General features: G+C 74.2%; 55 protein-coding genes and 1 tRNA gene (2 of these 56 cut by a window edge). 26 read left to right on the top strand and 30 right to left on the bottom strand.

The genetic code is table 11. From position 1 onward, the window contains the following. Positions 1-428, bottom strand: partial view of a class II fructose-bisphosphate aldolase gene (fbaA, locus tag ACFQTY_RS08870; protein WP_291761274.1) — the 5' portion only. It extends 592 nt beyond the left edge of the window; the window shows 428 of its 1020 coding nt (coding positions 1-428); the start codon lies at positions 426-428; the stop codon falls past the left edge of the window. Between the two features lie 194 nt (positions 429-622). Here fbaA and ACFQTY_RS08865 point away from each other — a divergent pair, with 194 nt between their 5' ends. The 3 genes from ACFQTY_RS08865 (at position 623) to ACFQTY_RS08855 (ending at position 3257) form a co-directional block, all read left to right on the top strand. Beyond that, entirely contained in the window at positions 623-1351 is a 729-nt protein-coding gene (locus ACFQTY_RS08865; protein WP_378099513.1) for a DedA family protein, read from the top strand. Between the two features lie 40 nt (positions 1352-1391). Next, positions 1392-2135: an HAD-IIA family hydrolase gene (locus ACFQTY_RS08860; protein WP_378100705.1), complete on the top strand. Its 744-nt coding sequence runs from the start codon at positions 1392-1394 to the stop codon at positions 2133-2135. Positions 2136-2234: 99 nt separating this feature from the next. Beyond that, a complete protein-coding gene (locus tag ACFQTY_RS08855) occupies positions 2235-3257 on the top strand; it encodes an AAA family ATPase (protein WP_378099511.1) in 1023 nt (340 codons plus the stop codon). Between the two features lie 5 nt (positions 3258-3262). Here ACFQTY_RS08855 and ACFQTY_RS08850 read toward each other — a convergent pair whose 3' ends face one another. Genes ACFQTY_RS08850 through ACFQTY_RS08825 form a run of 6 tightly spaced genes read right to left on the bottom strand, consistent with a single transcriptional unit; the run spans position 3263 to position 7689 of the window. Further along, positions 3263-3823, bottom strand: a complete 561-nt coding sequence (locus tag ACFQTY_RS08850; RefSeq protein ID WP_378099509.1) for a LemA family protein — start codon at positions 3821-3823, stop codon at positions 3263-3265. Between the two features lie 5 nt (positions 3824-3828). Then, positions 3829-4533 (bottom strand): hypothetical protein, encoded by a 705-nt coding sequence (locus tag ACFQTY_RS08845; RefSeq protein ID WP_378099507.1) that lies wholly within the window; start codon positions 4531-4533, stop codon positions 3829-3831. Next, positions 4530-5411, bottom strand: a complete 882-nt coding sequence (locus ACFQTY_RS08840) for a hypothetical protein (protein WP_378099505.1) — start codon at positions 5409-5411, stop codon at positions 4530-4532. The genes ACFQTY_RS08845 and ACFQTY_RS08840 overlap by 4 nt, the downstream gene beginning before the upstream one ends. A gap of 44 nt (positions 5412-5455) precedes the next feature. Beyond that, positions 5456-6040 carry an orotate phosphoribosyltransferase gene (gene pyrE / locus ACFQTY_RS08835; RefSeq protein ID WP_291761263.1) on the bottom strand — a complete coding sequence of 195 codons (585 nt, stop codon included), beginning with the start codon at positions 6038-6040 and terminating at the stop codon, positions 5456-5458. Further along, on the bottom strand, positions 6037-6819 hold the full coding sequence (locus tag ACFQTY_RS08830) for a hypothetical protein (RefSeq protein ID WP_378099503.1): 783 nt from the start codon (positions 6817-6819) through the stop codon (positions 6037-6039). Before ACFQTY_RS08830 ends, pyrE begins: the two co-directional genes overlap by 4 nt. A 42-nt stretch (positions 6820-6861) precedes the next feature. After that, entirely contained in the window at positions 6862-7689 is an 828-nt protein-coding gene (locus ACFQTY_RS08825) for an SDR family NAD(P)-dependent oxidoreductase (RefSeq protein ID WP_378099501.1), read from the bottom strand. Between the two features lie 138 nt (positions 7690-7827). On the opposite strand from ACFQTY_RS08825, the gene recQ reads away from it, so the two are divergent. Both recQ and ACFQTY_RS08815 read left to right on the top strand, forming a co-directional pair. Then, entirely contained in the window at positions 7828-9666 is a 1839-nt protein-coding gene (gene recQ, locus ACFQTY_RS08820) for a DNA helicase RecQ (RefSeq protein WP_378099499.1), read from the top strand. Between the two features lies 1 nt (position 9667). Next, a complete protein-coding gene (locus ACFQTY_RS08815) occupies positions 9668-10951 on the top strand; it encodes an alpha-amylase family glycosyl hydrolase (protein WP_378099497.1) in 1284 nt (427 codons plus the stop codon). A gap of 3 nt (positions 10952-10954) precedes the next feature. Here the strand turns inward: ACFQTY_RS08815 and ACFQTY_RS08810 are convergent, their stop codons facing one another. Then, positions 10955-11989, bottom strand: coding sequence for an aldo/keto reductase (locus ACFQTY_RS08810; RefSeq protein WP_291761252.1), 1035 nt, complete (start codon positions 11987-11989; stop codon positions 10955-10957). 175 nt (positions 11990-12164) lie between these two features. Between ACFQTY_RS08810 and ACFQTY_RS08805 the strand changes: the two genes are divergently transcribed. The 4 genes from ACFQTY_RS08805 to ACFQTY_RS08790 all read left to right on the top strand — a co-directional run bounded on the left by ACFQTY_RS08805 (position 12165) and on the right by ACFQTY_RS08790 (position 20031). Then, a complete protein-coding gene (locus ACFQTY_RS08805) occupies positions 12165-12623 on the top strand; it encodes a tRNA (cytidine(34)-2'-O)-methyltransferase (RefSeq protein ID WP_378099495.1) in 459 nt (152 codons plus the stop codon). A 128-nt stretch (positions 12624-12751) separates the two neighbouring features. Further along, a complete protein-coding gene (locus ACFQTY_RS08800) occupies positions 12752-15025 on the top strand; it encodes a glycoside hydrolase domain-containing protein (RefSeq protein WP_378099493.1) in 2274 nt (757 codons plus the stop codon). Further along, positions 15022-16347: a glycosyltransferase gene (locus tag ACFQTY_RS08795; protein WP_378099491.1), complete on the top strand. Its 1326-nt coding sequence runs from the start codon at positions 15022-15024 to the stop codon at positions 16345-16347. Before ACFQTY_RS08800 ends, ACFQTY_RS08795 begins: the two co-directional genes overlap by 4 nt. A gap of 132 nt (positions 16348-16479) precedes the next feature. Next, positions 16480-20031, top strand: coding sequence for a proline dehydrogenase family protein (locus ACFQTY_RS08790; protein WP_378099489.1), 3552 nt, complete (start codon positions 16480-16482; stop codon positions 20029-20031). Between the two features lie 36 nt (positions 20032-20067). Here the strand turns inward: ACFQTY_RS08790 and ACFQTY_RS08785 are convergent, their stop codons facing one another. Continuing rightward, on the bottom strand, positions 20068-21711 hold the full coding sequence (locus ACFQTY_RS08785) for a N,N-dimethylformamidase beta subunit family domain-containing protein (RefSeq protein ID WP_378099487.1): 1644 nt from the start codon (positions 21709-21711) through the stop codon (positions 20068-20070). Positions 21712-21887: 176 nt separating this feature from the next. On the opposite strand from ACFQTY_RS08785, the gene ACFQTY_RS08780 reads away from it, so the two are divergent. After that, entirely contained in the window at positions 21888-22661 is a 774-nt protein-coding gene (locus tag ACFQTY_RS08780) for an ATP-binding cassette domain-containing protein (protein WP_378099485.1), read from the top strand. Between the two features lie 41 nt (positions 22662-22702). Here the strand turns inward: ACFQTY_RS08780 and ACFQTY_RS08775 are convergent, their stop codons facing one another. The 4 genes from ACFQTY_RS08775 to ACFQTY_RS08760 form a co-directional block, all read right to left on the bottom strand. Beyond that, a complete protein-coding gene (locus tag ACFQTY_RS08775) occupies positions 22703-23680 on the bottom strand; it encodes a GGDEF domain-containing protein (protein ID WP_378099483.1) in 978 nt (325 codons plus the stop codon). Positions 23681-23843: 163 nt separating this feature from the next. Beyond that, complete coding sequence (locus ACFQTY_RS08770; protein ID WP_378099481.1) at positions 23844-25373, bottom strand: amino acid permease; 1530 nt, start codon at positions 25371-25373, stop codon at positions 23844-23846. 224 nt (positions 25374-25597) lie between these two features. Continuing rightward, positions 25598-28177, bottom strand: coding sequence for an ATP-dependent Clp protease ATP-binding subunit (locus tag ACFQTY_RS08765; RefSeq protein WP_378099479.1), 2580 nt, complete (start codon positions 28175-28177; stop codon positions 25598-25600). A gap of 167 nt (positions 28178-28344) precedes the next feature. Beyond that, on the bottom strand, positions 28345-30072 hold the full coding sequence (locus tag ACFQTY_RS08760; RefSeq protein WP_378099477.1) for a GAF domain-containing protein: 1728 nt from the start codon (positions 30070-30072) through the stop codon (positions 28345-28347). Positions 30073-30165: 93 nt separating this feature from the next. Here ACFQTY_RS08760 and ACFQTY_RS08755 point away from each other — a divergent pair, with 93 nt between their 5' ends. After that, on the top strand, positions 30166-30939 hold the full coding sequence (locus tag ACFQTY_RS08755; protein WP_378099475.1) for an NAD-dependent deacetylase: 774 nt from the start codon (positions 30166-30168) through the stop codon (positions 30937-30939). 7 nt (positions 30940-30946) lie between these two features. On the opposite strand, the gene ACFQTY_RS08750 is transcribed toward ACFQTY_RS08755, so the two are convergent. Continuing rightward, the gene (locus tag ACFQTY_RS08750) at positions 30947-31405 is read right to left on the bottom strand and encodes a hypothetical protein (protein ID WP_378099473.1); all 459 of its coding nucleotides are present in this window, start codon (positions 31403-31405) and stop codon (positions 30947-30949) included. A 48-nt stretch (positions 31406-31453) separates the two neighbouring features. Beyond that, complete coding sequence (locus tag ACFQTY_RS08745) at positions 31454-31933, bottom strand: acyl-CoA thioesterase (RefSeq protein WP_378099471.1); 480 nt, start codon at positions 31931-31933, stop codon at positions 31454-31456. 36 nt (positions 31934-31969) lie between these two features. Here ACFQTY_RS08745 and ACFQTY_RS08740 point away from each other — a divergent pair, with 36 nt between their 5' ends. From ACFQTY_RS08740 to ACFQTY_RS08730, 3 genes are read left to right on the top strand one after another with little or no spacing between them, the layout of a single operon-like run. Then, a complete protein-coding gene (locus tag ACFQTY_RS08740; RefSeq protein WP_378099469.1) occupies positions 31970-32662 on the top strand; it encodes a vancomycin high temperature exclusion protein in 693 nt (230 codons plus the stop codon). Next, entirely contained in the window at positions 32659-33237 is a 579-nt protein-coding gene (locus tag ACFQTY_RS08735; RefSeq protein ID WP_378099467.1) for an alpha/beta family hydrolase, read from the top strand. Before ACFQTY_RS08740 ends, ACFQTY_RS08735 begins: the two co-directional genes overlap by 4 nt. Continuing rightward, entirely contained in the window at positions 33234-34097 is an 864-nt protein-coding gene (locus ACFQTY_RS08730) for a Cof-type HAD-IIB family hydrolase (RefSeq protein WP_378099465.1), read from the top strand. Before ACFQTY_RS08735 ends, ACFQTY_RS08730 begins: the two co-directional genes overlap by 4 nt. Here ACFQTY_RS08730 and ACFQTY_RS08725 read toward each other — a convergent pair. Next, positions 34087-35238, bottom strand: a complete 1152-nt coding sequence (locus ACFQTY_RS08725) for a LysR family transcriptional regulator (protein WP_378099463.1) — start codon at positions 35236-35238, stop codon at positions 34087-34089. The two genes, ACFQTY_RS08730 and ACFQTY_RS08725, sit on opposite strands and share 11 nt — an antisense overlap. Positions 35239-35321: 83 nt before the next feature. Between ACFQTY_RS08725 and ACFQTY_RS08720 the strand changes: the two genes are divergently transcribed. Further along, entirely contained in the window at positions 35322-36371 is a 1050-nt protein-coding gene (locus ACFQTY_RS08720) for an aminotransferase class V-fold PLP-dependent enzyme (RefSeq protein ID WP_378099461.1), read from the top strand. Positions 36372-36404: 33 nt separating this feature from the next. On the opposite strand, the gene ACFQTY_RS08715 is transcribed toward ACFQTY_RS08720, so the two are convergent. Next, a complete protein-coding gene (locus tag ACFQTY_RS08715) occupies positions 36405-36926 on the bottom strand; it encodes an O-acetyl-ADP-ribose deacetylase (RefSeq protein WP_378099459.1) in 522 nt (173 codons plus the stop codon). 172 nt (positions 36927-37098) lie between these two features. On the opposite strand from ACFQTY_RS08715, the gene ACFQTY_RS08710 reads away from it, so the two are divergent. Continuing rightward, positions 37099-37617 (top strand): hypothetical protein, encoded by a 519-nt coding sequence (locus ACFQTY_RS08710; protein ID WP_378099457.1) that lies wholly within the window; start codon positions 37099-37101, stop codon positions 37615-37617. Positions 37618-38126: 509 nt separating this feature from the next. On the opposite strand, the gene dtd is transcribed toward ACFQTY_RS08710, so the two are convergent. The 6 genes from dtd to ACFQTY_RS08680 form a co-directional block, all read right to left on the bottom strand. Further along, positions 38127-38582 carry a D-aminoacyl-tRNA deacylase gene (gene dtd, locus ACFQTY_RS08705; RefSeq protein ID WP_378099455.1) on the bottom strand — a complete coding sequence of 152 codons (456 nt, stop codon included), beginning with the start codon at positions 38580-38582 and terminating at the stop codon, positions 38127-38129. Between the two features lie 3 nt (positions 38583-38585). Next, positions 38586-38927: a DUF2516 family protein gene (locus ACFQTY_RS08700; protein ID WP_291761207.1), complete on the bottom strand. Its 342-nt coding sequence runs from the start codon at positions 38925-38927 to the stop codon at positions 38586-38588. Positions 38928-38958: 31 nt separating this feature from the next. Further along, positions 38959-40095, bottom strand: coding sequence for an aromatic acid exporter family protein (locus ACFQTY_RS08695; protein ID WP_378099453.1), 1137 nt, complete (start codon positions 40093-40095; stop codon positions 38959-38961). Next, positions 40092-41273, bottom strand: a complete 1182-nt coding sequence (locus tag ACFQTY_RS08690) for a YgfZ/GcvT domain-containing protein (protein ID WP_378099451.1) — start codon at positions 41271-41273, stop codon at positions 40092-40094. Before ACFQTY_RS08690 ends, ACFQTY_RS08695 begins: the two co-directional genes overlap by 4 nt. A gap of 3 nt (positions 41274-41276) precedes the next feature. Beyond that, positions 41277-41891, bottom strand: a complete 615-nt coding sequence (locus tag ACFQTY_RS08685; RefSeq protein ID WP_378099449.1) for an FABP family protein — start codon at positions 41889-41891, stop codon at positions 41277-41279. 272 nt (positions 41892-42163) lie between these two features. Continuing rightward, positions 42164-43189: an NADPH:quinone reductase gene (locus ACFQTY_RS08680; protein WP_378099447.1), complete on the bottom strand. Its 1026-nt coding sequence runs from the start codon at positions 43187-43189 to the stop codon at positions 42164-42166. A gap of 171 nt (positions 43190-43360) precedes the next feature. On the opposite strand from ACFQTY_RS08680, the gene ACFQTY_RS08675 reads away from it, so the two are divergent. After that, positions 43361-43723: a DsrE family protein gene (locus tag ACFQTY_RS08675; RefSeq protein ID WP_378099445.1), complete on the top strand. Its 363-nt coding sequence runs from the start codon at positions 43361-43363 to the stop codon at positions 43721-43723. Between the two features lie 9 nt (positions 43724-43732). On the opposite strand, the gene ACFQTY_RS08670 is transcribed toward ACFQTY_RS08675, so the two are convergent. The 3 genes from ACFQTY_RS08670 to ACFQTY_RS08660 form a co-directional block, all read right to left on the bottom strand. Next, positions 43733-44197: a DUF4395 domain-containing protein gene (locus ACFQTY_RS08670; protein WP_378099443.1), complete on the bottom strand. Its 465-nt coding sequence runs from the start codon at positions 44195-44197 to the stop codon at positions 43733-43735. Positions 44198-44335: 138 nt separating this feature from the next. Beyond that, on the bottom strand, positions 44336-44842 hold the full coding sequence (locus ACFQTY_RS08665) for a thioredoxin family protein (protein WP_378099441.1): 507 nt from the start codon (positions 44840-44842) through the stop codon (positions 44336-44338). Further along, entirely contained in the window at positions 44839-45573 is a 735-nt protein-coding gene (locus ACFQTY_RS08660; RefSeq protein ID WP_378099439.1) for a hypothetical protein, read from the bottom strand. Before ACFQTY_RS08660 ends, ACFQTY_RS08665 begins: the two co-directional genes overlap by 4 nt. A gap of 157 nt (positions 45574-45730) precedes the next feature. On the opposite strand from ACFQTY_RS08660, the gene ACFQTY_RS08655 reads away from it, so the two are divergent. Genes ACFQTY_RS08655 through ACFQTY_RS08645 form a run of 3 tightly spaced genes read left to right on the top strand, consistent with a single transcriptional unit; the run spans position 45731 to position 48789 of the window. Further along, positions 45731-46459, top strand: coding sequence for a response regulator transcription factor (locus ACFQTY_RS08655; RefSeq protein ID WP_291761188.1), 729 nt, complete (start codon positions 45731-45733; stop codon positions 46457-46459). 30 nt (positions 46460-46489) lie between these two features. Next, positions 46490-47857, top strand: coding sequence for a Na+/H+ antiporter NhaA (gene nhaA / locus ACFQTY_RS08650; RefSeq protein ID WP_378099436.1), 1368 nt, complete (start codon positions 46490-46492; stop codon positions 47855-47857). Positions 47858-47868: 11 nt separating this feature from the next. Continuing rightward, positions 47869-48789: an alpha/beta fold hydrolase gene (locus tag ACFQTY_RS08645; RefSeq protein WP_378099434.1), complete on the top strand. Its 921-nt coding sequence runs from the start codon at positions 47869-47871 to the stop codon at positions 48787-48789. An 84-nt stretch (positions 48790-48873) separates the two neighbouring features. Here ACFQTY_RS08645 and nth read toward each other — a convergent pair whose 3' ends face one another. Next, positions 48874-49572, bottom strand: a complete 699-nt coding sequence (nth, locus tag ACFQTY_RS08640; RefSeq protein ID WP_378099432.1) for an endonuclease III — start codon at positions 49570-49572, stop codon at positions 48874-48876. Positions 49573-49785: 213 nt separating this feature from the next. Between nth and ACFQTY_RS08635 the strand changes: the two genes are divergently transcribed. Further along, a complete protein-coding gene (locus ACFQTY_RS08635; RefSeq protein ID WP_291761183.1) occupies positions 49786-50202 on the top strand; it encodes a hypothetical protein in 417 nt (138 codons plus the stop codon). Positions 50203-50275: 73 nt separating this feature from the next. Next, a complete protein-coding gene (locus ACFQTY_RS08630; protein WP_291761181.1) occupies positions 50276-50953 on the top strand; it encodes a Crp/Fnr family transcriptional regulator in 678 nt (225 codons plus the stop codon). A 10-nt stretch (positions 50954-50963) separates the two neighbouring features. On the opposite strand, the gene ACFQTY_RS08625 is transcribed toward ACFQTY_RS08630, so the two are convergent. The 3 genes from ACFQTY_RS08625 to ACFQTY_RS08615 all read right to left on the bottom strand — a co-directional run bounded on the left by ACFQTY_RS08625 (position 50964) and on the right by ACFQTY_RS08615 (position 51990). Further along, on the bottom strand, positions 50964-51455 hold the full coding sequence (locus ACFQTY_RS08625; protein ID WP_378099429.1) for a RidA family protein: 492 nt from the start codon (positions 51453-51455) through the stop codon (positions 50964-50966). Then, a complete protein-coding gene (locus ACFQTY_RS08620; protein ID WP_263731390.1) occupies positions 51455-51613 on the bottom strand; it encodes a hypothetical protein in 159 nt (52 codons plus the stop codon). Before ACFQTY_RS08620 ends, ACFQTY_RS08625 begins: the two co-directional genes overlap by 1 nt. 89 nt (positions 51614-51702) lie before the next feature. Beyond that, complete coding sequence (locus ACFQTY_RS08615) at positions 51703-51990, bottom strand: WhiB family transcriptional regulator (RefSeq protein ID WP_291761174.1); 288 nt, start codon at positions 51988-51990, stop codon at positions 51703-51705. Between the two features lie 313 nt (positions 51991-52303). On the opposite strand from ACFQTY_RS08615, the gene ACFQTY_RS08610 reads away from it, so the two are divergent. The 4 genes from ACFQTY_RS08610 to ACFQTY_RS08595 all read left to right on the top strand — a co-directional run. Continuing rightward, the gene (locus tag ACFQTY_RS08610; RefSeq protein ID WP_378099426.1) at positions 52304-54781 is read left to right on the top strand and encodes a transglycosylase domain-containing protein; all 2478 of its coding nucleotides are present in this window, start codon (positions 52304-52306) and stop codon (positions 54779-54781) included. Further along, a complete protein-coding gene (locus tag ACFQTY_RS08605) occupies positions 54781-55716 on the top strand; it encodes a metallophosphoesterase (protein WP_378099424.1) in 936 nt (311 codons plus the stop codon). Before ACFQTY_RS08610 ends, ACFQTY_RS08605 begins: the two co-directional genes overlap by 1 nt. 111 nt (positions 55717-55827) lie before the next feature. After that, positions 55828-55901: transfer RNA gene (locus tag ACFQTY_RS08600), tRNA-Pro, on the top strand. 150 nt (positions 55902-56051) lie between these two features. Then, positions 56052-56584 carry the 5' portion of a cell filamentation protein Fic gene (locus tag ACFQTY_RS08595; protein WP_378099422.1) on the top strand. 334 nt of this gene lie beyond the right edge of the window, so only the first 533 of its 867 coding nucleotides appear in the window; it begins with the start codon at positions 56052-56054; the stop codon falls past the right edge of the window.

The following is a 56584-nucleotide window of genomic DNA, read 5'->3' as shown; positions in this document are numbered from 1 at the left end:
ATGACCAGGTTCTCGTCCAGCGGGATGTTCGAGCCGTCGAACATGTGCGACTGGAAGGTCGGCTCCTGGCCGTTCTTCACCTGCTCGGCCTCGAGGGCCAGCAGCGGGCGGACCCAGCTGTCCAGGTTCTGCTTGGTGCAGTGGTCGGTGTGCAGGGCGACCGTGATCGGGTAGCCCTTGGCGACCTCACGGGCGTAGGCGGCCAGCGCCAGCGAACCGGCGACGCGGTCCTTGACGGTCGAGCCGGAGGCGTACTCCGCGCCGCCGACCGAGACCTGGATGATGCCGTCGCTCTCGGCCTCCGCGAAGCCCTGGAGGGCCGCGGTGACCGACTGGGACGACGTGACGTTCACGGCGGGGTACGCGAAACCGCCGGCCTTGGCGCGGTTGATCAGCTCGGCGTAGACCTCGGTGGTCGCGATGGGCATCGCTGGTTCTCCTGCTTCGTCGGGTCCTGAAGTCGTTCCCCCGAAGTCTTCCACGCCACGGAAGGGCCGAAACCAGGACCCGGGGCCTGGCGGCCGCACAGGACCGCCACGCGGGCACCACGGCTCGGGACCACCCCGCGCCGTACCCTGAGGGCCATGCGCCCCGTGACCTCTCGTCCCAGCCGCGGCACGTCGTGCTGACCGCGTCCGCCCTGGCGGCCGGAGCGGTGCACACGCTCGGCCCGAGCTTCCTGGACCCGGAGCACATCATCAGCTCGCTGGGCACCGCCGCGCTGATCGGCGTGATGGCCATCGTGTTCATCGAGGTCGGGCTGCTGTTCCCGATCCTGCCGGGAGACTCCCTGCTGTTCACCGCGGGTGCCCTGGTGGCCCACGGCGGCTCGCACCTGCCGTCCATCTGGTGGCTGTCGCTGATCATGGTGCTGACCGCCTACGCGGGCACCCAGTGCGGCTACTGGATCGGGCGCACCCTCGGGCCCCGGGTGTTCAGCCGGCCGGACTCGAAGATCTTCAAGCAGGAGCACATCGACCAGACGTACGCGTACTTCGACAAGTACGGCGGCCGCACGCTGGTGATCGCCCAGTTCATCCCCTTCGTGCGGACGTACGCGTCGGTCGCGGCGGGCGTGGGCCGGATGCGGTACTCGCACTTCGCCCTCTACAACGGCATCGGCGTGGTGCTCTGGGCCGGCGGCGTGACGTGGCTCGGCTACGGCCTGGGCAACATCACCTTCATCAAGAAGAACATCGAGGTGCTGCTGGTCCTCATCGTGCTGGTCTCGGTGGCCCCGGTGCTCGTCGAGGCGTGGCGCGCTCGGCGCCGGTCGCGCGTCGCCCGGCTGGCCACGCTCGAGGCGGCCGACGGGGCGCCGGCGACGGCGCTGGACCGCGACGAGGCCTGACGTGCAGGCACCGCGCGAGATCGCCTCGTGGCTGTGCGACATGGACGGTGTGCTGGTCCACGAGGACCGCGCGCTGGCCGGAGCGGCCGAGTTCGTCGGTGCCCTGCAGCAGAAGGGCCGGCCGTTCCTCATCCTGACGAACAACTCCATCTTCACCACGCGTGACCTGCGCGCCCGGCTCGCGGCGAGCGGCATCGAGGTGCCGGAGGAGGCGATCTGGACGTCGGCGCTCGCCACGGCGCAGTTCCTGGTGGACCAGGCGCCCGACGGTGGTTCCGCCTACGTGATCGGCGAGGCCGGCCTCACCACGGCGCTGTACCAGGCGGGCTTCACGCTGACGGCCAGCCGGCCGGACTTCGTCGTGCTCGGTGAGACCCGGACGTACTCGTTCGAGGCGATCACCCAGGCGATCCGGCTGATCCAGGGCGGCGCCCGGTTCATCGCCACCAACCCGGACGTGACGGGCCCGTCCGCGGACGGCGACCTGCCGGCGACGGGAGCGGTGGCGGCGATGATCTCGGCGGCGACCGGGCGCAAGCCGTACTTCGTCGGCAAGCCGAACCCGATGATGATCCGGTCGGCCCTCAACCGGATCGACGCCCACTCCGAGACCACCGTGATGGTGGGCGACCGGATGGACACCGACATGGTGGCGGGCATCGAGGCGGGGCTGCGCACCTTCCTGGTGCTCACCGGGTCGACGCGTGCCGAGGACGTGCAGCGGTACCCGTACCGGCCCACCGAGGTCGTGGGGTCGGTCGCCGACCTCGTCGCCCGCGTCTGACGCGCGAAGCTTCGGATCGGCCCTGCACGCCCTGGTCGGCGGCCCGGACGGGCCCTTCGTCCCCGCCGATCGCTACTCCCGGGTAGCACCCTCAGGAGGATGCGACACAGCGAGCTGGCACAGGTGCTCCGCGCCGCCAACCCGTGGTGGTCCCGCCGCACGCGGGTCTCCTGGGCAGTGGACGACGTGCACCTCGCACAGCGCGCACGGCACGAGTGGCTGACCGGCACGCTCGCCGGCCGGGCCGCGCTGTCCGACGTCGCGCACACCCCCGCCGGGACGGCGACCGTGCTCGTGGGCCCGCGCGGCGTGGGCAAGACGACGGCCGCGAAGGACGCCGTGGTCCAGGCGCTCGCCGAGCCGGACCTGGACGCCCGTGCGGTGCTGTGGGTACCGGTCGAGGCGACGCCCGACGACCCGTTCCCCGACCGCCCCGCGCTGGACGCCCAGGACCTGGACAACGCCCTGCGGCGGCCGACGCGGGTGGGCGCGCCGGCGTGCGACCAGCCCCGGTTGGTGGTCCTGGACGAGGCGTCGGCGTGCGGCGACTGGGCCGACGTGCTGGCGACGCCGGTGCCGGGCGTCCGGGTGCTGGTGACGGCGTCCCTCGGCGGTGCAGCGGTGGAGCGCGTCCAGGCCGGCTGGGAGGGTGCCGCGACCGTGCGCTCGCTGCGCCCGTCGACCCTGGCCGAGCTGCTCGGCGCCCAGCCGGGGGCGGACGCCCGCACGGTGCGCGAGGAGTACCTGCGGTACGGCGGTTTCGCGCGGGCCGTGGCCGAGCGGCGGGACCTCGGGGACGTCAGCACGGCGTTCGTCGACCTGCTCGCCGAGGGGCTGCGGCGGGACGTGTGCATCGGCGACGGGTCCGCACCCTGCCCGATCGAGCGGCTGTTCGTCGCGGTGTGCAGCACCACCGGGCGGTTCGTCGAGCCGGCGGAGATCGCCGTCGACCTGGGCATCCCCGCCGAGCAGGTGGGCCACCTGCTCGACCGGTTGGCGGACGCCGGCGTGCTGGACCCGCGGCGGGGCTTCGTCGACCCGCTCCTGCACCTGCTGCCCTCGCTGCGCGACCCGTCGCTACCGCACCCGTCCCAGGAGCACGTCGCGACGTACTCCTTCTAGGCGGATCAGAAGCTGACGGTCGGCGCCTGGCGGACCTGCGGGTCGTCCACCTCGAAGTACTCCGCCCGCGTGAAGCCGAACATGCCGGCGATCACGTTCGACGGGAACGTCTCGACCTTGGTGTTCAACGCCCGCACGTTGGCGTTGTAGAACCGGCGGCCGGCCGCGATCCGGTCCTCCGTGTTGGACAGCTCGGCCTGCAGCTGCTGGAAGTTCTCGCTGGCCCGCAGCACCGGGTAGGCCTCGGCCACCGCGAACAGCCGTCCGAGCGCGGCGGTCAGCGCGTTCTCCTGCTGGGCCTGCTGGGCCGGGCCGGCCGCGGGGCCGGAGGCGGCGGCGCGCGCCCGGGCGACCTCGTCGAACACCGCGCGCTCGTGGGCGGCGTAGCCCTTGACCGTCTCGACGAGGTTGGGGATCAGGTCGTGCCGGCGGTGCAGCTCGACGTCGATCTGCCGCCAGGCCTCCTGCACCAGGTTGCGCAGCCGGACCAGGCCGTTGTACTGCGCCACCGCCCACAGCAGGAGCAGGACGACGATCGCCGCGATCACGATCAGGACGACGGACACGGGGTTCACAGGACGGCCTCTCCAGGGGTGCTGTCGGTGAGCGGATCGTAGCCGTGGTCCTGCCACACGTGGCGGGGAACGGCGCGGACGACGGCGGCCAGCACACCGAGTCGTGCGGCGAGCGAGTCGAGGTCCCAGCCGCCGGCCTGCCATGACAGGATCCAGATCCCGTCGATGCGCCACGACACCCCGCGCGCGTCGCCGCGCAGCAGCCGCTCCATGAGCCGGGGGTTGATCACGTCGGTGGCGGTGCGCAGGTCGCCGGCGATGACCCGGTAGGCGCGGTTGAAGTCCTCGGACTCGAACTGCATGTCCTGCGCGCCGACCAGGTGCGCCAGCACCGTGCCCAGGCCCTCGGGTATCACCTGGAGGGTGGGCAGGTACGCCGGCAGCCGCAGCGCGACCACGTGCGCGTGGTGCACCTGCCGGTTCTTGCCCTGGCCGGTGGTCCAGCGGTAGTCGAAGGCGACCGCGGGGTGCGCCTCGAAGGACCCCTGGACGACGTCGCACGCCCGGCGGTCGCGTCCCTGGCCGAAGGGATGGGACGACGAGATCGTCGTCCACTGGTCGTAGCGCTCCGCGTACTGCCAGCCGGTGGCCTGCGCCCACACCTTCAGCCGCCGCCGGTTCTGCACGCGCAGCCACGCCTGCCCGGCCGTCGCGGCGACGCTGAGCAGCACGACCAGCCAGAAGACCCAGTTGCCGGTCACGGTCGCCAGCCTTCCGGACGCAGGCGGTACATCTGCCGCAGCTGACGCCGTGTCGCGCCGCCGGGCAGCGGCGGGTTGTCGTCCAGCACGTAGACCGGCACCAGCTCCGCGAGGTCCACGACGAGCTGCGCCATGGGCGACACCCGGCTCAGCGCGATCCGCCCCGGCCTGTGCACGACGACGTCCCCCGCTTCGAACAGCACCTCCAGCGTCGGGTCGTCGACCGTCATCAGTCGCTCCATCACGCGGGGATGGACCATCGCCAGGGCGTGCCTCGGGTCGGCGGAGAGGATGGACCAGCGCGAGTTGAAGTCGGCCCACTCCGTGGAGATCTCCTGGGCACCGACGGCATCGACCGCGGCGCGCAGCAGGGTCCGGGGAACCAGTCGTACGGGCGGCCCGTCGAAGGGGCGCGTCGTCGTCACGACGTGCCGGGGCACGTCGTCGATCACGTAGGTCATCGAGAACACCGTGCCGCGCCCGTCGGTGCGGCTGATCAGGTTCAGGACCTGGGACCGTGTGGTGGCGAACGGCGGTGACTCCCAGCGGTCCTCGAACAGCTCGGGAACCGCTCCGGTGGACCAGCCGCGCGACTCGGCCCAGCCGCGCACGGCCCGGCGGCCGAGAGCGACGCCCTCGAGGTTCGTCCGGAACGCCAGCCAGGCAAGTGGCAGGAACAGCACCACCGCCAGGACCCAGGCGAGCACGCCCACGCTCCGGCCGTCGGCGTCCCCGCCCAGCGCCCCGACGAGGGCGCCCAGGATCAGGTCGCTGATCACCCAGAGCACCGGCAGCCCCATCGAGAGCAGCCCGAAGAGCGCCAGCACGCGCACGGCGCTGACCTGCCAGCGTCGGGGGCCGCCACCGTCACGTCTCACGACCGGGGCATCGACACGCGAGGTACCGGACGTGAGGTGGCGGGTCAGGCGAGGCCGAGGTCGGCCAGGCCGTACAGGTAGTGGTAGGGCACGCCGAGGGCCTCGATCTTCTCTCGGGCGCCGGTGTCGCGGTCGACCAGGACGGCCACCCCCCGCACCTCGGCACCGGCCTCGCGCACCGCCTCGACGGCCGTGGCCACCGAGCCGCCGGTCGTGGACGTGTCCTCGACCACCACCACGCGGCGGCCGGCGATGTCCGGGCCCTCGATGCGGCGCTGCATGCCGTGCGCCTTGGCCTCCTTGCGGACGACGAAGGCATCGAGGTCCAGGCCCCGGCTCGCGGCGGCATGCAGGAGCGACGTGGCCACGGGGTCGGCGCCGAGCGTCAGGCCGCCGGTGGCGTCGATCTCGCCCGGGCCCAGGCCGACCTCCTCGAGGCGGTCCAGCAGCACGTGGCCGATCAGCGGGGCGGCGCGGTGGTGCAGCGTCACGCGGCGAAGGTCGACGTAGTAGTCGGCCTCCCGGCCGGACGCGAGCGTGACGCGGCCGTGCACGACGGCGAGGTCACGGATCAGGTCGCGCAGCTGGTCGCGGGTGGAGACGGGGCCGGTCGGTGCGTCGGGGCTCACGGGTCGCCAGGGTAACCAGTCGTCGTATCCCGCGGTGGTTCGGCGTCGATCCTGGGCAGCTGGGGTCCCGGTGCGGGCCGCGGCGGCGCCACGAGCGGCGGGTCGTAGCCGTGGTCGTGCCAGACGTGCCGGGGGACGGAGGCGAGGATCGCGGTGAGCAGGCCCGCGCGCGCCGCCATCGCGTCGACGTCGATGCCACCCAGCGTCCAGGACACCAGCCAGTGGCCGTCGGTCCGCCAGGCGACGTCACGGGCGTCAGGCCGCAGCAGCCGCTCGATCAGGCGGGGGTGCAGCACGGCCGAGGCGGTGCTCGGGTCCTCGCACGAGACGCGGAACGCCCGGTTGAACTCGTCGGACTCCGCGTCGAGGTCCTCCTCGCCGCGCAAGGCGTCGACCGCCGAGCCGAGGCCCTCCGGCCGGACCTGGACCACAGGGAGCGGGGCCGGCAGCCGGAGGACCACCGCGTGGCGATGGACGGTGTGCCGGGCATAGCCGAGCCAGAGGGTGGTCCGCAGGTCGAACGACGTGACGGGCACGCCCTCGAAGACACCGTGCACCACGTCGTCGGCGTGGACGCCGGGACCGCGGCCGAACGGCGGCTCCCTGCTGATCGTCGTCCAGGAGTCGTCCCGTGCGACGTACCACCAGCCGCACCCCTTGGCCCACGCGCGCAGGCGTCGGCGGACCACCCAGCGGGGGACGGCCCGCACCGCGCCGACCAGCACGAGCGCGGCCAGCACGACGTACGTGACCAGGTACCGCGTGCTGGGGTCGACCACGGGTGTCGGCGTCGGTCGAGGGCTTCGGACGGGCAGGGCCGGTCAGGAGCGGTCGGACACCTGGGGCTCGTCGCCGGAGCGCTGCTCCGACGCCCCGTCGCCCGGGTCCTGCAGCGACTTGCGGTAGCGGCCGAAGGCACGGATCGCCGACCGCGGCGCGATGCGGGCGACCGCGGCCGCGGCGCGGTAGCGCAGGCTCGGCGTGGAGAGGACCACGCCGCGACGGACGTCGGCCAGCGCGGCCGCGACGACGTCCTCCGGGTTGAGGAAGGTCACGTCCGGGAACATCGAGACGTCGATGCCGCCGCGCTCGTGGAACTCCGTGTGCACGAAGCCCGGCTGGACGACGGTGGCGGTGACGCCCGTCCCCTGCAGCTCCACCGCGAGACCCTCGGTGAACGAGCGGACCCAGGCCTTGTGCGCCGAGTACGTGCCGGAAGCGAGCAGGCCGGCCACGGATCCCACGTTGAGGATGGCGCCGCGGCCACGTCGGACCATCGCCTCGGCCGCCGCGTGGGACAGCACCATGACGGCGCGCACCATCACGTCGAGCGCGTACTCCTCGCGGGCGACGTCACCGCCGACGAACTCCTGCGCCAGCCCGAAGCCGGCGTTGTTGACCAGCAGGCCGACGGGACGCTCGTCGTCCCGCAGCCGGTCGGCGACGCGCTCGAGGTCGGCACGGACGGACAGGTCCGCGACCAGCACCTCGGCACGCACACCCGCGGCCGCCTCGAGCTGGGCGGCGAGGCGGCGCAGCCGGTCCTCGTCACGGGCCACGAGCACCACGTCGTGCCGCGCGGTGGCCAGCTGCCAGGCGAACTCGAGACCGAGGCCGGCGCTCGCGCCGGTGACCAGTGCGATACCCATGCGGCCACCCTACGGACCGTCGGGCGTGCTCGGGGAGGCGTCGGGCCGGACAACGGCCGACGGGTCCGGCCACCCGGGGGCGCGGGCCTGTGGGCAGCCGGGCGTCCCGTTGTCGGGGGTCACTCGTAGGGTGGGCTGGTGCAGCTGACGTCGCAGACCCCGCTCGACGTGCTGCGCACCGTGTGGGGGTACGACGAGTTCCGCGGCGCCCAGGCCGAGGTGATCGACCACGTCGTGGCCGGCGGCGACGCGATCGTGCTGATGCCCACCGGCGGCGGCAAGTCGCTGTGCTACCAGGTCCCGTCCCTGGTCAGGGAGGGCACCGGCGTCGTCGTCTCCCCGCTGATCGCCCTGATGCAGGACCAGGTGGACGCCCTGTCGGCGCTGGGGGTGCGGGCGGGGTTCCTCAACTCGACGCAGGACCCGACGGCTCGTCGGGACACCGAACGGGCGTTCCTGGCCGGTGAGCTCGACCTGCTGTACCTCGCACCGGAGCGGCTGACCGCGCCGGACACCCTCGACCTGCTGGACCGCGGACGGGTGGCGCTGTTCGCCATCGACGAGGCGCACTGCGTGTCCCAGTGGGGGCACGACTTCCGGCCGGACTACCTGCAGCTGTCGCTGCTGCACGAGCGCTGGCCGGACGTGCCGCGGGTCGCCCTGACAGCCACGGCGACGGCCGCGACGCACGCCGAGATCCGGCACCGGCTGTCCCTCGGTGCGGCGCGGGACTTCGTCGCGAGCTTCGACCGGCCCAACATCCGCTACCGGATCGTGCCGAAGGACAACCCGCGGGCCCAGCTGCTGCAGCTGCTGCGGACCGAGCACCCCGGGGACTCGGGCATCGTCTACTGCCTGACCAGGGCGTCGGTGGAGCAGACGGCGGAGTTCCTCGTCGGGCAGGGCATCGCCGCACTGCCGTACCACGCGGGCCTGGACCGGGCGGTACGGGCGCGCAACCAGGCACGGTTCCTGCGCGAGGACGGGCTGGTGATGGTGGCGACCATCGCGTTCGGCATGGGCATCGACAAGCCGGACGTGCGGTTCGTCGCGCACCTGGACCTGCCCAAGTCCGTCGAGGGGTACTACCAGGAGACCGGGCGGGCTGGACGTGACGGGCTGCCGTCCACCGCGTGGCTGGCGTACGGGCTGGCCGACGTGGTGCAGCAGCGGCGGCTGATCGACGGCTCCGAGGGGGACGCCGCCCACCGGCGGCGGCTGACCCAGCACCTCGACGCGATGCTGGCGCTCTGCGAGACGGCCGACTGCCGGCGCGTGCAGCTGCTCTCGTACTTCGGGCAGGCGTCGGAGCCGTGCGGCAACTGCGACACGTGCCTGGCCCCGCCCGAGACGTGGGACGGGACGGTGCCGGCGCAGAAGCTGCTGTCCACCGTGGTCCGGCTCGAGCAGCGGGGGCAGCGGTACGGCGTCGGGCACGTGGTGGACATCCTGCGCGGCAAGGAGACCGAGCGGGTGCGCAGCCTGGGTCACGGTGAGCTGTCCACGTTCGGCATCGGCGGGGACCTCTCGGACGTCGAGTGGCGCGGCGTGGTGCGGCAGCTGCTCGCCGCCGAGCTGCTGTCGGTGGACACGGACGGGTACGGCACCCTGCGGCTGACCGACGGCAGCGCCGACGTGCTGCGGGGTGAGCGAGAGGTCCGGCTGCGGCGGGAGGCGCCTCGGGCGGGTCGGTCGCGGGCGCGAGGCGGTGCCGCCGGAGGCCGGGCGGCGGGTGGCGCGGGCGTGCCGGAGCTGGACGACGAGGCGCAGGCGGTGTTCGAGCGGCTGCGTGCGTGGCGGGCCGGGGTGGCCAAGGAGCAGGGCGTGCCGGCGTACGTGGTGTTCCACGACGCGACGCTGCGGGACGTGGTGACGCGGCGGCCGGCGGACCTGGACGAGCTGGCCGGGATCGGCGGGGTCGGGGCTGCGAAGCTCGAACGGTACGGCGCCGGGCTGCTCGCCGCGCTGGAGGGCTGAGATGGCTGCGGACTCGTGGGCGCGGCACGCCATCTGGTGGCACGTGTACCCGCTCGGCTTCACCGGGGCGGCGACCGACGGGTCGTCCGCGACGCCGGGGCGCGGGCTGCGGCACCTGGTCGGGTGGCTGGACCACCTGGTGGGGTTCGGGGCGAACGGGCTGCTGCTGGGGCCGGTGTTCCACTCGGCGACGCACGGCTACGACACCCTCGACCACCTGCGGGTGGACGCCCGGCTCGGCGGGGACGAGCAGCTGGACGAGCTGATCGCGGCGGCGCACGCGCGCGGCGTCCGGGTGCTGCTGGACGGGGTGTTCAACCACGTGTCGGCCGAGCACCCGTGGGTGCGGGACGCCGTGACCGGCGGGCCGACGAGCGTGGCCGGACGGCTGGTCCGGTGGGACGGGGACCGGCCGGCGACGTTCGAGGGGCACGGCGCGCTGGTGGCGCTGAACCACGACGACGAGCGCGTGCGCGCGTACGTCGGGGACGTGATGACCCACTGGCTGGACCGGGGCGTCGACGGGTGGCGGCTCGACGCGGCGTACGCCGTGCCGGCGTCGTTCTGGGCGGCGGTGCTGCCCGGGGTGCGCGCGCGGCACCCGGAGGCGTGGTTCCTCGGCGAGATGATCCACGGCGACTACGCGGAGTACGTCGCGGAGTCCGGGCTCGACTCGGTGACGCAGTACGAGCTGTGGAAGGCGATCTGGAGCTCGCTGGTCGACCGCAACCTGTGGGAGCTGGCCTGGACGCTCGGCCGGCACGACGAGCTGGTCGCCACGTTCCTGCCGCAGACGTTTGTCGGCAACCACGACGTCACGCGGATCGCGTCGACCGTCCCGGCCGAGCTGCTGACCCACACCGTCGCGCTGCTGGCCCTGCTGCCCGGCATCCCGTCGGTGTACGCGGGTGACGAGCACGGGTTCCGCGGCGTCAAGGAGGAGCGCGTCGGCGGGGACGACGAGATCCGGCCGGCGTTCCCGGCGTCACCGGACGAGCTGTCGCCGATCGGGCTGCCGGTCTACCGCGTGCACCAGGAGCTGTTCGGGCTTCGCCGGCGGCACCCCTGGCTGGTGGACGGGTCGGTCGGCGTGTCCGAGCTGTCGAACACGGCGGCGCGGATCACCGTCACGTCTCGCGGTGGTGGTGAGGCGCTGACCCTCGCGCTGAACCTCGGCACCGAGCCGGTGCCCGCACCCGCCGGGGCACGGCTTGCGGCCAGCGACCCGGCGTGGGCCGACGCCGGGTCCGTGCCGCCGAACGGCTGGGCCGTCCACACCGGCTGAGCGTCAGCTGCGGCCGGTGCCGTCGACCGCCCACTGCTCCAGCGTGGCGATCTCCTCGTCCGTCAGCGGTGGGGCCGTCAGCGCGGCGACGTTCGAGCGCAGCTGCTCGGCCGAGCTGGCCCCGACCAGGGCCGAGGTGATCCGCTGGTCGCGCAGCACCCACGACACCGCGAGCTGCGCCAGCGTCTGGTCGCGACCCTGCGCGAACTCGTTCAGGGCCCGGGCGCGCTGCAGGTAGGTGTCGGTGAGGTTCGACGCCGACAGGAACCGGCCGGTCGCGGCGCGGGAGTCGGCGGGCACCTCGCCGGACAGGTACCGGTCGGTGAGCAGCCCCTGCGCGAGCGGCGAGAACACGATGGTGCCGATGCCGAGGTCGCCCACCACGTCGAGCAGCGACTCGGTCTCCCCCGGCGCCACGTTCTCCACGTGCCGGTTGAACATCGAGTAGCTGGGCTGGTGGATCAGCAGCCGCACGCCCATGTCCGCCAGCAGTGCGTGGGCTGCGCGGGTCTGCGACGGCGAGTAGTTGGAGACGCCGACGTAGAGCGCCTTCCCGCTGGTCACGGCGCTGGCCAGCGCGCCCATCGTCTCCTCCAGCGGCGTGCTGGGATCCGGACGGTGGTGGTAGAAGATGTCGACGTAGTCGAGGCCGAGGCGCTGCAGCGACGCGTCCAGCGAGGACAGCAGGTACTTGCGCGAGCCGCCGTCCTGGTAGGGGCCCGTCCACATCGGGTAACCGGCCTTGGTCGAGATCACCAGCTCGTCCCGGTACGCCGCCAGGTCGGCCGCGAGCGCGCGGCCGAGGTTGGTCTCCGCCGAACCGGGGCCCGGGCCGTAGTTGTTCGCGGCGTCCAGGTGGGTGATGCCGAGGTCGAGGGCGGTGTGCAGCACCTCGAGCTGGCGGCCGTACGGGCTGGCGTCACCGAAGTTGTGCCACAGACCCAACGAGACCGCCGGCAGGTCCAGCCCGCTGCGGCCGGTGCGCCGGTAGGTCATGGAGTCGTACCGGTTCTCGGCGGCGGCGTACGGCGTGGGCATCGACGGCGATCCTCTCGGGTGGCGCACCGACGGCCACGAGCGGCCGTCGACGGCAGGGGTGCACGACCAGGCTAGCGACCGGTGCCGACGGCGCCCGCCGGCAGCCGGCCGGCCGGTGGCGGTGCCCGGGACGGCGGCGCCGGTCGCGACGGCTGCCCCGTGGCAGCATCGGCCCGTGCTGCACGTCGTCTTCCACGAGCCCCGCATCGCCGGGAACACCGGCAACGCGATCCGCATGGTGTCCGGCACCGGGGCGGTGCTGCACCTGGTGGAGCCGCTGGGGTTCGAGCTGGACGAGCCGCGGTTGCGACGAGCCGGCCTGGACTACCACGACCTCGCGCAGGTGGTGGTGCACCCCGACCTGGACCATGCGCTGGCCGGTCTGAGGAGAGTGTTCGCGTTCACCACCGGTGCGCAGCGCTGGTACACGGACGTGGACTGGCAGGACGGCGACGCGCTGCTGTTCGGCGCCGAGCCGACCGGCCTGCCGCCGGAGGTCCAGGAGGACCCGCGGCTGACCGACCGGGTCCGGATCCCGATGCTGCCCGGGCGGCGGTCGATGAACCTGTCCAACGCTGCCGCGGTGGCGACCTACGAGGCGTGGCGGCGGATCGGGTTCCCGGGCGGCGCCTGAGGGAGCCTGCGCCGGGACCGGTGGGCCGCGTCGCCGTCGTCCAGACGCGTCGTCGCAACCTGCCCGTCACCCCCCTGCCGTAACCTCCGCCGATCAGGCACGATGCGGCTCGAGGAGAGGGGTACCGCGTGTTCGAGCACGTCGACCCGTTCATCGGCACGGAGGCCACCCAGCTCCCGCAGCCGCAGGGCCTGGCCGCCACGTGGTGGTGGCCCAAGCCGCAGGTGGGCAACACGCACCCCGGCGCCACGTACCCGCTCGGCATGGTGTCGGCGTGCGCCTACTCGGGCGCCTACCCCACCGGCTACGGCCGCTACGACCTGGGCACCGAGGGCCTGCCGGTACCGCTGTACGACCGGCAGGTGGCCAGCGGGTTCACGCACTTCCAGCAGTCCGGGACCGGTGCGATCCGCAAGTACTACAACTACTTCCGCGTCACCCCGATGCTGCAGCCGCTGGACGACCTGGGGTCGTTGTGGGACGTGGTCGACGAGCAGGCGGAGCCCGGCTACTACTCGGCGACGCTGGGGTCGGGCATCCACTGCGAGCTGACGGTCGGGCCCAAGAGCGCCGTGCACCGGTACACGTTCCCGGCCCACCGCGACGCCCGCGTGGTGATCGACTTCTCGATGGGCGGGCTGATCATCCCCTACGGCCGGACGGTGCCGTTGCGGGCTCGGCTGGAGACGGTGGCACCCGGGGTCGCGCACGGCGAGATCGTGGTCGAGGGGGCGCCGCTGGCGGTGCACGTGGAGTGCGACGCACCCGGCGCCTGGCGGCAGATGCTCTGGTACGACCGTCGGCTGATGCCCGGCGGCACCCGGCTGGACTTCGACCGGATCCGGCCGACCACCCTGCGCCCGTTCGGGCTGATGTGGGCCGGGCGCGCGGAGCCGGGCCAGGTGGTCGAGGTGCGGTTCGGGTTCTCGCTGCGCGGCGTGGAGCAGGCGAAGGTCAACCTCGAGCACGACTGCGGGCCGGGGCCGCGCAGCTTCACCGTCCGGCGGGCCGCGACGGCCGCCGACTGGCGCGAGCACCTGGACGGCGTGCAGGTGGACACGCCGTCGAGCGCGCGGCAGACGGTGCTGTCGACCGCCGTCTACCACTCGCTGATCAAGCCGTGCCTGGCGATGGACGAGTCGCCGTTCTGGCCCACGGCCGGACCGTTCGTGTTCGACATCGCGACGATGTGGGACATCTACCGCACGCAGCTGCCCCTGATCACGGCCCTACGGCCGCACAAGGCCGTCGCCCTGGCCAACGCGCTGATCCAGATCGCGGAGGAGGAGGGCAACCTGCCGATCGGGTACCGGATGGCGCGGGGCGCCGACCAGTTCTCCCGGCAGGGCTCGGCGCTGGCCCACACCTTCCTGGCCGACGTGTGCCAGCTGGGGCTGCCCGGCGTCGACTGGGACTGGGCGCTGGTGCACATGCACAACGACCTGCGGCGCACCTACGGCGAGGACTTCCTGCTGCGCGGGCTGGCGCAGCCCGTCAGCCACACGCTGGACCTGGCGTTCGGCTACTGGTGCACGGCCTACGTCGCCGCCCACGTGGGCGACCGGGCCCTCGTCGAGCAGTTCGCGCCGCTCGCCGACCGTTGGGCCAACGCCTTCGACCCGGCGACGGGCCTGCTGCACGACTCGACGTACTACGAGGGCGGCAAGTGGAACTACTCGTTCCGGCTGCTGCACGACATGGCGGGGCGGATCGCGCTGGCCGGCGGTGACGACGCCTTCGTCCGGCTGCTCGACCGGTTCTTCGGGTTCGGCGCACCGCCCGTGGTGCAGCCGGGGCTGCAGCCCGAGCTGGCGGAGATGGCGGCCGGCTACCGGCTGGACAGGTTCGAGGGCCTGAACAACGAGCCGGACATGGAGGCGCCGTACGCGTACCACTGGGCCGGCCGGCCCGACCGGACGGCGCAGGTGGTGCACGACGTGGTGCTGAACCAGTTCGGCACCGGCCGCGGCGGGCTGCCCGGCAACGACGACTCCGGCGGCCTCTCGTCCTGGTACGTGTGGGCCAGCCTGGGGCTGTTCCCGGTGGCCGGGCAGAACCGGTTCCTGGTGAACGCCCCGTCGTGGCGGGCCGCGGCGCTGGAGGTCGGAGGGCGTTCGCTGACCATCGAGACGGAGGGGTTCCGGGAGCCGGAGCCCGGCGGCCCCGCGCAGTACGTGCAGGGCATCGTCTTCAACGGTCGGCCGCTGGACCGGTCGTGGCTCAGCGGGCACGAGGTGCACCGCGGCGGGCACCTGCGGGTTCGGCTCGGCGTTGAGCCCAACGGCTGGGGCACCGACCTGGCGAGCCGACCGCCGTCGTCCCGCTCGCCGGTGCCGCTGACGACCAGCTCCGGACCGCCGACCCTGTCGACGCCGGTGGTCCGGCCAGGAGGAGCGGCATGAGCACGGTTCCGGACGGCGCGACCCCCCGTCGCACGCCGACGCGGCGGCTGGTGCTGGTGGTGCGCGCCGACCCGGTGATCTGCGGGCACTCCGGCGAGGCACGCAACCTCGCCGAGGCGGCTCTGCAGCGCGGGTTCGACGACGTGCGCATCGTCACCTGGCCGCTCGACGTGCTGCAGCGCGCCGGCCTGCCCCTCAAACCGCTCGACGGCGTGCTGCCGTACAGCGACGGCATCACCGTGGAGCGGCCCGGTCCGGTGGGCGACTACAAGGTGCCGGACGGTCGGTGGCTGGCGGGGCTGACCGGCCGGCTGGTCGAGCTGTTCACCGACGGCGTGCCGACGGTGGCGATGTCGCTGTACCTGTCACCGCACGCCACGGCGGTGGCCGATGCGGTGCGGATCGCCCGGTCGACCGGCCTGCCGGTGGACGTGGTGACGGTCGCGGAGGCGGTCGGGTCGGACGTGACCAACGTCGTGCGCGCGTGCGTCGAGGAGGACCGGTTCGGGGCCGCGGCGCAGGTGCTAGCCAGCTACCTGGACCACGACGTGTGCCTCGCCGTGTCCCGGTACACCCGCGACATGATCGTCGGCGAGGCCCGCGCCATCGACGCCAAGCACGGCACCCGGTTCGCGGCGCAGTGCGAGGAGCGGGTCCACGTCAGCTACCCCGCGATCGACGTCGCCGCGTACCGGGCGCGGGACGACGGCCTCACCGACGCGGTGCTCGCCGCGCGTGGGCTGACGCGCGGCGGGTACGTGCTCTACCTCTCGCGGCTGGCGCACGCCAAGGGGGTGGACGACCTGATCGAGGCGTACGCCGCCAGCCGCTCGGCCGGGTCGGTGGAGCTGGTGGTCGCCGGCAACGGACCGCAGGCCGAGGCGCTGCACACCCTGGCGGCGACGACCGCGGTGGCGGGGCGGATCCGGTTCCTGCACGACGTGGACGACGACGAGAAGGCGCACCTGATGGCGGGTGCGCGGGCCTTCGCCCTACCGAGCAAGTCGATGCCCGAGTTCACCGAGACGTTCGGCATCGCCCTGGTCGAGTCGATGCTGTCCGGCGGCGGACCGGTGATCACCACGGACGTCGGCGGGATCGGCGAGGCGGTCGGCGACACCGCGCTGATCGTGCCGCCGGCGGACCCGCCGGCGCTGGCGGCGGCCCTGGACCGGGCGGTGCTGGGCATGTCCGACGTGGAGCGGGAGTCGATGGCGGAGCAGGCGCTGGCGCACGCGCGGCAGTTCGACCGGATGCCGGTGCTCGACGCGATCCTCGATCGGGTGGCGGAGGTGCGGGCGGCGCGGGTGTCGCTCGTCTGACGCGCCACGGGCCGCTCGTCAGACGCGCGGGGGCGCTCGTCTGACGCGCGGGGGTGCTCGTCTGACGCGGCGGTTGCTGCGACCCGGCGGTTCGTCGCGCGCAGCGGTGCCGACCGGGCCACGATCGAGTCGATGGACGACGAGCTGCTCGACCTGGTCCCCGACGTCGAGGCGCTGGTGCGCCGGTGGCTCGAGGAGGCTGCCGACGTACCACCCGACCGCGGTGCCTCCCTGCTGGCGGGGCTGCTGCGCGACCCGGCCGGGCTGCGGTTCGCCGTCGGGTTCATCGACCGGGTGGTGCGCCCGGAGGACCCGGCAGCGGCCGCCCGGGCGCTCGCGACCCTGTCCCGCGACGTGCCCGGCTTCCTGCCGGCGCCGCTGCGCTGGTCCGTGCGGGCCGGCGGCCTGGCGGGGCCGGTGGCGCCGGGCGTCGTCGTCCCGGTGGCCCGCCGGGTGCTGCGCGAGCTGGTCGGGCACCTCGTCGTCGACGCGTCCGACGCACACCTCGGAGCCGCGCTCGCCCACCTGCGCCGCGACGGCGTCGCCCTCAACCTCAACCTGCTGGGCGAGGCGGTGCTCGGCCGGCGAGAGGCGGACCGGCGGCTCGAGGGGACCGCGCGGCTGCTGGAGCGGCCCGACGTGGACCACGTGTCGATCAAGGTGTCGTCGGTCAGCGGTCCGCACGCGCCATGGGGGTTCGACGCGACCGTCGACGAGGTGGTGGCGCACCTGCTGCCCCTGTACCGACGCGCCGCGGCGACGGGCACCGTCGTCACCCTCGACATGGAGGAGTACCGCGACCTCGACCTGACCCTCGAGGTGTTCATGCGGCTGCTCGACCGGCCGGAGCTGCGCGACCTGCACGCCGGCGTGGTGCTGCAGGCCTACCTCCCGGACGCGCTGGCCGCGATGCAGCGGCTGCAGGGGTGGGCGGCCGCGCGGCGGGCCGACGGCGGGGCGCCGGTCAAGGTGCGCCTGGTCAAGGGCGCGAACCTGTCGATGGAGCACGTCGACGCCGAGCTGCACGACTGGCCGCCGGCCACCTGGGACACCAAGCAGCAGACGGACACCGCGTACAAGCGGGTGCTCGACTGGGCGCTGACGCCGGAGCGGACCGCGAACGTGCACCTCGGCGTGGCCGGTCACAACCTGTTCGACCTGGCGTTCGCCTGGCTGTTGGCGGGACGACGCGGGGTCCAGGACGCGGTGGAGATGGAGATGCTGCTCGGCATGGCCACCGGTCAGGCCGAGGCGGTGCGCCGGTCGACGGGGCGGTTGCTGCTCTACACGCCCGTGGTGCACCCCGAGCACTTCGACGTGGCGATCGCCTACCTGGTGCGGCGGCTGGAGGAGGCCGCCAGCCCGGAGAACGTGATGTCGTCCCTGTTCACGATGGCCGACGACGAGGCGGCGTTCACCCGCGAGCGCGACCGGTTCCTCGTCTCGCTGCGGGCGCTGGTGGACGCGCGCGACGAGGTGCCGGCACCGCGGCGCACCCAGGACCGCCGCCGTGCTGCCGCGGCCTCGTCCGAGGCCCTGCCGTTCGCCTCGGCCCCGGACACGGACCCCTCCCTCGCCGCCAACCGAGCGTGGGGCCGCGAGCTGCTCGCCCGCGTCCCCTCCTCGCGCCTCGGCGTCCAGACGCGTGACGAGCACAACGTCACCGATCCGGCCGAGCTGGACCGGATCCTCGCGGCCGCCGTCACAGCCGGCGCCGAGTGGGGTGCCCTGCCGGCCCGCGAGCGCGCGACGGTGCTGCGGCGGGCTGCCGACGAGCTGGAGCGGCGCCGCGGCGACCTGTGCGAGGTGATGGCCGCCGAGACGGGCAAGACCCTCGACCAGGCCGATCCCGAGGTCAGCGAGGCGGTGGACTTCGCCCGCTGGTACGCCGGGCTCGCCGAGGAGCTCGAGGGGACGGACGGCGCCGTCGCGCACCCCGTCCGGCTCACCGTGGCGACGCCGCCGTGGAACTTCCCCGTGTCGATCGCCGCGGGCTCGGTGCTGGCCCCGCTCGCGGCCGGCTCGGCCGTGGTGCTCAAGCCGGCGCCGCAGGCAGCCCGGTGCGGCTCGGTGCTGGCCGAGGCGCTGTGGGCGGCCGGCGTGCCGCGCGAGGTCCTGGCGCTGGTGCACGTCGCCGAGGACGGTCTGGGCAAGGCCCTCGTCTCCGACGCGCGCGTCGACCGGCTGCTGCTCACCGGCTCGTTCGAGACGGCCCGGCTGTTCGCCGGCTTCCGGCCCGGCCTGCACCTGCTGGCGGAGACCAGCGGCAAGAACGCGATCGTCGTGACGCCGAGCGCCGACCTGGACCTGGCGGTGCGCGACGTCGTGGCTTCCGCCTTCGGGCACGCGGGCCAGAAGTGCTCGGCCGCGTCGCTGGTGATCCTGGTCGGGTCGGTCGGCACGTCGCGGCGGTTCCACGACCAGCTGCTCGACGCGGTGACCAGCCTGCGCGTCGGCGTCCCCGCCGACCCGGCGACCCAGATGGGACCGGTGATCGAGCCCGCGGAGGGCAAGCTGCTCGACGGCCTGACCCGGCTGGCGCCGGGCGAGAGCTGGGCCGTGCAGCCGCGACGTCTGGACGACTCCGGACGCCTGTGGACACCCGGCGTGCGCGCCGGGGTGCGCGCGGGCTCGGCATTCCACCGCACCGAGTACTTCGGACCGGTGCTCGGCGTGATGACGGCCGAGACGCTCGACGAGGCGATCGACCTGCAGAACGGTGTCGACTACGGGCTGACCGCAGGCCTGCACAGCCAGGACGTGGACGAGGTGGCGGACTGGCTGACCCGCGTCGAGGCGGGGAACCTCTACGTGAACCGGGGCATCACCGGGGCGATCGTGCGGCGGCAGCCGTTCGGGGGCTGGAAGCGGTCCGCGGTGGGCCCCGGCGCCAAGGCCGGCGGTCCGAACACCCTGGTGCCGCTGGTCGACTGGGTCTCCGCGCCCGCCCGGCACGGCGCGCCGTTGGGGTCGGCGGCCACCCGGCTGCTCGAGGCGGCCCGCGCGGCGGGTGTGGCGGATGCGCCGTTCGCGCACGACGAGGCGGACTTCCGGCCGGTCGGCGGCCAACCCTCGTCGTCCGCCTCCGACGACGCACCCGGCGCGCCGCCCGGCGCCGCGACACCCGCCGCGGCCGGTGCGCTCGAGCGGGCGCTCGCGTCGGACGCCCTCACCTGGCGCGACGTGTTCTCCCGGTCCGACGACGTCACCGGCCTCGGCGCGGAGCGCAACGTCCTGCGCTACCGGCCGGTGCCGGTGCTGGTGCGGCTCGGTCGGCGCGGGTCGGTGGCCGCCCTGGTGCGCGTGGTCGGCGCCGGGCTGGTGGCCGGCGCCGAGGTGACGGTCTCGACGTCCCACCTGCTGCCCGCCCCGCTCGGCGCCGTGCTGCACGACCTCGGCGTCACGGTGCGCGCCGAGGACGACACCACGTGGCTCGCCGCCGTCCGCACCCTGCCGTCCGGCCGCATCCGGCTGGTGGACGGCGACGCCGATGCGCTCGCGGACTCCACCGGACCGCGGCCCGACCTGGCGGTCTACCACCAGCCCGTCACCGAGTCCGGCCGGGTGGAGCTGCTGACGTTCCTCCGGGAGCAGTCCGTCACCGTCACCGCCCACCGGTTCGGCACGCCCGACACGCTCGCCGACCGGGCGCTGCAACGGTCCGCGCAGGCCGCCACCGACTGAGCGGGGCCAGGGTCGACCGGGACTCCCGCAGCGGGGTCAGGGCGTCGGCGTCGGGCCGCCTCCGGAGATGCCGGCGACCCCGTCGTCGGGCCCCGGGGTGCCGCCCGTGGTGTCCTGCGCCGGGTGCGTCCGTCCCAACGGGCCCTTCGCCGCCTCGGTCAGCAACCTCTCGGTCACCTGCCGCACCACCCGGTACGTCGCCGCGTCGCCCCAGCCGGCTTGGCACGCCGTGTCGTCCAGCGCGCACACCCACTTGCTGGTCCCCGCGTCGAAGACGCCCGCGCCGCTGCTCGTCGTGTAGTACGTGACGTCTGCGGCGTCCTGGACGGTCCGGCCCATGAGCTTGCACGTGACGGGCGAGTGGAACAGGACCTGGAGAGGGTGCGGCGTCGGCACGGACAGGTCGACCCGGTCGTACTCCGGTCCGACGAGCGTGCCGAGCGTCTGCCCGGGCTGCAGGCCCTCGGTCAGCCACGACAGCCGGTGCGCCACGACGAGCGGCGCCTTGACCGGGTTGCACTGGTAGAACCCGCCGACCAGGTCGCTCTCCGGACGCGGCACGGGGGCGGAGCGCCACTGCGTCGTCGACTCGGACGGGTCGGTCGCCGTGACCGGGTCCGCGGTGCTCTTGTAGTCGATCTCCAGCCGGTCCGGTCCCACCGGTGTGGACCCGAACCGGATGTGCCGGTAGACGGCGTTGGCGCCGAGGAAGGCCACGTTGGTGCCGGCGTCGCGGGCCCGGGTCAGCGCCTGCCGCATCGCGGTCGACCAGTACTCGTCGTGCCCCGGGGAGACGACGACGCGGGCGCCGTCGAGCAGGTGCGGGTCCTCCTGCAGGTCGACGTCGGTCGCGTAGGCGAGGGGAAGCCCGAGGTGCTCGGCGAACGTCACGAGGGGCAGCTCGTTGCCAAGGAAGTCGCCGCTGCCGGAGGCCTCGGCGTAGGGCCGGTCGAACGTCACGGCGAACGACCGGCTCGCCGGCATCCCGTCCTTGTCGTGGTAGAGGCTCATGCCGCCGTAGTCGTTGTAGGCCTGCCACGTGGTGACGGCCTGGACCAGCACCACCTTCCCGGCGGTGCTGTCCGAGCGCACGGTCAGCGGGACGTAGCCCTCGGCACCGTCGTCCCCCTCGAGGCGCAGCAGGTACGCGCCCGGCGGCCACCCCGTCGCCGCGATGGTCGCAGTCGGGGTCCACGACGTGGTGACCGTCCGGGTGTCGGCGACGACGGTCGGCGCCGGCTGCGCCACCACCCGGAACGGACCGGCGTGCGCCAGTCGGGCCGCGGCGGACGAGCCGTACGACCCCATCCGGAACGCCGTCACGCCGAACGACCTGCCCGTCGCGGACACGCGCAGCTTCACCTGGCCGTCGGTGCGGACGCTGGTGCGGTCCGCATAGCCCTCGATGTGCGTCCCGGGCGGCGAGGCGACGTGCCAGTCGTCCGTCGGGGTCAGCGGCGCAGCCGAGGCGGTCGGGCCGGCGGTCGGTCCGGCGGTGCCGGCATCGGGGACGCGTCCCGGGGACGACGAGACGGTCGCCTGGACCAGTCGACCACGCGCACCGAGCACCACGGCCCCGGCGCCGAGCAGGAGGACGAGGACGGCTGCGCCCGCCAGCACCGCCGCCCGACGGCCGGGGCGCCGCGGGCGTCGGGCTCTCGATCCGTCCTCGGCCGACATCACGTCAGTGTCACCGGGAGCCGCCCACGCCGCCTCCCGGCCCGCCGGAGCGCCCGCCAGGCCGGTGCGCATCCCCGTGTGACGAGCCGCTCACCCTGCGGTGGGATCCTTCCTGGGGCGTCGGTCGTTGGACGCCACCGGGACCGCGGCGGTCCGGACGGCGACGAGGGACGGTCATGGGCAACGGGACGGGCCTGCTGCAGGCGAGGGACGTGTGGGCCGGCTACGGCGGTGCCGCGGTGCTGGCCGGGGTGGACCTCGACGTCTCGCCCGGTGACGCGCTCGGGCTGCTCGGCCTGTCCGGCGTCGGCAAGTCCACGCTGGTGCAGGTCCTCGCGGGCGCACTGGTGCCGAGCCGCGGATCGGTGACGTTCGACGGTCGCCGCGTGGCGAAGCCGGCGCGACGTGATCGCAAGGCGCTGCGGGCCCGGCTGCGCACGGTGCACCAGAACGGCCTGGCCAACGCCGACCCGGAGCACACCGCCGAGCGCGTCCTCCGCCTGGCGCTCGACGAGGCGCGCGCCGCCGGCCGGTCCACGGGTGGCGACGCCGAGGGCGCCCTGGCCGTCGTGGAGCTGCCCACGCACGTGCTCCGGCGCAAGGTCGGCACCCTGTCCGGCGGCGAGCGTCAGCGCCTGGCGATCGCGAGCGCCCTCGCCGCCCGGCCGGACGTGCTGCTGCTCGACGAGCCGCTCACGGCCCTCGACCCCGCCATGCGCCACCACATCGCGGAGCGGATCTTCGCCCTGGTCGGTCCCGCAGGCATCGGGCTGCTGCTCGCCTCGCACGACGTACGGCTGCTCGAGCAGCTGACCACCCGGGTGCACGTGCTGGCCGAGGGGCGGCTGGTGCAGACCGGCAGCCTGCGCGACGTGCTGGCCGACCCGGTGCACCCGGACACCCGCGACTTCGTCGAGGCCCTGCCGGAGGCGACCCTCCGCTGGTCCTGACGCGCGGTCAGCTGCCGCCCGCCAGCCACCACCGACACCCGTCAGGCGGCTCCCGCCGACCGCGCCAGCCCCTCACCACCGCGCTTGGCCAGCCGCATCGCCCGCTGCGCGTCCTGCATCAGCAGGTCCAGGTCCGCCCAGCCCGGGGTCGATGCCGCCGCGACCACGCGCAGCGGTGGCAGCTGCCCGTCCGTGCCGTCCTCCGGCGAACCGGCGAGCCCCGCGGCCACCTGGACCCGCAGCTCCTCGCGCTGCGCGGGCGCCCGCTGCTCGACGGCCGCGGGCAGCAGCCCCAGCACCATGAACTCGTCGCCGCCCGTACGGCCCACCAGGAACCCGCTCGGCACCACCTGGGTCAGCCGCTCGGCGATCGCGCGGAGCACCAGGTCGCCGACGGCCTCACCGTGCGCCGCGTTGATCGCGCCGAACTCCACGACGTCCACCAGCAGCACCACCAGACGGCGCTGCGTGCCCCGCAGCAGCTTCGCCCAGTCCCGCATCGTGTGCCGCACCAGCTCACGGGACGGCAGGCCGGTCAGCGGGTCGTGCAGCGATCGGCCGGTCAGCGCCGCGACCAGGGCGCCGATCAGGTCGCCGGTCCCGACCATCTGCCAGGCGTCCGCCCGCACCAGCACCTCGTCGAACCGCGACTCGACGGGCCGTTCGATCGCCCGGACCGCCGTCTCCACCACCGCCGTCTGCTCGTCCACCACCAGCGGGTTCCAGTCGGCCACCTGCGCCACCGGCTGCCGGGTCAGCACCGCCCGGCCGAACCCGAGCCGTCCGGTCATCGCCTCGGCGAACCGCGTGCGGGTCAGCAGGCCCAGCCGCGACGGGTCGTCGGGGTCCTGCACCCCGATGCACGGCAGGTGCGGGGACCGGAACAGCACCTCGAGCTCGTTCATCGGGGTGGTCCCGTCGGTCACGGTCAGCGGTCGGACCAGGTCTCGCATCACGGCGGGACGGGTCGCGCCCGTCGCGCGCGCGGCCCGGACCAGGAGGTTCACGTCGTTCGGCACGCGGAGCATGGTCCATCCCGCACGACGAACGGCATACGGCCGGACGGGTGGGTGCGGGCAGTGTTCGTCGAACGTTCACCGGCCGGACGACCCCTGGACGACCCCCCGCCGAGGACGGGACGACGGCGCCCCGGCAGCCCGGCGGCCGGCCCGCCGCCGGCCGTCAGAGCAGCGAGTCCTCCTCGCGCGCCTGCACCACCTCGCCACGCCCCAGCCGGCTGTGCCGGTACGAGTACGTGGCGTACACCACGGCGCCGACCGCCAGCCACACGGCGAACCGCAGCCAGGTCAGCGTCGTCAGGTTGAGCATCAGCCACAGGCAGGCGACGCCGGAGATCCACGGCAGCACCGGCGACCACGGCACCCGGAACCCGCGCGGCAGGTCGGGACGCAGCTTGCGCAGCACCGGCACCCCGAAGCTGACCAGCACGAACGCGGACAGCGTGCCGATGTTGATCATCTCCTCGAGCAGGTGCACCTGCGAGAGGCCGGCGATCAGCGCGACCACCACACCGGCCCCGACCTGCAGCCGCGCCGGCGTGCCGAACCGCGGCGAGGTGCGGGACAGGCCGCGCGGCAGCAGCCCGTCGCGGCTCATCGCGAACACGATCCGGGTCAGCCCCAGCAGCAGCACCATCACCACCGACGTCAGGCCCAGCACGATGCCGACGGAGATCACCTTCCCGGCCCACGTCGCACCGACCAGCACGAAGGCCGTGGTCAGCGACGGGCTCGCCGACTTGGCCAGCTCCGTGTACGGCACCATCCCGGTGACCACGACGCTGACCAGGATGTACAGCACCGTCACCACGCCGAGGCCGCCGAGCATGCCGCGCGGCATGGTGCGCTGCGGGTCCTTGGTCTCCTCGGCGGTGGTGGCGACGACGTCGAACCCGATGAACGCGAAGAACACCAGCGCCGCGCCGGAGAGGATGCCCGCGGCACCGTAGGTGGCCGGGGCCCAGCCGAGCAGCCAGCCGAACAGCGACTGGTGCAGCGCCGAGGTGCCGGCCGTGGACGGCTGCGACGGCGGGACGAACGGGTGGTAGTTCGCGGCCTTGACGTAGGCAAAGCCGGCGACGACGACGAACAGCGTGATGCCCACCTTCAGCGCGGTGAACACCGCGTTCACGCGGGTGGACAGCCGGGTGCCGATCGCCAGCAGCGTGGTGAAGATGGCGACCACCAGCACCGGCCCCCACTCGACGCTCACGCCGCCGACGTGGAACGACATCGGCACGTGCAGCCCGAACAGCCCCAGCGCGTCACCGACGTACACGCCCCAGAACTTGGCGATGACGGCGGCGGCCAGCAGCATCTCGAGGATCAGGTCCCACCCGATCACCCAGGCGACGCCCTCGCCCATGGTCGCGTAGGAGAAGGTGTACGCCGACCCGGCGATGGGCAGCGAGGACGCGAACTCGGCGTAGCACATGATCGCCAGGCCGCAGACGATGGCGGCGACGACGAACGAGACGATGACGGCCGGTCCGGCGTAGTTCGCCGCCGCGGTCGCACCGACCGAGAAGATGCCGGCGCCGACCGCCACCGCGACGCCCATCACGGCCAGGTCCCAAGGGGTCAGCGTCCGCCGCAGCTGCCGGTGCGGGTCGTGCGTCGCGGCGAGCGCGTCCTCCGGGGAGGTGCGCCGGAAGATGCTCCTGGGGGCGGACTGACCGCGACTGTGCTCCACGAGCGGGCGATCCTGGCACGTCAGGGCCCCTGGGCACGACCCCGGGTCACCATCCGGTCGGCCGGTCGCGCCACCTGCGCCGATGCCGTCGGGCCCTCCGGGACCATCGTCCTACGCCGCCAGGCGTGCCCGCAGGCCTGCCCGGCGCTCGCGCATCCCCGGGGACGACGAGAGGGCCCCGCCCGGCGAACCGGACGAGGCCCTCTCGGGACCGCTGTGGTGCGTCAGGCCGGCATCAGGCCGGTCCCACCGTCACCGAGCGACGGTGCCGGCGGGGCCGGCGGCACGTCGATGCCGGAGTTGGGCGTCCCCACCGAGGCGCCCACGGCCACCGGCTGCTTGCCCCGGTCGCCGATCGGCACGCCACGGAAGGTGAACTCCCCGAGCAGGCCCTCGCCCTCGGCGTCCACGATCACCAGCTGACCGGACTTCAGCTCGCCGAACAGGATCTTCTCGGACAGCGCGTCCTCGACGTCCCGCTGGATGGCGCGGCGCAGCGGCCGTGCCCCGAGCACCGGGTCGTAGCCCTTCTCCGACAGCAGCTTCTTGGCCGCCGGGGTGAGCTCGATGCCCATGTCCTTGTCGCGCAGGCGGGCGTCCAGCTTGGCCGCCATCAGGTCGACGATCGCGAAGATCTCCGGCTGCGACAGCTGCGGGAACACCACCACGTCGTCGACGCGGTTGAGGAACTCCGGACGGAAGTGCGTCTTGAGCTCGTCGTTGACCTTGGTCTTCATCCGCTCGTAGGACGTCGACAGGTCCCCGCCGGCCTGGAAGCCGGTCATCATGCCCTTGGCGATGTCCCGCGTGCCGAGGTTGGTGGTCATGATGATCACGGTGTTCTTGAAGTCGACCACCCGGCCCTGCGAGTCGGTCAGACGACCGTCCTCCAGGATCTGCAGCAGCGAGTTGAAGATGTCCGCGTGGGCCTTCTCCACCTCGTCGAACAGGACGACGGAGAACGGACGGCGGCGCACCTTCTCGGTGAGCTGACCACCCTCGTCGTACCCGACGTAGCCGGGGGGCGAGCCGAACAGCCTCGAGACCGTGTGCTTCTCGGAGAACTCGCTCATGTCCAGCTGGATCAGCGCGTCCTCGTCCCCGAACAGGAACTCGGCGAGCGCCTTGGCCAGCTCCGTCTTCCCGACGCCCGTGGGGCCGGCGAAGATGAACGACCCACCGGGCCGCTTCGGGTCCTTCAGGCCGGCACGGGTACGACGGATCGCCTGCGACAGGGCGTGGATGGCCTGGTCCTGGCCCACCACGCGCTTGTGCAGCTCGTCCTCCATGCGCAGGAGCCGGCTGGACTCCTCCTCGGTGAGCTTGAACACCGGGATGCCCGTGGCGTTGGCCAGCACCTCGGCGATCAGCTCCTCGTCCACCTCCGCGACGGCGTCGAGGTCACCGTTCTTCCACGCCTTCTCCTTCTCGGTGCGGCGCAGGCCGAGCTGCTTCTCGGTGTCGCGCAGGCGCGCGGCCTTCTCGAAGTCCTGCTCGTCGATCGCCGACTCCTTGTCGCGGCGCGTCTTGGCGATCTCCTCGTCCAGCTCGCGCAGCTCCGGCGGGGCCGTCATGCGGCGGATGCGCAGGCGCGCGCCCGCCTCGTCGACCAGGTCGATAGCCTTGTCGGGCAGGAACCGGTCGTTGACGTACCGGTCCGCCAGCGTGGCGGCGGCGACCAGCGCGGAGTCGGTGATGGAGACGCGGTGGTGCGCCTCGTACCGGTCCCGCAGACCCTTGAGGATCTCGATGGTGTGGGCCAGCGTCGGCTCGGCCACCTGGATCGGCTGGAAGCGGCGCTCCAGGGCCGGGTCCTTCTCGACGTACTTGCGGTACTCGTCGAGCGTGGTCGCGCCGATCGTCTGCAGCTCGCCGCGGGCCAGCATCGGCTTGAGGATGCTGGCGGCGTCGATGGCGCCCTCGGCGGCACCCGCCCCGACGAGGGTGTGGATCTCGTCGATGAACAGGATGATGTCGCCGCGCGTGCGGATCTCCTTGAGCACCTTCTTCAGGCGCTCCTCGAAGTCGCCGCGGTACCGGGAGCCGGCCACCAGCGCGCCGAGGTCCAGCGTGTACAGCTGCTTGTCCTTCAGCGTCTCCGGCACGTCGCCGCGGACGATGTCCTGCGCCAGGCCCTCGACGACGGCCGTCTTGCCGACGCCGGGCTCCCCGATCAGCACCGGGTTGTTCTTGGTGCGGCGGGACAGCACCTGCATGACCCGCTCGATCTCCTTCTCGCGCCCGATGACCGGGTCGAGCTTGCCGTCGCGGGCGGCCTGGGTCAGGTTGCGGCCGAACTGGTCCAGCACGGCGCTGCCGGAGGGCTGACCCTCGGCCGGGCCGCCGGACGCCACGGGCTCCTTGCCCTGGTAGCCGGAGACGAGCTGGATCACCTGCTGGCGGACGCGGTTCAGGTCGGCGCCGAGCTTGCCCAGCACCTGGGCGGCGACGCCCTCACCCTCGCGGATCAGGCCGAGCAGGATGTGCTCGGTGCCGATGTAGTTGTGGCCGAGCTGCAGCGCCTCGCGCAGGGACAGCTCCAGCACCTTCTTGGCGCGCGGCGTGAACGGGATGTGACCGGACGGGGCCTGCTGACCCTCGCCGATGATCTCGATCACCTGGGCACGGACCGCCTCGAGCGAGATGCCGAGGGACTCCAGCGCCTTGGCCGCGACACCCTCACCCTCGTGGATCAGGCCCAGGAGGATGTGCTCGGTGCCGATGTAGTTGTGGTTGAGCATCCGCGCCTCTTCCTGGGCGAGGACGACCACGCGACGGGCTCGGTCGGTGAATCTCTCGAACATGTGCACTCCTCACGAGCGGCGAGCTTCGGGACCCGCGCGCGTGGGCTGCACGGAGCCGACGAAGCGGCGTTGTTCGATGCTAACGGCGGGGTGCAGCCCGGTCGTCCCGTGTTCGCCGCAGGCGTGACGGCGGCGTCGAGGTCTGGACGGCAGCGCGTGGGACGGGCTCAGTCGAGCGGTGCCGACCAGCGCAGCAGCGCGCCGCGGCCCGACGGCGGGCGCAGCAGCGAGAACGAGCCGCCCGCCTCCTGGGCGCGCAGCGCCAGGTTCTTGGTGCCCGACGAGCGCTCCGGGGCGGCCGGTACGCCGACCCCGTCGTCCTCGACCTCGACGACCACGGAGCCGCCCGGTCCGGAGGTGACGCGCAGCCGCACGTCGACCCGTCGGGACCGCGCGTGCCGCGCCACGTTGGCCAGCCCCTCCCGGACCACCGCCACCACGTTGTTGGCCCGTCCGGGTGCGACGAGGGCGTCGACCGGTCCCGCCGGCTCCCCCTCGTCCTCGACGTCGAGCTCGGCCCCGTCCACCTGCACCGACAGCGCCGGGGTGAACCCGAGGGCCCCGCGTGCGATCTCCACCTCGGCGCGGATGCGCGCCACCAGCGGCACGCTGGCGTCCGGGTCGTCGAGCGCACGCACGATCACCCGGATCTGCCGGATGCCGGCGTCGATGTGCTCGGTGACCTCGTCCAGGGCCCGGGCGACACCGGCGCCCACGGGTTCCGACGCGTTGCTCGAGACGGCCTCGACCTGCATGCCGGCGGCGAACAGCTGCTGGATCGCCAGGTCGTGCAGGTCCCGCGCGATCCGGGCACGCTCGCCGCGCAGCGCCGCCTGACCGCGCAGGTGCTGCGCCTCGGCCAGCACGAAGGCGAGCGCCGCCTGCTGCGCGAAGGACGTGGCGAGCTCGACGTCGTCCGGCTCGAACGGCAGCGCGCCCGGGCGCCGCAGCACCGCCAGCACGCCGACCCCCTGCCCGTCGGTGCGCAACGGCGCGAGCAGCATCGGTCCGTACCGACCCAGCGGTGAGCCCGGCGTCACCGCGGCCGCCGAGCTGACGTGCCCGTCCTGCCCGCCGAACACCTGGCGGACCACCGGCTCGTCGGACACGTCCAGGCCGAGCAGGTCGTCCGCGTCACCGGACACGATCTCGACGATCAGCGCCTCGTCCGGGGTCGGCAGGATCAGCACCGTCCCGTCGGCACCGTCCACCTGCCGCGCCGCATCGGCGACGGCCTGCAGCACGTCCTCCGCGTCGGCGCCCTCGAGCAGCATCGTCGAGATCTGCGCGGCCGCCTGCGTCCACCGCTGCCGGCGCACCTGCAGCTGGTACAGGGCGGCGTTCTGCACGGCGACGGCCGCGGCCGCCGCGAGCGTGAGCACCACGCCCTCGTCCTGCTGACCGAACCCGCCGGGCTTGTCCGCCAGGTAGAGGGTGCCGTACCGCTGGCCCCGCCCCCGGACCGCGGCGCCGAGGAAGGGGCCCATCGGCGGGTGCGCTGCCGGCAGCCCGCGGAAGTGCGGGTGGTCGGTGAGGTCGTCGAGCCGCAGCACGCCCTGGTCGGGGATCGAGCCGAGCACGCCCCACGCGTGCGGCGGGTGGCCGAGTGCGGCGACCGTCGCCGGGTCCACGCCGGTCTGGACGAAGGTGATGGACGTCCCCGTGTCGTCGACGATGTTGATCGCGCCGTACCGCGCACCGGTCAGCTCGGCGCTCGCCGCCACGAAGCGCTCGAGCAGGCTGGCCACGTCGAGGTCGCCGGCCATGCCGAGGATCGCCGACAGCAGGACACCGCCCTCGCCGTCGCCGAGGTCTGCCTCCGAGCCACGACCAGGACGGTCCGCGTCGCGGCCGCGCCCCTCGTGCTCCCCCGCCACACCTTCCCCCACTGCCACGGTCACACCGTAAGGCGACCTAGGACCTAGGTCCTAGTGCCGCCGGTACGACGCTCCGCACCCGTCCCGCACCGGCGTACGGTCGGCGGCGCGATGAGCGACCACCACGACCACCACCACGGCCCGCAGCCGACCGTCACCGTCCTCACCGGGGCGGGCATCTCCACCGGCTCGGGCATCCCCGACTTCCGCGGACCGCGGGGCGTGTGGACGCAGGACCCCGCCGCCGCCGAGCTCCTCGAGATCGGCCGGTACATGGCCTCCGCCGACGTCCGGGCGCGCGGCTGGGCGATGTGGCGGGACCATCCGGCCTGGGCGGCGCGGCCGACGGCCGCGCACCGCGCGCTGGCCGAGCTGGAGCGTGCGGGCCTGCTGATCGCGGCGCTGACGCAGAACTTCGACGGCCTGCACCAGCGTGCCGGGTCCGACCCGGGGCACGTCGTCGAGCTGCACGGCACGCTGACCACGACGTCGTGCATGCGCTGCGGCGCGCACTGGCCCACCGAGCAGGTGCTGGCCCGCCTGGCCGACGAGCCCGACCCGCGGTGCACCGAGTGCGGTGCAGGCGTGCTCAAGCCGGACATCGTCTACTTCGGCGAGCGGCTTCCCGACGAGGCGCTGGAGCGGGCCGTGAACGCGGCGACGGACGCCGAGGTGTTCGTCGCTATCGGCACCACGCTGACGGTCCAGCCGGTGGCGAGCCTGGCCGGCCTGGCGGTGGACCGCGGCGCCCGGCTCGTCGTGGTCAACGCGCAGCCGACGCCGTACGACCACCTCGCGGCCGAGGTGATCCGCGAACCGATCGACCAGGCCGTCCCAGCCCTCGTCGCGCGCCTCGTGGACGAGCAGGCCCGACCGCTCGGCTGAGCCGCCGTCAGGAGCGGGGCGCCGGCCGCGTCGGGCACGCCTCCCCGGCACCGCGGACCCGCTGCAGCAGCCCCGCACCGGCGATCGCCGCGCCCAGCATCGCCTGACCCACGTCACCGGGCGCCGTCGCGAGGACCACCAGAGCGACGAGGGCCGCACCACCCGCGACGCCGGCGCACGGCGTGCAGCCGAGGCGAGAGGCCCAGGGCCGACGCGCGTCGGGCACATAGGTCGCCGCCGTGAGTGCGACCAGCACGGACACCCCCGCCGCGAGCGCCGTCCACACCGGCCCGGCGGCGCCGACCGTTGCCAGCAGCACGGCCAGGACCAGAGGGGCGAGCGCGACGGTGACCAGGCGTCGTCGCCGTGCTCCGTCGCGCGGCTCGGGCAGCGGCGGCTCAGGCAGCGGCAGGACGGGCGTCACGGACGACGGCCCGGCCGACGGCTCCGACGACAGCTGGGACACGGCACCTCCGGTGGACGGGTCGTCAGCATACCCCCGTGGGTATATGACTCACCAGCCGTGCAGCTGCGGCTCCGGGCCCGCGTACGCCTCGAACGCCGCCCGCTCGTCGTCGGTGAACGGCCGCGGCAGGTGAGTGGCGGCGTCGAGCTGCACCATCCGGGTGCGTGCCCGCAGGCAGACGGCGCCGTCCTCCGGTGCGTCCCGGATCTCGTAGGCGATGTCCACCGACGACCGGCCGGTGCGCGGCACCCACACCTCGACGACGAAGGGCACGGGACGGAACGTCAGCGGTGCCAGGTAGTCGATCTCGTGCTTGGCCACCACCAGCAGCGAGGCGGTCAGCGCCCCCGACTCGTCGACGCCCATCTGCGGGAACAGGGTGAACCTCGCATCGTCCAGGTACCGCAGGAACGCCGCGTTGTTCACGTGCCCGAACAGGTCGACGTCCGACCAGCGGACCGGCATCACCACTCGTCCGCGAGCACCGTCCTGCGCACCGTTCGACTCACCGTTCGGCTGACCGTTCACATGTCGGACCGTAGCGCCGGGGCCTACGCTCGGCCCGTGCCAGCCGCTCCCGCCCCGTCCTCGGCACGCTCGCGCCGACCGTGGTGGTGGGCACTGGCGGGCGCCCTCGTCGTCGGGCTCGGTCCCGTCCTGGTGGTCCAGGCGGTCGGTCAGGCGGCGGTGCAGCCGGGAGTCGCCTCGGTCGCGCCGAAGCCGGTTGCGCTGGTGCTCGGCGCCGGCCTCGAGCCGGACGGCACCCCGTCGGTGTACCTCGCCCGTCGCCTGGAGGCGGCGCGGCAGCTGTTCGCGGCCGGCACGGTGCGGGTGATCCTGGTCAGCGGCGACAACTCGACGCCGTACCACGACGAGCCGGGGGCGATGCGCACCTGGCTGCTGCAGCACGGTGTGCCGGACGCGAAGATCGTCCGCGACGCCGCGGGGTTCGACACCCACGACAGCTGCGTGCGCGCCCGGCAGATCTTCGGCGTGACCTCCGCGGTGGTGGTGACGCAGGACTACCACGTGCGCCGGGCGCTCTTCTCCTGCCGCGCGGCGGGGATCGACTCCACGGGGGTCGGCGTCTCGGCCGCCTCCGTGACGCCACGGCAGGCGGTGGTGTGGCGGCTGCGCGAGGTACCGGCGTCGTGGAAGGCCGCGTGGGACGCGTTGACGCACCGCCGGCCGGTGTTCCTCGGCCGGCCGGAGGACGGTGTCCGCACCGCCCTGGCCAGCCCGTCACCCCAGTCGTGACCCCGGCCGGGCTGCTGCTCGCCCCGGGGGCCGGCGCCACCCGCGACCACCGCACGCTCGTCACCCTCGAGCGCGCGCTCGCCCCGTTCCCGGTGCGCCGCGTGGACCTGCCGCGGTCGGCCGGCGCCGCGGTCACGGCCGTCGGACGCCTGGCCGCCACGTTCGCCGCCGACCTCGGGGTCGGCACCGAGCAGCTGCTGGTCGGCGGCCGCTCGTTCGGCGGCCGGATGTGCTCGATGGCCGTCGCCGACGGGCTGGCTGTCGGCGGGCTCGTGCTGCTGTCCTACCCCCTGCACCCGCCGGGCCGGCCGGAACGGCTGCGGGTGGATCACCTGCCGCGCATCACCGTCCCCGTGCTCGCCGTCAGCGGCGACCGGGACCCGTTCGGCACGCCCGACGACCTGCGCACGCACCTGTCCACGGTCGCCGGTCCACTGACGCTCACGCTCGTCCCGGGTGCGCACGCACCGGCCGACGGCCCGGTGGTGGCCGCCGTCCAGGCTTGGCTCCGGTCCGGGCTCCGGCCCGGGCTCCGGTCCGCCCCGGGGACGTCGTCGGCGACAATCGACGGGTGACCCCAGCCGACCAGCCCGTCCTCGACCCGCCCGTGCTCGGCACCGTCCCGGACGTCCGGCTCATCGCGGTGGACATGGACGGCTCGCTGCTGGACGACCAGAAGCGGATCGACCCGAGCTTCTGGCCGCTGCTCGACGCGCTGCACGAGCGCGGTGTGGTGCTGTGCCCCGCATCGGGGAGGCAGTACGCGACGCTGCGCCGGCAGCTCGGCCGCGACGACCTGGTGTACATCGCGGAGAACGGCGCCTACGTGGTGCGCGACGAGCAGGAGCTCAGCTCGGACGGCGTGAGCCGGGACGCCGCCCTGCCGGTGGTCGATGCCGTGCGGCAGCTGGCGGCCTCCGGCGCGGACGTCGGCACCGTGCTGTGCGGCAAGCGGTCGGCGTACGTCGAGCGGACCGACCGGGCGTTCGTCGAGCAGGCGGAGCCGTACTACGCGCGGCTGGAGCTGGTCGACGACCTGCGGGCGGTCGATGACGAGGTGCTCAAGCTGGCGATCTACGACTTCGGCTCCGCCGAGCACGGCGCCGCCCCCGCCCTCGCACGGTTCGACGGCCCGGTCCGCGTGGTCGTCTCCGGCGAGCACTGGGTGGACGTGATGAGCCCGAGCGCCGACAAGGGGCACGCCCTGCAGGCCGCGCAGCGGGCGCTCGGCGTGACGCGCGAGCAGACGATGGCGTTCGGCGACTACCTCAACGACCTCGGGCTGCTCCAGGCGTCCGCGTGGTCCTTCGCCATGGACAACGCGCACCCGCAGGTGCGGGCCGAGGCGCGCTACGTCGCACCGGGCAACAACGCCAACGGCGTGGTCCGCACCATCGCCTCGGCCCTGCAGCTGGACGGCGTGCTCAGCCGCTGACGGCCGCGGTGGTCGCCGGGGCGGCGGCCGCGAGCGCGTCGAGGGTCGCGGCGACCGCCGGGACGCGGATCAGGTCCGGCGTCGTCATGGCGTAGACGCGTCGGGCCGACGTGCCGGCGGCGGACCGCAGCACGACGCCCGGGTGCCGCTCCCCCGTCTGGCGCACCAGCCGCGGCAGCAGAGCGACGCCGAGCCCGGCGGCGACCAGGGACAGCACGGCGACGTAGTCATCGGTCGCGTACGCGATCTCGGGGGCGAAGCCGCACGCGGCGGCGGAGTGCAGCAGGTGACCGCGGCACTGGGGGCAGCCGGCGATCCACGTCTCGCCCGCCAGGTCGGACAGCGACAGCTGCGGGTCGTCGGCGCGCGGGTGGTCCGCGGGGAGCACGGCGAGCGTCGGGTCGTCGAGCAGGTGCCGCGCGACGAGCCCGGACAGCTCCCCGTCCCGGGCGGCGTCCGCGGCCGCGTCGGGCCGTGGCGCCAGGCCCGGGGTGGCGGTCGAGCCGGCCGAGCCGTAGGCGAACGTCACCGCGACGTCGCACGTGCCGGCGCGCAGCCGGGCGAGCGCCTCGGGCGGTTCCGCCTCGTCCAGCGTCACCGTCAGCCCGGGATGCTCGCGGCGCAGCCGGGCGAGCGCGAGCGGCACCAGCGTGGCCGACGACGACGGGAACGCGACCACCCGCACCACCCCCGCGCGCAGCCCGGTCAGCGCCGTCACCTGGGCGGCCGCCGCGCGCACCGCGGCGTTCACGGTCTGCCCGTGCGCGGCCAGCACCGCACCGGCCTCGGTGAGCCGCACGCGCCTGCCGGAGCGGTCGAGCAGCGCCGTGCCGAGGCGGCGCTCCAGGCGCCGGACGTGCTGGGACACCGCCGGCTGGCTGGTTCCGAGCACGGCCGCCGCCGCGGTCAGGGTGCCGTGCTCGGCGATCGCCTGCAGCAGCCGCAGGCCGCCGACGTCCAGCCCGGCGAGGGCGCCGACCCCGTCCACCCCGTCGGCGTCGATCGGCTCCGGGACGACCCCCTGACGGACGGCCTCACGCACGGCCCGCTCGCGGACGGCCCCCTCGCGGCCGCTCGCCTCACGGACGCTCGGCTCACGGGCCGTCGCCGCGGCGGCACCACGCCCTCCCGGTCTCCCCATGGCCCGGAGCATAACGACGATGGATGGACACGGTGCCGCATTCACCGTTGTGTGATGGTCGAGAGCCCGGGACGCTCGTCGTCATGACGCTCGACACCCTCCGCGCCCGCTTCGCGCCGACCCGCGGGTACCTCAACGCCGCCACGTGCGGGCTGCCCGTGGCCGGCACGGTCGCCGCGCTGGTCGACGGCGTCGAGCGCTGGAGCCGTGCCGAGCACGACCTCGCCGACTACGACGCCGCGGTCGCCGCCAGCCGCGCGGCGTTCGCCCGGATCGTCGGCGTCCCCACGTCCGACGTCGCGGTCGCGGCCCAGACGGCGGCCCTGGTCGGCATGGTCGCCACCAGCCTCCCCGCGGGGGCGGAGGTGCTCACCGTCGAGGGCGACTTCACGTCCGTCACGTACCCGTTCCTCGTCCGCACCGACCTCCGCGTGCGCGCCGTGCCGCTCGCCGAGCTCGCCCACCGGATCGGCCCGAGCACGGATGTGGTGGCGTTCTCCCTGGTCCAGTCGCACGACGGCGCGATCGCCGACACCGACGCCGTGGTCGAGGCCGCCCACCGGGTCGGCGCGCTCACCGTCGTCGACCTGACCCAGGCGGCCGGCTGGCTGCCGGTGGACGCCACCCGCTTCGACGTCACGGTGACCAGCGCCTACAAGTGGCTGTGCGCGCCGCGCGGCGTCACGTTCCTCACCGCCGGCCCGGAGGCCCGCGACCGGCTACGGCCCGTGCACGCCAACTGGTACGCCGGTGCGGACGTGTGGTCGTCCGTCTACGGCCACGACCTGCGCCTGGCGGACGACTCCCGGCGCTTCGACCTCTCCCCGGCATGGCTGTGCTGGCTCGGTGCGACCCCCGCCCTCGAGGCGTTCGCCGACGAGCTGGCCGGGCCGGTGGCCGATGCCGTCCGCCGCCACGACGTCGCGCTCGCCGACGCCCTGCGCGCCGGCCTGGACCTCGAGCCGGCCGGGAGCGCCATCGTCTCCCTGCCGGACCCCGACGGGTCCGCCGGTGCGCGCCTGGCGGGGGCCGGGCTCAGAGCAGCGGCACGGGGCGGCTGTGCACGCCTGTCGTTCCACGTGTGGAACGACGACGAGGACGTCACGGCCGCCGTGGAGGCGCTGCGGGGCTGACCGCCCGAAGGCGGGACGCGGCCGGCGCCGAGGTCAGTCCTCCAGCGCGGTGGCGAACGCACGGAGCGCCGCGTCGTTCCACAGCACGAACCGCACCGTGCCCGGACCGCCCTGGTGCGTCCGGCCCCACTCCCGCACGGTGGCGACCGCCACCCGGGCCACCTGCGTCACGTCCCAGCCGTACACCCCGGCGCTGACCGCGGGGAACGCGACGCTCGCCGCGCCGACCTCGGCCGCGACGTCGAGCGAGCGGCGGAAGCACGACGCCAGCAGCTCGGGGTCGTCCTGGCCGGCGTGCCGGTTGGGACCGACGGTGTGGACCACCCACGGCGCCGGCAGGTCGAACCCGGGCGTGGCGACGGCGTCGCCTACGGGCAGGCCCTTCGGCAGCGTGGTGGCCCGCAGCTCGCGGCACGCGGCGAGCAGCCGCGGACCCGCCGCGGCGTGGATGGCGCCGTCGACACCGCCGCCGCCCAGCAGCGACGAGTTCGCCGCGTTCACGATCGCGTCGACGTGCTCCGTGGTGATGTCCCCCCGGACCGCTTCGAGCTGCACCTGCCCATCGTCGCCCGTCCGGCGCCGTCGGTCATCCGCTCCGACCTCCGCCGGGCACCGCGGCCGCCCGGCTCCGGGGGTCTACCCCCTGAGGCGGGGCTCCCAGGATCCGGGGTGCGATGGGGGGACACCCCGATTCCGCCGTCGCAGGCCGCAGGTGAGGGTGGACGACGTGCCTCGCACCGCCGCCCCGCTCGGACCCGACGTCGCCTCGTCGGCCGTCCGGCGCCTCGGCGTCGTGCTCGTCGTGGGGGCCGCGGCCCTCTCCGCGTGGGCGTGCTGGTTGGGCAGCTCCCTGCCGCCGTCCGCCCTGCGGCAGTCCTGGTCCGCGGCGTGGACCGGGCTGGGCAGCTGGCAGCTGACCTGGGTGGTGGTCGACTCGCTGGAGGTGCTGGGGCTGCTGGTGACCGGTGTCGCGCTGCGCCGCGGCCACTGGGTGTCGGCGTTCAGCGCCGCGCTGAGCGTCCCGCTCTTCGTGCTCGACGCGTGGTTCGACGTGATGACGTCCACCACGCGGGTGGAGCTGTGGCAGGCGGTCGCGATGGCCGTGCTGGTCGAGCTGCCCACGGCGGCCGTGCTGGCTCGCGTCGCGTGGTGGGGAGCCCGGGCGGCGCGCGCCGCGATGCTGCCCGGACATGGCGAGGCCCCTCGGACGCTTACTCCGAGGGGCCTGTACCGCGACCAAGGCTAGGGACGGCCTGCGGCCGAGCGGGTGAACGACACGCGAACTGTCCACAAATTCCGTCCACAGCCCTGTGCCTGACCAGCGTTCGCGCAGGTCGTCCTGTGCACAGACCTGTGAGGTCAACTGTGCACAAAGTTGCTCTCCAGAACCCCTTGTGGGGTCGTCAAGGCGGGACTAGAAATCACTCATCGGCCTCGGCACCGAGAACCGACGGAGAGAGACTCCCCCCGGGGAGATCCCACCGACGGAGACAGGTCGTCGAGGATCGGACCGACCGGAGAACGGACGGCCAGATCGGCGGGGAAACCCGACGACTCGCGGCGACGACGCGAGGGCTGTCACGGACCGGGCGGTCGATCGCAGTCGCCCCGTTCGCGGAGGACCGGTTCGCCGGATCCCGTCGCAGCGGGACGGAGCCGCAGCGTCGCAGCGGCGTCCCCATCGGGTGACCGATGAGCAAAGGGACCTGCGATCAGAGGAGGGCCCCCCGGACGCTTACTCCGAGGGGCCTTTCCTCATGTCCGGGCTCGTTCCGGACTCGTCGGCTCGGACTCCAGCAGAATCGTCACCGGGCCGTCGTTCACCAGCTCCACCGCCATGTCGGCGCCGAACACACCGGTGCCCACGCGGAGCCCGCGCTCACGCAGCGCCGCGACCAGGGAGTCCACCACCGGCTCGGCCACCGGCCCCGGCGCTGCGGCGTTCCACGTCGGCCGCCGGCCCTTGCGGGTGTCGGCGTACAGCGTGAACTGGCTGACCACCAGCACCGGCGCCCCCACCTCGGCAGCCGACCGCTCGTCGCGCAGGATGCGCAGGTCCGCCACCTTCCGGGCGATCAGGTCCACCTGCGCGGGGCCGTCACCGGGCGTCACGCCGGCCAGCACCACCAGCCCCGGCTCGTCGATCGCGGCGACCACCTCACCGCCCACCGTCACGCGGGCGCGCGTCACCCGCTGCACCACCGCGCGCACGCGTCACCAGCCCCCGCGGGACGAGCCGCCGCGCGGTCCACGACCGGAGTACGGCCGCACCGCGGGCCGGACGTCCACCAGGTACACGACGGCCGCCACGGCGGCGAGCAGCGCGAGGAACTGGAAGAAGCTGCTCGGTGCGAACCCGAGCGGCACCGCGAGGAACGCCACCACCACGGCGGCCGTGAGGATGCCTGCCCAGAACGGCCGGGTCCGCTTGTCCGCGGCGGGGAACGCCCGGGCGGGACGGGTCAGGCAGTCGACCAAAGCCCAGACGGTCAGCGCGAGGATCGCCACGAAGAAGACGAGGAAGAGACCGAGCTGCACGGTGCCGATGGCAGTCACGGGCCGAGCCTACGGTGCCGTCCTACAGCTCCTACAGCTCCGGCAGGACGGCCCGCGCCTCCGCCGGGTCCGTCCCGGCGGCCTCGAGCAGGTCGACGACGAGCGACCGGGCCAGCAGCACCAGGCTCTGCGCCTGCCAGTCGTCCGACCCCATCGCGTACGGGTCCAGCCGTTCGGCCACCGCGCGGAGCGCCGCACGGGCCCGCGCCGGGTCACGGCCGGCGCCGAACGCCTCGGCCAGCGCGTCCGCCGCACGCGCCACCGCCTCGAGCAGCTCACCGGCGAGCTCGGTGCGCTGCCCGTCCTCGACCGCGGTCACCGCCCGGCGGATCAGCACCCGCGCGTTGCGCACCGCCCGGTCCAGCAGCACCGCGGCGGACACGGACCGCGTCAGCTCGTCACGGTGCCGCCAGGTCGCCGGGGACACCCGAGCGAGGTCGCGGGCGGTCCCGGCCGACTCACGCCACTCGTCCAGGGCCGGCTGGGAGGTGCGGCCGCGCAGGAGCGCGTCCTCCACGTCGGCCACCGTGCCGGTGCGCAGGCCCCTGGCCAGGGTGTGCAGCATCCCCGCGAGCTCCTCGGTGGCCGCGCGAGCCTGCCGGTGCAGGTGCCGGCGCGGGTCCGTCGGCGTGAGCACCACGACGACCAGGCCGATCACCCCGCCGACGACCGCGTCCACCCACCGGCCGAACGGTCCGCCGGTCAGCGCCGGGAGGGTCATGATGACGATCGCCTGCACGCCGGCCTGCGTGGTGATCAGCGGCGCCCGGTCGACGAAGCGGCCCACCAGGGCGGACACCGCCAGCACCACGCCCATCTGCCAGATGCCCGAGCCGATCAGCCGCACCATCAGCTCGCCGAACCCGACGCCGAGCGCCACGCCGACCGCCAGCTCGGCCACCCGCCGCGTCGACCGGTCCCGCGAGAAGCCCAGGGCCACCCACGTGCTGACGGGGGCGAAGAAGGGGTGCGCGTGGCCGAAGGCGTAGAAGGCCACGGCGTACGCGATGGTTCCGGCGACGGCGGCCTGCAGGATCCAGAACCAGGACGCGTGCACCCGGGCCCAGCCCTGGCGGGCGCGCGCCTCGGCCGTCACCCGCAGGTCCCGCAGCCCCGTCCGCCGCGCGGTTCCGGCCTGCCGCGCCGGTCCCGCGGACGCCTCGCTCACAGCGAGACGTGCGGGCCGAGACCTCGGGCCACCGGCCCGCGCGGGGCCGGACGGTCCGCCGAGACGCCGTCGCCGGGCACCACCTGCTCCTGCCCGGCGGCGACCGGCTCGGCCGGACCGTCCACCCGCAGCTCGTCCTCCGCGGGCACGGACCGCTTCACCACCGCGAGCGCCACCGGCCCCAGCTCCTGGTGCCGCGCCACGGTGGTGACGGTCCCCACCTCGCGGCCGTCGAGGGTGCGGACCACGGCACCGGCCTCCGGCAGCAGGTGGCCGGACCCGTCGAGGTGCAGCATCACCAGCCGCCGCGGCGGACGGCCGAGGTTGTGCACGCGGGCCACGGTCTCCTGGCCGCGGTAGCAGCCCTTGTGCAGGTGCACCGCCGTGCGCAGCCAGTCGAGCTCGTGCGGGATGGTCCGGTGGTCGACCTCGTGCGAGAACCGCGGCCGCCAGGCCGCCACCCGCAGCGCCTCGGTGGCCCACGTACCGGCCAGCACCGCGCCGGCGGCCTCGCGGGCCGCCACCTCGTCGGCCAGCCGCTCCCGCGGGACGAGCACCAGCCGCCACGGCCGCTCGGCGCCCGGGTGCTCGTCGTCGGGCGGTCCGTACCGGGTGCCGCCCGCCGCGACGTGCGGCCACCGGTCCCGCCACGTCACGGGCTCGTCCGCCAGGCCTTCCGCGTCGACCGGTTCACCGATCGCCGCCCACCCGTCGGTCACGTCGGCGACCTCGACGCGCAGCATGAAGCGCATCCGATCCAGCCACGCTGCCAGCTCGACCGGCGTCTCGGTGAGCAGCCAGGTGGCCTCGCCGTCGTCCACCACGCCGGCGGCGTGCTCCACGTGCCCCTGCGGGTCCAGCACCAGCAGCTCGGTGGAGGTCCGCGGTGCGAGGCGCTCCACGTCCTGCGAGGTGATCGAGTGCAGCCAGCTCAGGCGGTCCGGACCCGCGACCCGCACCACGCCGACGTTCGAGGAGTCCACCACGGCACCGCCGCGCTCGAGGGCACGCTGCTCGGCGACCGGGTCGCCGTAGTGCCACGCGACCCCGGCGTCCGCACCGCCCGCCGGGACGGCGCCGCGCCGGTCCAGCAGCGGGCTGCGATGCCGGGGCTCGGCGGCCGGCGTCGGCTCGGTGCTACCGCTCGGGGTCTGCACCGCTGGCAGCTGGTCGGACATCGCTCACTCCTCCACGCGGGTCAGCCGGCCGGAGGAGTACGACTGCAGCGGCTGGCCGAACGCCGCCACGTCGTGCGCCCACATCAGCTCGCCGTGCACCAGGCCGTACAGCCGCCGTCCGGCGGACACCTCGGCACCGGTCGCGGTGCGCGCCACCAGGTCGCTGACCAGGTCGATCCGCCCGTTGCCCACGGCGCCGACGTACACCGCCACGTGCCCGGACGGGTCCGCCACCAGCTGCTCCACCGGGTGCTGCCCCTCGGCGAGCTCGACCGACGGCTCCGGCGGCACCCGCCAGTACCCGACCTCCGACGACCACACCGGCCCGGTGTGCTCCGTCGGCGTGCTGGGCGGTGCGTCCGGGGCTGTGGCCGCCTCGTGCCCTGCCGGCTCCGGCGTCGTCTCGAGGGCCGTCAGGTCGTCGGGCGCCACCACCAGCCGGATGCTCGACCGGTACGCCAGGTACGGGCCGCCGTCGCTGGTGACCTCGAGCTCCTGCGTGAACGCCGCCTCCTCGACCCCGGGGTAGGCGAGCACGCCCTCACCGCGCCAGCGGCCCACCAGCCACGCGAGCGGGTAGACCTCGGGTGCCAGACCCTCAGGCAGCACGAAGGGCATGGTGCCTCCCTGACGGACGGCGGTCGGTGCGGACGTGGGACGCAGGCGTCCCGGTCAGGGCCTGCTCAGCGCTGGCCCTGGTACAGCTTGTAGACGGACAGCGCCGCGAACCACCCGATCGCCAGCGTGGTGACGGCGAGCAGGGAGATGAAGAAGATCTCGAGCCCGGACATGGGCCCATCGTAACGACGCCTGGTCTGCTCCCCGGACGCACGGCCGCGCGCTGCGACGGTGCGGTCACCGGCTCACCGCCGCAGCGCCGCAGCGCTGCGTCAGCCCTCGGCGACGTCGATCAGCACCTTGCCGACGATGCCGCCCTCGACGGCGTCGTGCGCCGCGGCCGTCTGCTCCAACGGGTAGTGGTGCAGCGGCAGGCCGTGCTCCTCGCCGATGCCGAAGGCACCGTCCGCCACGGCGGCGGTGACGTCCTCGGCGGCCGCCGCGAGCGCCGCGGCCCCGACGGTGTAGAGCAGCACCCCCTGCAGACGCACGTTCGTGGAGAACATGCCGCGTACCGGGAACGTGAGCTGGTCGCCGCCGTTGTTCGCGTAGATCGAGATGGTCCCGCGCGGCCGGATCAGCGCCAGGTCGGTCTCGAGGTTCTGCACCGGCGCCACCTCGACGACGATGTCGACGCCCTCCGGTGCGATCGCGCGCACCGCCCGCGCCACGTCCTCGCGCCGGTAGTCCACGGTGTGCTGAGCGCCGGCGGCCGTCGCGAGCGCCGCCTTCTCCGGGCTGCTCACCGTGGTGACCACCGTCGCGCCCGCCCACCGGGCGAGCTGGATCGCCGCGTTGCCGACGGCTCCCGCACCGCCGGCGACCAGCACGGTCCGCCCGGCCAGCGCACCGGCCGCCAGCCTGCGAGGGCCGTCCTCCAGGGTGGTCAGCGCGCGGTGCGCCGTCACCGCCGGCACGCCGAGGTCCGCGCCGAGGTCGAAGCTCGCGCCCTCGGGCAGCCGGTGCACCCGGTCGACCGGCAGCACGGTCAGCTCCTGCGCCGTCCCGGTGGGCCGCTGGTGCTGGGCGAGCATCAGCCACACCCGGTCACCGACCGCCAGGCCGTCGATACCCTCGCCGACCGCGTCGACCACGCCGGCGCCGTCCTGGTTCGGCACCACCTCGTCGAACGCCAGCCGCGAACCGGTCGATCCGCTCCGGGCCTTCCAGTCCGTCGGGTTCACGGCCGACCGCACCACCCGCACCCGCACCTCGCCGGCACCGGGCGTGGCGACCTCCCGGTCGACGAGCTGCAGCACGTCGCTGGCGCCGGGACGGGTGAAGACGATCGCTCGCATGGGTCGGCCTTTCGTCGGGGATGGCTCGGTGAGGTGGCTCGGTGAGGTGGCTCCGTGAGGTGGCTCCGTCGGGGGCCAACCGACGACGACGTGCGGATATGCCCACGACCGCGGGCGACGTGGCCCGACCCGGCACGGCGACGCCCGCGCCGGCCTGGCTAGCCTGTGCCGGTGACGCGCTCCCTGGTGATCAAGTCCACGTCCGGCACCGACCGCCCCGAGGCGGCGAACCAGGCGTTCACGGTCGCGGCCGCGGCCGTCGCAGCCGGTGCCGACGTCAGCCTGTGGCTCACCGGCGAGGCGAGCTGGTTCGCCGTGCCCGGCCGGGCGGCCGAGCTGGAGCTGGCGCACGCCACACCGCTGCCGGAGCTGCTCGAGCTGCTGCTGGCCGACGGCCGCGTCACGGTGTGCACCCAGTGCGCCGTCCGGCGCGGCATCACCGCGGACGACGTGCTGCCGGGCGTCCGGATCGCCGGGGCGCCCGTGTTCGTGGAGGAGATCGTCGCCGAGGGCGCCCAGGCCCTCGTCTACTGACAGGCCGGGCTAGGCCGAGCGCGCCGACCGCAGCCGCAGGCCCAGCAGGTACAGCTCGCACCCGAGGCACAGCCCGAACGCCGCGTTGAGGAACGCCGCGACCAGGGCGAGCGCCGCGCCGACCGTCACACCGAGCGGGGCGCCGAGCACCGCGACCAGCAGCCCGGCACCGGTGACCACCAGCCCGACGAGCTGGGCGAACCGCGGGGGCCGCGGGTCCTCGCGCTCGGTCGGCGGGGCGAGCCGCGGCGCGACCAGCCGCCGGTAGACGGCGCCCTGCCACGTGCGGCCGACCCCGCGCGCAACGCCGAGGGCGAACCCCGCGGCGACGAGGGCGAGGACGACGGTGGCCGCGGTGCCGGTGCCGAGCAGCAGGACGGCGACGAGCAGCACGGCGGTGAGCGCCGCGCCGAAGCGGGGCCCGCGGGGGTCGATCCCGGCGGGTGCCTGCACAGAGGTGGTGGACGTGCTCATGGGGGTTCTCCGGGGGCTGGTGCGGGGCGCAGTGCGCCAGGGCGCGGGGCCGGGACCATCCGATGCCGGGGGCGGTGGACGTGCAGGGCACGTGCAGCGGGACCGCGGCGGGGCCGGACGCCTCCGCCGCAGCGGGGCTCAGCCGGCGGTGGTCCCGCGCGGACAGCCGTCGGCCGGAGGCGGGCAGGCCTCCAGGGCAGCGAGCGCCTGACGCCGGTCGGTCGCCCCGGACATCCGCCCGACGACGACACCGGCGCCGTCGATCAGCAGGACGGTCGGGGTACGCATCACGTCGAAGCGTCGCACGAGGTCCAGGTGCTGCGCGACGTCCAGGTCCACATGCCGGACACCAGCTTCTTGAGCGGCGAGATCGGCGAGCACCGCGTGGGTGCGCCGGCAGGGCGTGCACACCTCGCTGGACAGCTGGACGAAGGTCGCACGCGTCCCGGGCTCCACGCCGATCTCCGCGCTCGTCAGGCGCTCAACGCCAGGTCCGTGGACGTGCGGCCCGTCGGTCAGGTCGGCGGCCGCCAGCACCGCCGCCGGCACCGCGGTGAACCGGCCGTTGCGCCGCTGCCACGCCAGGCCCACCAGGACCGCCGCGGCGAGCACCGCCACGACCAGCACCACGCGGGCCACGGTCACCGGACCAGCACCCGTCCGACCACGTACAGCACCATGCCGGTCACGCACACGGGCAGGGCGATCGCGGCCAGCGCCGGCATCCGCCGCCGCAGCTCCGGCATCCCGTCGAACAGGGCGTCCATCGCGGCGACCAGCACGCCCACCGCACCGCCCAGCAGCGCGCCGACGGCCGGGCTGAACGAGGCGAGCGGGATGCTGACCAGCGCACCGACCCCGGCGGCCGAGAGCACGGTGGTGACCGCGCTCAGCCACCGCGCGACAGCCAGGGCGGACACCGCGGAGCCGACCGCGAGCGCCACCGCGCCGGTGACCACCAGCGTCGGTCCACCGGACAGCGCGTCGGCCGCCGCCCATCCGGAGGCGGTCAACGCGATCACGGCACCGGCCGCCGTGCCGGACACCGACTCGACCATCCGCACGCGCCCGTCGCGGCGCAGCAGCTCGTTGACGAAGGCCAGCAGCAGCGCCCCGGCCATCGCGATGGACAGCGCGGACAGGTCCGACGACGCCGTGACGAACGCGACGGCGTACAGCGCACCGGCGCCGGCGAGGCCGATCACGGCCGACGAGCCGGGCGGGAAGGGCAGCCGGGCGAGCCACGGCCAGCCGAGCGCCAGCAGCACCACGAGCACGAAACCCGCCCCCACCAGGGCCGTCGGGTGCAGGTAGCCGGCGAGCGCGACCGCAGCCGCGAGGGCGGCCGTGGCCACCGACCGGGTGGCGATGGTCATCGCGCCACCACCTGCGCAGGGCCGCCGAGCGCAGGCACCGGCGCGGGGGCGGGGGTCAGCACGCTGGGATTCTCGCAGATGCCGTGCCGCGGACGGCTCGACATACGCCTGCGCAGCGCGCGGTACCGTGTGCTCACTCGCGCGCCTGGAGGTCCTGGTGGCAGACCTGCTGCTCCTCACTCCGGCGTCCGGGGGGTCCGCGCAGGTGCTGCCCGCACTCGGCCTGCTGTCGCACCGGGTGCGGGTCCTACCGGTGGAACCGTCCGCTCTCGTGGACGCCCCGGACGCAGACATCGTCGTGCTCGACGCGCGCCGTGACCTGGTGACGGCGCGCACCACGTGCCGGCTGCTGCGCGCCACCGGCCTGACGGTCCCGCTGATCCTGGTGCTGACCGAGGGCGGCCTCACCGTGGTGACCGCCGAGTGGGGCGCTGACGACATCGTGCTGGAGAACGCGACCCCGGCCGAGGTGGAGACCCGCTTCCGCCTGGTGATGGAGCGCGCGGCGACCGCCGCCTACGAGGACGCACCGCTGGAGATCAGCGCCGGCGAGCTGACCATCGACGCCGGCGGGTACACCGCCCGGCTGCGCGGCCAGCCGCTCGACCTGACCTACAAGGAGTTCGAGCTGCTCAAGTACCTGGTGCAGCATCCGGGCCGGGTGTTCACCCGCGCCCAGCTGCTCCAGGAGGTGTGGGGCTACGACTACTACGGGGGTACCCGCACGGTCGACGTCCACGTGCGGCGCCTGCGGGCCAAGCTCGGCCCCGAGCACGAGCAGCTGATCGGCACGGTGCGCAACGTCGGCTACCGGTTCGACCCGCCGAAGGAGGCCCGACGCGGCGCCGACGACCGCTCCGGCCTGACGGAGACCGCCGGCCTGTAGTCGCTTTCCACCGGTAGCCTGGCTGGCGGTGTGCCGGGAAGCCTGGTCGGCGTCCTGCTGCCGACCCCGGAGGTCCCCGTGCCGCCCCGCCGCGAGATGCACCCGCGTCCCACACCTGAGCGCGCGCGCGTCCAGCCGGTCGGTGCCGGCCGCGCACCGCGTGAGCACCGCCGACTCTTCGCCGCCCTCACCCCCGGTGGGGAGCGGAACCTGCTCGACACGCTGCGCGACGAGCGGACCGGCGCCGTGCTGCTGCTCGTCGCGACGGCCCTCGCGCTCGGGTGGGCGCAGCTGTGGCCGGCCGGCTACCGCTCGACGTGGGCGACCGCGGTCGGGCCCGCGGCGGTGCACCTGCACCTGACGCTCGGGCAGTGGGCGACCGACGGGCTGCTGGCGGTGTTCTTCTTCGTCGTCGGGCTGGAGCTCAAGCGCGAGCTGGTGACCGGCGAGCTGCGCCGACCCGCGACCGCGGTGGTGCCCGCCGTGGCCGCCGTCGGCGGCATGGCCGTGCCCGCGCTCGTCTACCTGGCCGTCAACCTGACGTCGGCGGACGGCCGGCCGGTCGGCTGGGCCGTGCCGACGGCCACGGACATCGCCTTCGCCGTCGGGGTGCTGTCCCTGGTGGGACGCTCGCTGCCCGCCTCCCTGCGCGCCTTCCTGCTGACGCTCGCGGTGGTGGACGACCTGCTGGCGATCGTCGTCATCGCGGTCTTCTACGCCCGTTCGCTGTCCGTGCTCCCCCTGCTCGGCTCACTCGGTGCGGTCGCCCTGTTCGCGGTGCTGGCCCGCCGAGCGCGCCCGCCGGTGTGGCTGCTGCTTCCGCTCGCCCTGACGGCGTGGGCCCTGCTGCACGCGTCCGGTGTGCACGCGACCATCGCGGGCGTGCTGCTGGGGCTCAGCGCGCCGACGAGCCTCCCGGCCGGCGCGGCGCCCGATGCGGCGTCGACCGCGGAGCGGTGGGAGCACCGCTGGCGTCCCCTGTCGGCCGGCGTCGCGGTGCCGGTGTTCGCGCTGGCGGCGGCGGGGGTGACCGTCTCGGGCGACGTGCTGCGTGCCGCGTCGCACGATCCCGTCGCGGTCGGCGTGGCGGCGGGCCTGGTGCTGGGCAAGCCGCTGGGCATCCTCGCCGCCACCTGGGCCGTCGCCCGGTTCACGCGTGCCACCCTCGCACCGGCGCTGGGCTGGGCCGACGTGCTGGGGGTCGGGCTGGTGGGCGGGATCGGGTTCACGGTCTCGCTCCTGGTGGGCGGCCTTGCGTTCGGCTCCGGGAGCCCGCACGACGAGCACGTGGTGGTCGCGGTGCTCGCGGCCTCCGCGGTGGCGGCCGTGCTGGGCGGCAGCACCCTGGCGTGGCGGGACCGGGTGCACCGACGGCGCCGCCGGTCGGTCAGCGGGTAGGTTTCGTGCCGATGAGCACCGTCGACTCCGCCGAGCTCGCCGTCGACGGCCCGTGGGAGCACCGCTTCGTTCCGGCCAACGGCGCGCGGTTCCACGTGGCGCTGGCGGGGCCGGACGAGCGGGACGCCCCGCTGGTGGTGCTGCTGCACGACGTGCTCACCTACTGGTGGGCCTGGCGTCACCAGCTGCCGGCGCTGGCAGAGGCCGGGTACCGGGTCGCCGCGATGGACGTGCGCGGCACCGGCGGGTCGGACAAGCCGCCGCACGGCTACGACGCCCCGACGCTGGCCACGGACGTCGCCGGGGTGATCCGGTCCCTCGGTGCCGGCCAGGCCGTGCTGGTCGGCGCCGGCACCGGCGGTCAGCTCGCCTGGGCCACCGCCGCCCTGCACGGGGACGCGGTGCGCGCCGTCGCGGCGCTGTCCTGCCCGCACCCGCTCGACGTCGGTCCCACCACGGTGCGCCCCGCGGCGGCCCGTCGTCTGGCCTACGTGCAGCTGCCGTCCGTCCCGGAGCGGGCGCTGACGGAGGGCGACCTCGCAGCCCGCCTGCTCACGGGGCTCAGCGGCGGTCGGGGCCGCCCCGACGCGGAGGCGGTCGAGGCGTACACCAGGGCGCTGCGGGTGCCGTTCGCCGCCCACAGCCAGCTGGAGCAGGTCCGGTGGCTGCTGCGGTCCCGCCCCCGGCTGGACGGACGCCGGTACCTCGCCGCGTTCGAGCGCGCGCGGCCGCTGCCGACGCTGCAGGTGCACGGTGACCGCGACGGGGTGTGCACCCCGGCGGCTGCCGCCCTGCACAGGTCGACGGCTGCGGCGCTCGCCCGCCCCTACCGCTACGAGCTGCTGCGCGGCGTGGGTCACTACGTGTCCGACGAGGCGCCCGAGCGGCTCACCGCCCTGCTCCTGGACTGGCTCGACGAGACCCTCGTCTGAGGCTCGCCGAGACCCTCGTCCCACCCCACGACGCTCCCGTCGGGCCGTCCCCGGCCTCGCGCTCCGGGGCGTCCCGTCCCCGGGTCAGCCCTTCACCATCGCCGCGGCCTTGACCGGGTCGTTCTCCCCCATGCCGGCCGACGGGCACAGCGCGAACACCGGGCACGCGCCGCACGCGGGCTTGCGCGCGAAGCAGATCCGGCGGCCGTGGAAGATCAGGTGGTGCGAGGCCATCGTCCAGTCCTTGCGCGGCAGCAGGGCGCACAGGTCCTGCTCCACCTGCACCGGGTCGTCGCTCTCGGTGAGGCCGAGCCGGCCGGACAGCCGCAGCACGTGGGTGTCCACCGGCAGGCCGGGCACGCCGAACGCGTTGCCGAGCACGACGTTCGCCGTCTTGCGCCCCACCCCCGGCAGCGTCACCAGGTCCTTCATCCGGCCGGGCACCTCACCGCCGAACCGCTCGACCAGCGCCTGGCCGATGCCGATCACGGCGCGCGTCTTGGCCCGGAAGAACCCAGTGGGCCGCAGGATCTCCTCGAGCTCGGTCGGGTCCGCCGCCGCCATCGCGGCGGCGTCCGGGAACCGTGCGAACAGCGCCGGGGTGGTCAGGTTGACGCGCACGTCCGTGGTCTGCGCCGACAGGACGGTGGCGACCAGCAGCTCGAACGGCGTGCGGAAGTCCAGCTCGATGTGCGCGTCGGGGAAGTGGACCGCCAACGCGCGGTCGATGCGACGTGCTCGGCGGGTGCGCGCGAGCGTGGACTCGTCGGGAACCAGGGTCACCGTCGCAGGTTACGCGGCGGCTCCGACACGGCCGCCGGGCGGCCTGCTCCCGCGTCGGCCCACACGTTCGGCCGTCCGGGGGAACCGGCCCTGCACACGGGGGCAGCGGTGCGTCCGCCCGAGTGAATCTGGACGGGTGTCCGGGTGGTCCCGCTCAAGTCGGGGGGCCGATGTCCCGAATCAGACACCAGGAGACCACGGGACGGAGGTGCGGTGACCACGCAGCACGTGCTCGACGTCCACACCCTCCGGCTCGACCACCGCGCCCTGCGCGCCGAGCGGTCCCGGGTCGGCTGGTGGCGGCGGCTGGTCCGCGCCCGCCTCGACCTCCTCGTCGCGCGGGCCGTCGGTCCGCAGCCGCTCGGCGAGGAGCTCGCCTTCCAGCTGCCCCTCGACGTCGGCCTGGACGTGCCGCGACCCGACGAGCTCGAGGCGGTGCTGGGTGGCCACCGCTCCGGCACCCACCTCGACCAGCTCACCGCACTCCGGGCGCTGGACAGCCGGCTGGTGCGGTACCAGGACGGTGTCGACGCCGCCCTGGCGGCCGCCACCGAGCGGCTGATCGGGCACCTGGCGGGGCAGCCGGACGCCGTGCTGGGACCCGTCCCGGAGCACGAGTCCCGCAACTGACCTGCGCGACCGCCATGGGGCAGACTGAGCGCTGACGCCGTCCCTTCGGCGCCTGCGGGAAGGTGGACTGATCGTGGCTGACGACGTGGTGCTGACCGCCCCGCTCTTCGCGGGCCTCGAGCCGGACTCCGCGCGCACGCTGATCGCGTCGATGAAGAGCATCGACGTCGGCCGCGGGGACGTGCTGTTCCACGAGGGTGAGCCGGGCGACCGGCTCTACGTGATCCGCGAGGGCAAGATCAAGCTGGGCACCCGCTCCAGCGACGGCCGCGAGAACCTGCTGGCCGTGCTGGGCCCCGGCGAGATGATCGGCGAGCTCTCGCTGTTCGACCCGGGCACACGCACCGCCACCGCCACCGCGATCTCCGACGCCGTGGTGCTGGAGATGGGCCACCACGACCTGCAGACCTGGCTGGCGTCCACCCCGGCGGTCGCCGAGCACCTGCTGCAGGCGCTGGCTCGCCGGCTGCGCCGCACCAACGAGGCGCTGGCGGACCTGGTGTTCTCCGACGTGCCGGGCCGTGTGGCCAAGGCGCTGCTGGACCTGTCGAGCCGGTTCGGCCGACCGGTCGACGACGGCATCCGCGTGGCGCACGACCTGACGCAGGAGGAGCTGGCCCAGCTGGTCGGCGCGTCCCGCGAGACGGTGAACAAGGCGCTGGCCGACTTCGCCGCGCGCGGGTGGGTCCGTCGAGAGGGCCGTGCCGTGGTGCTGCTCGACGTCGACCGCCTGGAGCGGCGCGCTCGCTGAGCGCCGCCGGTCAGGCGACCTCGACGACCAGCTCCACCTCGACCGGCGCACCCAGCGGCAGCGCCGCGACGCCGACCGCCGAGCGCGCGTGCACGCCCGCGTCGCCGAGCAGCGCGTGCAGCAGCTCGCTCGCACCGTTCAGCACGGCCGGCTGACCGGTGAACGTCGGGTCGCTCGCGACGAACCCGACCACCTTGACCACCCGCACCACCCGGTCCAGGGCCGCGACGGCGTCCCCACCGGGACCGGCCAGCAGGCTCCCGACGGCAGCGAGCGCGTTCAGCGCCGCGATGCGCGCCTGCTCCGTGGCGGCCGGCGGCGTGACCTGACCGGGCGTCAGCCCGACGATCCCCGTGACGGTCAGCCCGCCGGCGACGAACGGCAGCTGGCCGGACGTCCACACGTACGAGCCGGTGCGCACCGCGGGCACGTAGGCGCCGACGGGCGCGGCGGAGGACGGCAGCTGCAGGCCCAGCTCGGCCAGACGGTCGGCGACGGACATCAGGCCTCCCGCGGCCGCTTGAGGTAGGCGACGAGGTTGCCGTCCTGGCCCTGCAGGACCGTGACCAGCTCCCAGCCGTCCACCCCCCACTGGTCGAGGATCGCCTTGGTGGCGTGGACGATCAGCGGGACGGTCGCGTACTCCCAGGCAGTGGCCATGCACCCACCCTAGGCGACGGCCCGACGCCGGTCCGGTGCGCGCCCGCCGCTGTCCGCCAGCGGTGCGGCACCGGACCTCGGCTGCGCCGTCAGCGCACGTCGCCGGCGGTGGCGAGCTCGCTGCGCCACGAGCGGACCTCCGGGCGACGACGCAGCAGCGCGCGCCGCTCCCGCTCGGTCATGCCGCCCCACACCCCGAAGTCCATCCGGCTGTCGAGCGCGTCGGCCAGGCACTCCAGCCGTACCGGGCACGTGCTGCACACCGACCGGGCGTCGCGTTGCGCCGACCCCTCGACGAACAGGGCGTCCGGCGCCAGCTTGCCCTTGCCGCAGGCTGCCGACGCGGTCCAGTGGCCCTCCCGCGATGTCCAGGCCATCGCGCACCTCCTTGTCACGCGGGCACCCCCCCGAGTGCCCCCTGGTGGGGGACCGTACCGGGGAGTAGTACCGCTTGACGAGCCGCCGTTCGGGTCATCCTGCCTGGTGAGAAGCGTGGAAGCGCTACCAGACGAGCGTCCAGGTGTGTCCGTGATGCCACGAACGTCCTGATCTTGCTGTCCAGCACAGGTAACCGGGACCAACGTCCCCGCCGTGCGCGGGCCGTCCTGCGGTGTGCACATACCGTGCAGACCCGGCTCGCACGGGGAGGTCCACGGGAACGGGTCAGGTGTCGCCGTTACCCTGGCGGGCATGGCGTCCCCTGCCCGCTCGCCCCGTACGCACGGTCGCTTCATCCGGCCCGGCCAGGCGTTGGCCCTGTTCCTGGCGCTGGTGCTCGTCGCCGGCGTCGGCGGCGTGCTGGCCGCGGGCCTCGCGCTGCCCGCGGTGGCGGTCGCGAGCGGCACCACGAGCATGACGGTCAAGGCCTTCGACGGGCTGCCCACCGAGCTCGAGCAGGCCGCGCTGCCGCAGAAGTCGACCATCCTGACGGCGGACGGCAAGGTGCTGGCCACCTTCTACGACCAGAACCGGGTGGTGGTCCCGCTCGACCAGATCGCCCCGATCATGCAGAAGGCCGTCATCTCCGTCGAGGACAAGCGGTTCTACGAGCACGCGGGCATCGACGTGCAGGGCATGGCGCGGGCCGCGGTGAACACCTTGATCGGGCAGAAGGAAGGCGCCTCGACGCTGACTCAGCAGTACGTGAAGAACGTGCTGATCGAGGCGGCGCTCGCGATCCCCGACCCCGCGCAGCGTGCGCAGGCGCTGGCCGACGCACGGGACAACTCCGGCTCCTCCGGCATGGCGCGCAAGCTGCGCGAGGCGAAGCTGGCGATCACGCTCGAGAAGACGATGACCAAGGACCAGATCCTCGAGAAGTACCTGAACATCGCCCAGTTCGGTGCGTCGTCGATCTACGGCGTGGAGTCGGCGGCGCAGTACTTCTTCGGCAAGCACGCCAAGGACCTGACGTACCTCGAGGCGGCGACGATCGCCGGGATCACGCAGAGCCCGACGAAGTGGGACCCGGTGCTCAACCCGGCCGACTCCCAGAACCGCCGGGACACCGTGCTCGACCTGATGTACCAGCAGGGCTACATCACGCAGGCGGAGCACGACAAGGGCGTCGCCACGCCGCTGAAGGACACCCTGCACGTCACGCCGATCAAGCAGGGCTGCATGACGGCGAACGACACGGTCGCCGGTTCCGGCTTCTTCTGCGACTACGTCACCAAGGTGATCCTCAACGACCCGGCGTTCGGCAAGACTCAGTCCGACCGGCAGGCCCTGCTGTACCGCGGCGGCTTGACGATCACCACCACGTTGATCCCGGGTGAGCAGACGGCGGCCGACGAGGAGGTCAAGGCCGGCGTGCCGGTGAACGACCCGTCGGGCATCGGCAGCGCGCTGGTCTCCGTCGAGCCCGGTACGGGCAAGATCACGTCGATGGCGGAGAACCGCGTCTACAACCCGATGCAGAACGCCGGCCCGGGTGAGACGGCGCTGAACTTCAACACGAGCTTCGAGTACGGCGGCTCGCGCGGGTTCTCCCCCGGCTCGAGCTACAAGGCCTTCACGCTGCTGGAATGGCTGCGCCAGGGGCACTCGCTCAACGAGAAGGTCAACGCGGCGCCGCTGCAGTACAACCTGTCGCAGTTCACCTCGTGCAAGGGCAAGCTGTCCGGCGTCTACAAGTTCAGCAACTCCGAGAGCAACCAGAACTACCCCCAGACGGTGCTCAGCGCGACGGCCAACTCGGTGAACTCCGCGTTCATCGCGATGGGCCTGCAGCTGAACCTGTGCAACATCGTCAACGGGGCGGCGGACCTCGGCGTGCTGCGCGCCGGTGACCCGAACGAGAAGGACGCCTCGGGCGACCCCCAGGGCGGCGTGCCGTTCGGGCCGTACGCGGGCAACATCCTCGGGTCGGAGCAGACGTCGCCGCTGATGATGGCCGGCGCCTACGCCGCGTTCGCCTCCGGCGGCGTGTTCTGCAAGCCGATCGCCATCACCAGCGTCACGGACGCGACCGGCAACAAGCTCAACGTGCCGAGCGCGGACTGCCAGCAGAAGGTCGAGCCGCAGTACGCCGCCGCGATGGACTACGCGATGAGCAACGTCTGGAACGGCACGGCCAAGGCCGTCGGCGCACCGCCGTTCCCGGCAGCCGGCAAGACCGGTACCACGACCAAGAACGAGGAGCTGTGGTTCGTCGGCTTCACGCCGCTCCGCGCCACGGCGGTGTGGTCCGGCCAGATCACGAACCAGCAGCAGACGTTGCACGGCGAGACGATCAACGGCAAGACGTACTACCAGGGACCGTTCGGCTCCGACATCTCGGCACCGACGTGGAAGCGGTTCATGATGCGCATCATGGCCGGCCAGAACGTGCCGAGCTTCCCGGCGGTGGGCAGCGACCAGCTGTACGGCAAGCAGGTGGGCGTGCCGTACGTCGTCGGGCAGCCGCAGGACCAGGCGACGTCGACGCTGCAGAACGCCGGGTTCACCGTCCAGGTCTCGCCGAACCAGGTGCAGTCGTCGGTGGCGGCCGGGTCCGTGGCGAGCCAGTCGCCCACGGGCACCGCGACGCCGGGGTCGACGATCACGTTGGTGATCTCGAGCGGGCAACCGGCACCACCCGCACCGACCCAGCCCGCGCAACCGGGTCCGGGTCAGCCCGGTCCCGGCAACCCGAATCCCGGTGGCGGCCCGGGTCCCAAGGGCTGATGGGAACCCTGAGCCGGACGACGGGCGCGCTCGCGCTCGCCGGCGCGGGCGCGCTCGCGTGGGGCGCCCTCGTCGAGGTCCACTGGTACGCCCTGCGGGAGGCCACCGTCCCCGTGCTGGCCCCCGGGCAGGCGCCGCTGCGCGTGCTGCACGTGTCGGACCTGCACCTGACGCCGGGTCAGCGGCGCAAGGTCGACTGGGTGCGCGACCTGGCGACCACGCGGCCGCACGTCGTCGTGAACACCGGCGACAACTGGGCCCACCTGGACGCGATGCCCGCGCTGCTCGAGGCGCTCGAGCCGCTGCTGGAGGTGCCGGGGGCCTTCGCCCTCGGCTCCAACGACTACGTCGCCCCGCAGCCCAAGAACCCGGCGCGGTACCTGCAGCGGGATGCCCGCACGGCCCAGGTGGAGCCGGTGGCGCTGCCGTGGCGTGAGCTGGTGCGCCGGTTCACCTCGGCCGGGTGGGTGGACCTGGACAACCACCGGGGCGTGCTCGACGTCGACGGCCGGCGCATCTCGCTGGTCGGCACGGACGACGCGCACCTCGATCGCGACCGCTTCCCCGCTGCGGGCGGCCCGGACGACGTGCGGGGCGCCGAGAGCCCGGTGGACCTGCACGTCGGCGTCACCCACGCGCCGTACCGGCGGGTGCTGGACGCGATGCTCGACGACGGCGTCGACCTGGCCATCGCCGGGCACACCCACGGCGGACAGCTCGGTCTGCCGTTCTGGGGCGCGCTGGTGACCAACTCCGACCTCGACACGCGGCGGGCGAAGGGTCTGCACGGCTGGCCCGGCCCACGTCCGGACCGCCCGGGCGGCGGCGACTCGATGTGGCTGCACGTCTCGGCCGGGCTGGGCACCTCGCCGTACGCGCCCGTGCGGTTCGCCGTCCGTCCCGAGGCGACCCTGCTCACGCTCGTCCCCCGCTGAGTCCCAGGCGGCACGACGTCCCCGACGTCGTGCTGCCAGGGCACTGGCTCCGGCGCCTCCGAGGCGATTTCCTCGCCCGTGGCGGCGTCGGCTATCCTTGCCAGGTTCCTCCGGGGTGTGGCGCAGCTTGGTAGCGCGCTTCGTTCGGGACGAAGAGGTCGTGGGTTCGAATCCCGCCACCCCGACCCGGAGACGACGACGGCCCTTGACCGGCAGAAGTGCTGGTCAAGGGCCGTCGTCATGTGCGCTGAACGGTCCCGGACCGTGCGGGTGGTGGGCCGTTCGCCCACCGGCGGGACGTCGGGGCTCGGCGCGGCGCCCGGCAGACTGGTCCCGTGAGCCCCGCGACCGAGCCCGCTGACGACGTGCTGGCGGGGCTGGCGGCCCTCCCCGGCGTCCCCGCCGCCGTCACCAGGGCCCGGGACGCCTGCACCGAGCTGCGCCGGCATCCCGCGATGCGGCGGCGCTGGTCCGAGGTGCGGGTGCGCGCCGGCCTCGAGGCCGCCCGGGCGAGCGCGGCGCTGGACGGGGTGCGGGTACCGGTGGAGAACGTGCAGGCGCTGGCCGCCGGAGCGCCCGCACAGGGGCCGACGGACGACGTCGTGCGGGGTGCGGTGCGGACGCACGCGGCCGTCGAGCGCCTGATGCCGGACCTCGGTGCACCGAGCCGGGTCGGCGACGGCAGGGGCACCATCGGCCCGCTCCCGCTGGGCCAGCTGCTCGCGCGGCTGCACACCCTCGCGGCGGCGGGCAGGGTTCCCGACGAGGAGCTGGGCCGCCCCCGCGGCGACCGCCCGACCGCCGACCTCGCCGGTCTGGGAGCCGCGCCGGCCGGTGCGGAGGTCGGCCACCGGCTGGCCATGCTGAC

Origin of the sequence: Cellulomonas sp. T2.31MG-18 (genome assembly GCF_964266755.1) — a bacterium.
In the GTDB taxonomy this organism is placed as follows: domain Bacteria; phylum Actinomycetota; class Actinomycetes; order Actinomycetales; family Cellulomonadaceae; genus Cellulomonas.
Note: the sequence above shows the minus strand (reverse complement) of the source record. Positions and strands in the feature narration are given on the sequence as shown.

Coding starts and splice junctions, on each gene's coding strand:
- ACFQTY_RS08690 (WP_378099451.1), bottom strand. CDS start 41,273: ATGTCCGACCAGCTGCCAGCGGTGCAGACCCCGAGCGGTAGCACCGAG.
- ACFQTY_RS08620 (WP_263731390.1), bottom strand. CDS start 51,613: ATGGCCACTGCCTGGGAGTACGCGACCGTCCCGCTGATCGTCCACGCC.
- ACFQTY_RS08615 (WP_291761174.1), bottom strand. CDS start 51,990: ATGGCCTGGACATCGCGGGAGGGCCACTGGACCGCGTCGGCAGCCTGC.
- ACFQTY_RS08685 (WP_378099449.1), bottom strand. CDS start 41,891: ATGCCCTTCGTGCTGCCTGAGGGTCTGGCACCCGAGGTCTACCCGCTC.
- ACFQTY_RS08670 (WP_378099443.1), bottom strand. CDS start 44,197: ATGAGCACGTCCACCACCTCTGTGCAGGCACCCGCCGGGATCGACCCC.
- ACFQTY_RS08645 (WP_378099434.1), top strand. CDS start 47,869: ATGAGCACCGTCGACTCCGCCGAGCTCGCCGTCGACGGCCCGTGGGAG.
- ACFQTY_RS08610 (WP_378099426.1), top strand. CDS start 52,304: ATGGCGTCCCCTGCCCGCTCGCCCCGTACGCACGGTCGCTTCATCCGG.
- ACFQTY_RS08605 (WP_378099424.1), top strand. CDS start 54,781: ATGGGAACCCTGAGCCGGACGACGGGCGCGCTCGCGCTCGCCGGCGCG.
- ACFQTY_RS08755 (WP_378099475.1), top strand. CDS start 30,166: ATGAGCGACCACCACGACCACCACCACGGCCCGCAGCCGACCGTCACC.
- ACFQTY_RS08725 (WP_378099463.1), bottom strand. CDS start 35,238: ATGGGGAGACCGGGAGGGCGTGGTGCCGCCGCGGCGACGGCCCGTGAG.
- ACFQTY_RS08625 (WP_378099429.1), bottom strand. CDS start 51,455: ATGTCCGTCGCCGACCGTCTGGCCGAGCTGGGCCTGCAGCTGCCGTCC.
- ACFQTY_RS08855 (WP_378099511.1), top strand. CDS start 2,235: ATGCGACACAGCGAGCTGGCACAGGTGCTCCGCGCCGCCAACCCGTGG.
- ACFQTY_RS08660 (WP_378099439.1), bottom strand. CDS start 45,573: ATGACCATCGCCACCCGGTCGGTGGCCACGGCCGCCCTCGCGGCTGCG.
- ACFQTY_RS08795 (WP_378099491.1), top strand. CDS start 15,022: ATGAGCACGGTTCCGGACGGCGCGACCCCCCGTCGCACGCCGACGCGG.
- ACFQTY_RS08680 (WP_378099447.1), bottom strand. CDS start 43,189: ATGCGAGCGATCGTCTTCACCCGTCCCGGCGCCAGCGACGTGCTGCAG.
- ACFQTY_RS08810 (WP_291761252.1), bottom strand. CDS start 11,989: ATGCCCACGCCGTACGCCGCCGCCGAGAACCGGTACGACTCCATGACC.
- ACFQTY_RS08765 (WP_378099479.1), bottom strand. CDS start 28,177: ATGTTCGAGAGATTCACCGACCGAGCCCGTCGCGTGGTCGTCCTCGCC.
- ACFQTY_RS08860 (WP_378100705.1), top strand. CDS start 1,392: ATGGACGGTGTGCTGGTCCACGAGGACCGCGCGCTGGCCGGAGCGGCC.
- ACFQTY_RS08785 (WP_378099487.1), bottom strand. CDS start 21,711: ATGTCGGCCGAGGACGGATCGAGAGCCCGACGCCCGCGGCGCCCCGGC.
- ACFQTY_RS08720 (WP_378099461.1), top strand. CDS start 35,322: ATGACGCTCGACACCCTCCGCGCCCGCTTCGCGCCGACCCGCGGGTAC.
- ACFQTY_RS08815 (WP_378099497.1), top strand. CDS start 9,668: ATGGCTGCGGACTCGTGGGCGCGGCACGCCATCTGGTGGCACGTGTAC.
- ACFQTY_RS08825 (WP_378099501.1), bottom strand. CDS start 7,689: ATGGGTATCGCACTGGTCACCGGCGCGAGCGCCGGCCTCGGTCTCGAG.
- ACFQTY_RS08780 (WP_378099485.1), top strand. CDS start 21,888: ATGGGCAACGGGACGGGCCTGCTGCAGGCGAGGGACGTGTGGGCCGGC.
- ACFQTY_RS08790 (WP_378099489.1), top strand. CDS start 16,480: ATGGACGACGAGCTGCTCGACCTGGTCCCCGACGTCGAGGCGCTGGTG.